69 protein-coding genes and 1 riboswitch (1 of these 70 cut by a window edge) are annotated in these 53,728 nt (G+C 71.5%); of the genes, 39 read left to right on the forward strand and 30 right to left on the reverse strand.

Annotation, left to right across the window (positions count from 1 at the left end; genetic code table 11):
- Positions 1-274 precede the first annotated feature (274 nt).
- Entirely contained in the window at positions 275-1,234 is a 960-nt protein-coding gene (locus ACFWPT_RS23980; RefSeq protein ID WP_380484131.1) for a peptidoglycan DD-metalloendopeptidase family protein, read from the reverse strand.
- A gap of 2 nt (positions 1,235-1,236) precedes the next feature.
- Positions 1,237-1,419, reverse strand: a riboswitch (cyclic di-AMP (ydaO/yuaA leader).
- Between the two features lie 312 nt (positions 1,420-1,731).
- Between ACFWPT_RS23980 and ACFWPT_RS23985 the strand changes: the two genes are divergently transcribed.
- Positions 1,732-3,264 (forward strand): MFS transporter, encoded by a 1,533-nt coding sequence (locus ACFWPT_RS23985; RefSeq protein WP_380370409.1) that lies wholly within the window; start codon positions 1,732-1,734, stop codon positions 3,262-3,264.
- Between the two features lie 24 nt (positions 3,265-3,288).
- Here the strand turns inward: ACFWPT_RS23985 and purB are convergent, their stop codons facing one another.
- The 4 genes from purB to ACFWPT_RS24005 all read right to left on the reverse strand — a co-directional run bounded on the left by purB (position 3,289) and on the right by ACFWPT_RS24005 (position 6,612).
- Entirely contained in the window at positions 3,289-4,719 is a 1,431-nt protein-coding gene (purB, locus tag ACFWPT_RS23990; RefSeq protein WP_380484133.1) for an adenylosuccinate lyase, read from the reverse strand.
- Between the two features lie 149 nt (positions 4,720-4,868).
- On the reverse strand, positions 4,869-5,324 hold the full coding sequence (locus ACFWPT_RS23995) for a MarR family winged helix-turn-helix transcriptional regulator (protein WP_063350221.1): 456 nt from the start codon (positions 5,322-5,324) through the stop codon (positions 4,869-4,871).
- Positions 5,325-5,443: 119 nt separating this feature from the next.
- Positions 5,444-5,860 carry a DUF3037 domain-containing protein gene (locus tag ACFWPT_RS24000; RefSeq protein ID WP_363377905.1) on the reverse strand — a complete coding sequence of 139 codons (417 nt, stop codon included), beginning with the start codon at positions 5,858-5,860 and terminating at the stop codon, positions 5,444-5,446.
- Positions 5,857-6,612, reverse strand: coding sequence for a HipA family kinase (locus ACFWPT_RS24005; protein ID WP_079136059.1), 756 nt, complete (start codon positions 6,610-6,612; stop codon positions 5,857-5,859). Before ACFWPT_RS24005 ends, ACFWPT_RS24000 begins: the two co-directional genes overlap by 4 nt.
- A gap of 171 nt (positions 6,613-6,783) precedes the next feature.
- On the opposite strand from ACFWPT_RS24005, the gene ACFWPT_RS24010 reads away from it, so the two are divergent.
- Positions 6,784-8,142, forward strand: a complete 1,359-nt coding sequence (locus ACFWPT_RS24010; protein ID WP_363377903.1) for an NAD(P)/FAD-dependent oxidoreductase — start codon at positions 6,784-6,786, stop codon at positions 8,140-8,142.
- A gap of 66 nt (positions 8,143-8,208) precedes the next feature.
- On the opposite strand, the gene ACFWPT_RS24015 is transcribed toward ACFWPT_RS24010, so the two are convergent.
- Both ACFWPT_RS24015 and ACFWPT_RS24020 read right to left on the reverse strand, forming a co-directional pair.
- Positions 8,209-9,426, reverse strand: coding sequence for a GDSL-type esterase/lipase family protein (locus ACFWPT_RS24015; RefSeq protein ID WP_380484136.1), 1,218 nt, complete (start codon positions 9,424-9,426; stop codon positions 8,209-8,211).
- 225 nt (positions 9,427-9,651) lie between these two features.
- Positions 9,652-10,989: an aminotransferase class I/II-fold pyridoxal phosphate-dependent enzyme gene (locus tag ACFWPT_RS24020; protein WP_380484138.1), complete on the reverse strand. Its 1,338-nt coding sequence runs from the start codon at positions 10,987-10,989 to the stop codon at positions 9,652-9,654.
- Positions 10,990-11,023: 34 nt separating this feature from the next.
- Between ACFWPT_RS24020 and ACFWPT_RS24025 the strand changes: the two genes are divergently transcribed.
- From ACFWPT_RS24025 to ACFWPT_RS24050, 6 genes are all read left to right on the forward strand, one after another.
- Positions 11,024-11,695 (forward strand): pyridoxamine 5'-phosphate oxidase family protein, encoded by a 672-nt coding sequence (locus tag ACFWPT_RS24025; RefSeq protein ID WP_380484140.1) that lies wholly within the window; start codon positions 11,024-11,026, stop codon positions 11,693-11,695.
- A gap of 14 nt (positions 11,696-11,709) precedes the next feature.
- Entirely contained in the window at positions 11,710-12,363 is a 654-nt protein-coding gene (locus ACFWPT_RS24030; RefSeq protein WP_380370427.1) for an FMN-binding negative transcriptional regulator, read from the forward strand.
- A gap of 252 nt (positions 12,364-12,615) precedes the next feature.
- The gene (locus ACFWPT_RS24035; RefSeq protein ID WP_380370430.1) at positions 12,616-14,025 is read left to right on the forward strand and encodes a sugar porter family MFS transporter; all 1,410 of its coding nucleotides are present in this window, start codon (positions 12,616-12,618) and stop codon (positions 14,023-14,025) included.
- A 54-nt stretch (positions 14,026-14,079) separates the two neighbouring features.
- On the forward strand, positions 14,080-14,781 hold the full coding sequence (locus ACFWPT_RS24040; protein WP_380484142.1) for a dienelactone hydrolase family protein: 702 nt from the start codon (positions 14,080-14,082) through the stop codon (positions 14,779-14,781).
- Positions 14,782-14,841: 60 nt separating this feature from the next.
- A complete protein-coding gene (locus ACFWPT_RS24045; RefSeq protein ID WP_380484143.1) occupies positions 14,842-16,110 on the forward strand; it encodes an MFS transporter in 1,269 nt (422 codons plus the stop codon).
- A gap of 100 nt (positions 16,111-16,210) precedes the next feature.
- The gene (locus ACFWPT_RS24050) at positions 16,211-16,531 is read left to right on the forward strand and encodes an HAD domain-containing protein (protein WP_380484145.1); all 321 of its coding nucleotides are present in this window, start codon (positions 16,211-16,213) and stop codon (positions 16,529-16,531) included.
- Here ACFWPT_RS24050 and ACFWPT_RS24055 read toward each other — a convergent pair.
- The 7 genes from ACFWPT_RS24055 to ACFWPT_RS24085 form a co-directional block, all read right to left on the reverse strand.
- Entirely contained in the window at positions 16,500-16,763 is a 264-nt protein-coding gene (locus ACFWPT_RS24055) for a hypothetical protein (RefSeq protein WP_380484147.1), read from the reverse strand. The genes ACFWPT_RS24050 and ACFWPT_RS24055 overlap by 32 nt on opposite strands.
- 425 nt (positions 16,764-17,188) lie before the next feature.
- Positions 17,189-18,361, reverse strand: coding sequence for a methyltransferase domain-containing protein (locus ACFWPT_RS24060; RefSeq protein ID WP_380484149.1), 1,173 nt, complete (start codon positions 18,359-18,361; stop codon positions 17,189-17,191).
- A 3-nt stretch (positions 18,362-18,364) separates the two neighbouring features.
- Entirely contained in the window at positions 18,365-18,526 is a 162-nt protein-coding gene (locus tag ACFWPT_RS24065; protein WP_380484151.1) for a hypothetical protein, read from the reverse strand.
- Between the two features lie 123 nt (positions 18,527-18,649).
- A complete protein-coding gene (locus ACFWPT_RS24070; RefSeq protein ID WP_380484153.1) occupies positions 18,650-18,898 on the reverse strand; it encodes a hypothetical protein in 249 nt (82 codons plus the stop codon).
- A gap of 437 nt (positions 18,899-19,335) precedes the next feature.
- Complete coding sequence (locus tag ACFWPT_RS24075; RefSeq protein WP_380484155.1) at positions 19,336-19,719, reverse strand: hypothetical protein; 384 nt, start codon at positions 19,717-19,719, stop codon at positions 19,336-19,338.
- Between the two features lie 211 nt (positions 19,720-19,930).
- Positions 19,931-20,176 (reverse strand): hypothetical protein, encoded by a 246-nt coding sequence (locus ACFWPT_RS24080; RefSeq protein ID WP_380484157.1) that lies wholly within the window; start codon positions 20,174-20,176, stop codon positions 19,931-19,933.
- Entirely contained in the window at positions 20,173-20,346 is a 174-nt protein-coding gene (locus tag ACFWPT_RS24085; RefSeq protein ID WP_380484159.1) for a hypothetical protein, read from the reverse strand. Before ACFWPT_RS24085 ends, ACFWPT_RS24080 begins: the two co-directional genes overlap by 4 nt.
- A gap of 341 nt (positions 20,347-20,687) precedes the next feature.
- On the opposite strand from ACFWPT_RS24085, the gene ACFWPT_RS24090 reads away from it, so the two are divergent.
- Positions 20,688-20,930, forward strand: a complete 243-nt coding sequence (locus ACFWPT_RS24090; protein ID WP_380484161.1) for a hypothetical protein — start codon at positions 20,688-20,690, stop codon at positions 20,928-20,930.
- On the opposite strand, the gene ACFWPT_RS24095 is transcribed toward ACFWPT_RS24090, so the two are convergent.
- Positions 20,927-21,493: a hypothetical protein gene (locus tag ACFWPT_RS24095; protein ID WP_380484163.1), complete on the reverse strand. Its 567-nt coding sequence runs from the start codon at positions 21,491-21,493 to the stop codon at positions 20,927-20,929. The genes ACFWPT_RS24090 and ACFWPT_RS24095 overlap by 4 nt on opposite strands.
- A 244-nt stretch (positions 21,494-21,737) precedes the next feature.
- On the opposite strand from ACFWPT_RS24095, the gene ACFWPT_RS24100 reads away from it, so the two are divergent.
- Both ACFWPT_RS24100 and ACFWPT_RS24105 read left to right on the forward strand, forming a co-directional pair.
- Positions 21,738-22,997, forward strand: a complete 1,260-nt coding sequence (locus ACFWPT_RS24100; protein ID WP_380484165.1) for a hypothetical protein — start codon at positions 21,738-21,740, stop codon at positions 22,995-22,997.
- The gene (locus ACFWPT_RS24105; protein ID WP_380484167.1) at positions 22,990-23,544 is read left to right on the forward strand and encodes a GNAT family N-acetyltransferase; all 555 of its coding nucleotides are present in this window, start codon (positions 22,990-22,992) and stop codon (positions 23,542-23,544) included. Before ACFWPT_RS24100 ends, ACFWPT_RS24105 begins: the two co-directional genes overlap by 8 nt.
- Positions 23,545-23,622: 78 nt before the next feature.
- On the opposite strand, the gene ACFWPT_RS24110 is transcribed toward ACFWPT_RS24105, so the two are convergent.
- From ACFWPT_RS24110 to ACFWPT_RS24180, 15 genes are all read right to left on the reverse strand, one after another.
- Positions 23,623-25,047: a hypothetical protein gene (locus tag ACFWPT_RS24110; RefSeq protein WP_380484169.1), complete on the reverse strand. Its 1,425-nt coding sequence runs from the start codon at positions 25,045-25,047 to the stop codon at positions 23,623-23,625.
- A gap of 224 nt (positions 25,048-25,271) precedes the next feature.
- Entirely contained in the window at positions 25,272-25,640 is a 369-nt protein-coding gene (locus tag ACFWPT_RS24115; RefSeq protein ID WP_380484171.1) for a hypothetical protein, read from the reverse strand.
- Positions 25,641-25,687: 47 nt separating this feature from the next.
- Positions 25,688-26,167 (reverse strand): hypothetical protein, encoded by a 480-nt coding sequence (locus tag ACFWPT_RS24120; protein WP_380484173.1) that lies wholly within the window; start codon positions 26,165-26,167, stop codon positions 25,688-25,690.
- A 39-nt stretch (positions 26,168-26,206) separates the two neighbouring features.
- Complete coding sequence (locus ACFWPT_RS24125; protein ID WP_380484175.1) at positions 26,207-26,896, reverse strand: hypothetical protein; 690 nt, start codon at positions 26,894-26,896, stop codon at positions 26,207-26,209.
- Positions 26,897-26,987: 91 nt separating this feature from the next.
- Positions 26,988-27,515 carry a hypothetical protein gene (locus tag ACFWPT_RS24130; protein WP_380484177.1) on the reverse strand — a complete coding sequence of 176 codons (528 nt, stop codon included), beginning with the start codon at positions 27,513-27,515 and terminating at the stop codon, positions 26,988-26,990.
- Between the two features lie 60 nt (positions 27,516-27,575).
- Complete coding sequence (locus ACFWPT_RS24135) at positions 27,576-27,764, reverse strand: hypothetical protein (RefSeq protein ID WP_380484179.1); 189 nt, start codon at positions 27,762-27,764, stop codon at positions 27,576-27,578.
- A gap of 89 nt (positions 27,765-27,853) precedes the next feature.
- The gene (locus tag ACFWPT_RS24140; protein WP_380484181.1) at positions 27,854-28,324 is read right to left on the reverse strand and encodes a hypothetical protein; all 471 of its coding nucleotides are present in this window, start codon (positions 28,322-28,324) and stop codon (positions 27,854-27,856) included.
- A gap of 47 nt (positions 28,325-28,371) precedes the next feature.
- Positions 28,372-28,698 carry a hypothetical protein gene (locus ACFWPT_RS24145; protein ID WP_380484183.1) on the reverse strand — a complete coding sequence of 109 codons (327 nt, stop codon included), beginning with the start codon at positions 28,696-28,698 and terminating at the stop codon, positions 28,372-28,374.
- A complete protein-coding gene (locus ACFWPT_RS24150; protein ID WP_380340761.1) occupies positions 28,695-28,940 on the reverse strand; it encodes a hypothetical protein in 246 nt (81 codons plus the stop codon). The genes ACFWPT_RS24145 and ACFWPT_RS24150 overlap by 4 nt, the downstream gene beginning before the upstream one ends.
- Before the next feature lie 91 nt (positions 28,941-29,031).
- Positions 29,032-29,355, reverse strand: a complete 324-nt coding sequence (locus tag ACFWPT_RS24155; RefSeq protein ID WP_380484185.1) for a hypothetical protein — start codon at positions 29,353-29,355, stop codon at positions 29,032-29,034.
- A gap of 115 nt (positions 29,356-29,470) precedes the next feature.
- Positions 29,471-29,779 carry an antirestriction protein ArdA gene (locus ACFWPT_RS24160; protein WP_380484187.1) on the reverse strand — a complete coding sequence of 103 codons (309 nt, stop codon included), beginning with the start codon at positions 29,777-29,779 and terminating at the stop codon, positions 29,471-29,473.
- A 40-nt stretch (positions 29,780-29,819) separates the two neighbouring features.
- A complete protein-coding gene (locus ACFWPT_RS24165) occupies positions 29,820-30,008 on the reverse strand; it encodes a hypothetical protein (RefSeq protein WP_380484189.1) in 189 nt (62 codons plus the stop codon).
- 53 nt (positions 30,009-30,061) lie between these two features.
- Complete coding sequence (locus ACFWPT_RS24170; RefSeq protein ID WP_380484191.1) at positions 30,062-30,880, reverse strand: hypothetical protein; 819 nt, start codon at positions 30,878-30,880, stop codon at positions 30,062-30,064.
- Between the two features lie 28 nt (positions 30,881-30,908).
- The gene (locus ACFWPT_RS24175; protein WP_380484193.1) at positions 30,909-31,109 is read right to left on the reverse strand and encodes a hypothetical protein; all 201 of its coding nucleotides are present in this window, start codon (positions 31,107-31,109) and stop codon (positions 30,909-30,911) included.
- Between the two features lie 31 nt (positions 31,110-31,140).
- Complete coding sequence (locus tag ACFWPT_RS24180) at positions 31,141-31,419, reverse strand: hypothetical protein (RefSeq protein ID WP_380484195.1); 279 nt, start codon at positions 31,417-31,419, stop codon at positions 31,141-31,143.
- A gap of 577 nt (positions 31,420-31,996) precedes the next feature.
- Between ACFWPT_RS24180 and ACFWPT_RS24185 the strand changes: the two genes are divergently transcribed.
- The 28 genes from ACFWPT_RS24185 to ACFWPT_RS24320 all read left to right on the forward strand — a co-directional run.
- Positions 31,997-32,320, forward strand: coding sequence for an HNH endonuclease (locus tag ACFWPT_RS24185; RefSeq protein WP_380484197.1), 324 nt, complete (start codon positions 31,997-31,999; stop codon positions 32,318-32,320).
- Positions 32,317-32,667 (forward strand): hypothetical protein, encoded by a 351-nt coding sequence (locus ACFWPT_RS24190; protein ID WP_380484199.1) that lies wholly within the window; start codon positions 32,317-32,319, stop codon positions 32,665-32,667. The genes ACFWPT_RS24185 and ACFWPT_RS24190 overlap by 4 nt, the downstream gene beginning before the upstream one ends.
- A gap of 12 nt (positions 32,668-32,679) precedes the next feature.
- Positions 32,680-32,907 carry a hypothetical protein gene (locus ACFWPT_RS24195; RefSeq protein ID WP_380484201.1) on the forward strand — a complete coding sequence of 76 codons (228 nt, stop codon included), beginning with the start codon at positions 32,680-32,682 and terminating at the stop codon, positions 32,905-32,907.
- Positions 32,908-32,910: 3 nt separating this feature from the next.
- On the forward strand, positions 32,911-34,572 hold the full coding sequence (locus ACFWPT_RS24200; RefSeq protein WP_380484203.1) for a terminase: 1,662 nt from the start codon (positions 32,911-32,913) through the stop codon (positions 34,570-34,572).
- On the forward strand, positions 34,572-36,032 hold the full coding sequence (locus ACFWPT_RS24205; RefSeq protein WP_380484205.1) for a phage portal protein: 1,461 nt from the start codon (positions 34,572-34,574) through the stop codon (positions 36,030-36,032). Before ACFWPT_RS24200 ends, ACFWPT_RS24205 begins: the two co-directional genes overlap by 1 nt.
- The gene (locus ACFWPT_RS24210; RefSeq protein WP_380484207.1) at positions 35,992-36,843 is read left to right on the forward strand and encodes a hypothetical protein; all 852 of its coding nucleotides are present in this window, start codon (positions 35,992-35,994) and stop codon (positions 36,841-36,843) included. Before ACFWPT_RS24205 ends, ACFWPT_RS24210 begins: the two co-directional genes overlap by 41 nt.
- 7 nt (positions 36,844-36,850) lie before the next feature.
- Entirely contained in the window at positions 36,851-37,393 is a 543-nt protein-coding gene (locus tag ACFWPT_RS24215; RefSeq protein WP_380484209.1) for a hypothetical protein, read from the forward strand.
- A 122-nt stretch (positions 37,394-37,515) separates the two neighbouring features.
- Positions 37,516-38,508, forward strand: a complete 993-nt coding sequence (locus ACFWPT_RS24220; protein ID WP_380484285.1) for a P22 phage major capsid protein family protein — start codon at positions 37,516-37,518, stop codon at positions 38,506-38,508.
- An 8-nt stretch (positions 38,509-38,516) separates the two neighbouring features.
- Positions 38,517-38,945, forward strand: a complete 429-nt coding sequence (locus ACFWPT_RS24225) for a hypothetical protein (RefSeq protein WP_380484211.1) — start codon at positions 38,517-38,519, stop codon at positions 38,943-38,945.
- Positions 38,942-39,325 carry a hypothetical protein gene (locus ACFWPT_RS24230; RefSeq protein WP_380484213.1) on the forward strand — a complete coding sequence of 128 codons (384 nt, stop codon included), beginning with the start codon at positions 38,942-38,944 and terminating at the stop codon, positions 39,323-39,325. Before ACFWPT_RS24225 ends, ACFWPT_RS24230 begins: the two co-directional genes overlap by 4 nt.
- A gap of 10 nt (positions 39,326-39,335) precedes the next feature.
- Positions 39,336-39,593 (forward strand): DUF5403 family protein, encoded by a 258-nt coding sequence (locus ACFWPT_RS24235; protein WP_380484215.1) that lies wholly within the window; start codon positions 39,336-39,338, stop codon positions 39,591-39,593.
- A complete protein-coding gene (locus ACFWPT_RS24240; RefSeq protein WP_380484217.1) occupies positions 39,590-40,015 on the forward strand; it encodes a hypothetical protein in 426 nt (141 codons plus the stop codon). Before ACFWPT_RS24235 ends, ACFWPT_RS24240 begins: the two co-directional genes overlap by 4 nt.
- Positions 40,016-40,034: 19 nt before the next feature.
- Entirely contained in the window at positions 40,035-40,631 is a 597-nt protein-coding gene (locus tag ACFWPT_RS24245; protein ID WP_380340816.1) for a hypothetical protein, read from the forward strand.
- A gap of 43 nt (positions 40,632-40,674) precedes the next feature.
- On the forward strand, positions 40,675-41,016 hold the full coding sequence (locus ACFWPT_RS24250) for a hypothetical protein (protein ID WP_380484220.1): 342 nt from the start codon (positions 40,675-40,677) through the stop codon (positions 41,014-41,016).
- Entirely contained in the window at positions 40,977-41,513 is a 537-nt protein-coding gene (locus ACFWPT_RS24255; RefSeq protein ID WP_380484222.1) for a hypothetical protein, read from the forward strand. The genes ACFWPT_RS24250 and ACFWPT_RS24255 overlap by 40 nt, the downstream gene beginning before the upstream one ends.
- A 35-nt stretch (positions 41,514-41,548) precedes the next feature.
- Entirely contained in the window at positions 41,549-43,840 is a 2,292-nt protein-coding gene (locus ACFWPT_RS24260; protein ID WP_380484224.1) for a hypothetical protein, read from the forward strand.
- Positions 43,841-44,138: 298 nt separating this feature from the next.
- A complete protein-coding gene (locus tag ACFWPT_RS24265; protein WP_380484226.1) occupies positions 44,139-45,053 on the forward strand; it encodes a phage distal tail protein in 915 nt (304 codons plus the stop codon).
- A gap of 14 nt (positions 45,054-45,067) precedes the next feature.
- A complete protein-coding gene (locus ACFWPT_RS24270) occupies positions 45,068-46,216 on the forward strand; it encodes a hypothetical protein (protein WP_380484228.1) in 1,149 nt (382 codons plus the stop codon).
- A complete protein-coding gene (locus tag ACFWPT_RS24275) occupies positions 46,216-47,391 on the forward strand; it encodes a hypothetical protein (RefSeq protein ID WP_380484230.1) in 1,176 nt (391 codons plus the stop codon). The genes ACFWPT_RS24270 and ACFWPT_RS24275 overlap by 1 nt, the downstream gene beginning before the upstream one ends.
- Positions 47,388-47,909 (forward strand): hypothetical protein, encoded by a 522-nt coding sequence (locus tag ACFWPT_RS24280; protein ID WP_380484232.1) that lies wholly within the window; start codon positions 47,388-47,390, stop codon positions 47,907-47,909. The genes ACFWPT_RS24275 and ACFWPT_RS24280 overlap by 4 nt, the downstream gene beginning before the upstream one ends.
- Before the next feature lie 118 nt (positions 47,910-48,027).
- On the forward strand, positions 48,028-49,869 hold the full coding sequence (locus tag ACFWPT_RS24285) for a LysM peptidoglycan-binding domain-containing protein (RefSeq protein ID WP_380484234.1): 1,842 nt from the start codon (positions 48,028-48,030) through the stop codon (positions 49,867-49,869).
- Entirely contained in the window at positions 49,869-50,111 is a 243-nt protein-coding gene (locus ACFWPT_RS24290) for a hypothetical protein (protein WP_380340841.1), read from the forward strand. The genes ACFWPT_RS24285 and ACFWPT_RS24290 overlap by 1 nt, the downstream gene beginning before the upstream one ends.
- A gap of 41 nt (positions 50,112-50,152) precedes the next feature.
- Positions 50,153-50,437: a hypothetical protein gene (locus tag ACFWPT_RS24295; protein WP_380484236.1), complete on the forward strand. Its 285-nt coding sequence runs from the start codon at positions 50,153-50,155 to the stop codon at positions 50,435-50,437.
- Positions 50,438-50,592: 155 nt separating this feature from the next.
- Positions 50,593-51,288, forward strand: a complete 696-nt coding sequence (locus tag ACFWPT_RS24300; RefSeq protein ID WP_380484239.1) for a hypothetical protein — start codon at positions 50,593-50,595, stop codon at positions 51,286-51,288.
- A gap of 188 nt (positions 51,289-51,476) precedes the next feature.
- On the forward strand, positions 51,477-52,031 hold the full coding sequence (locus tag ACFWPT_RS24305) for a hypothetical protein (protein ID WP_380484241.1): 555 nt from the start codon (positions 51,477-51,479) through the stop codon (positions 52,029-52,031).
- On the forward strand, positions 52,028-52,225 hold the full coding sequence (locus ACFWPT_RS24310) for a hypothetical protein (RefSeq protein WP_380484243.1): 198 nt from the start codon (positions 52,028-52,030) through the stop codon (positions 52,223-52,225). Before ACFWPT_RS24305 ends, ACFWPT_RS24310 begins: the two co-directional genes overlap by 4 nt.
- A 77-nt stretch (positions 52,226-52,302) precedes the next feature.
- Positions 52,303-53,100, forward strand: a complete 798-nt coding sequence (locus tag ACFWPT_RS24315) for a hypothetical protein (protein ID WP_380340855.1) — start codon at positions 52,303-52,305, stop codon at positions 53,098-53,100.
- A gap of 213 nt (positions 53,101-53,313) precedes the next feature.
- Positions 53,314-53,728, forward strand: the 5' portion of a protein-coding gene (locus ACFWPT_RS24320; protein WP_380484245.1) for a hypothetical protein. 338 nt of this gene lie beyond the right edge of the window; the window shows 415 of its 753 coding nt (coding positions 1-415); it begins with the start codon at positions 53,314-53,316; its stop codon lies beyond the right edge, outside the window.

Consider the following 53,728-nt stretch of genomic DNA (forward strand, 5'->3'; position numbering starts at 1 on the left):
CGGCCCCCACACCGCCCGTTAGGTACTTAAATGTGGCCCCGGCGGCCCCCAAAAGGCTCCGAATCGCAGCGGGCCGGGCCCGGCGCGGGTGTCTTGTCTCGCGAGCCGGGCCGGCCTGGGCGTGTCCCGCGCCCATGTCCACTGCTGCGGAGATCACCCGGTCGAGCGGTCACCCGACATGACCATCCCGGGTGGTCGATTCGCCCCGTAGCAGCGGTGGTTCCTCACCCGACGCATCCGACACATCCGGTGCATCCGGTGCATCCGGCACGGGTCAGAGCGCGACGCCGTGGGCCCGCAGGTAGGCGACCGGGTTGATGTCCGAGCCGTACTCCGAGCCGTTGCGGATCTCGAAGTGCAGGTGCGGGCCGGTCACGTTGCCGGTCGCGCCGGAGAGGCCGATCTGCTGTCCGGCCTTGACGGCCTGACCGATCTTCACACCGATCGAGGAGAGGTGCGCGTACTCGGCGAAGTGGCCGTCGGCGAGCTTGATCTCGACCTCGTTGCCGTAGGCGCCGCCGTTGCCGGCCTTCACCACGACGCCGTTGCCGACGGCGCGCAGCGGGGTGCCGGTGGAGGCGACGAAGTCCTGGCCGGTGTGGTGGCCGGAGGCCCACATCGAGCCGGCCACGCCGTAGGCGGTGCCCAGCTTCGGGCTGGCCAGCGGGGCGACGAAGGCCGAGGCGGCGGCGACCGGCACGGCGGTGACCGCGGTGGTCGGCGCGGCGGTCTGCAGCTGGGTCTGGAGCTGGGCGGACGGCTTGGCCGCCTCGGTCCGGACCTCCAGCTGGGCCTGCGGCTTGGCGGCGGTGGTGGCCGGCGCGGCGTCCTGGGCGGACGGCTGGGCGGGCTTCGCCGGGGCGGCGGGCTTGGCCGGGGCGGCCGGGTCGGCGATCACGAGCTGCTGACCGGGGAAGATCAGGTCCGGGTTGCCGCCGACGACCTCGCGGTTGTGGTCGTACAGCGCCTGCCAGCCGCCCTCGACGTGCTGGGCGTCGGCGATCCGGGACAGGGTGTCGCCGCTGACGACGCGGTAGCTCTCCTGCGACGGGGCCTGGGCCTGGTCGGCGGGAGCGGCGGCCGGGGCGGCGGTGACGGCGGCGGCCGGCGCGGGGTAGGCCTGGGCGCTCATCGCGGTGACGAGCGGCAGGGCGAAGGAGACACCGGTGACGGCGGTGGCGATCCCGATGCGGGCGGCGCGGGGCAGGGCGATACGACGAGCCTGTGCAGGCATGGAATTTTCCTCTCCGACGCCTGCGAGGTGAGCTGTCGGGTTCGGGCTGGAGTTGCCCGGCCGCACATGCGGCTTCACCCCTAGCCGGCCCTGGATCCGGGTACGCGAAAGCGTGCCGTTTCCGGTCCGGCGACTTACCTGTGGGTCCCCCGCTCCTGCCGTACAGAGTTCGGTGCGAGCCACCGGGCAGCGGCAGGATTCGGCGTTCCACCCGGTGGATCCGTCCGGACTGGCCGGGCGGTCGCTGAACTAAAACCCATCCGTTCGGGTGAAGCAATGTCGATCACTTGAACCGGCAACAACCCCCCGAGCTGCGGTGACCCTCCGAATGATCGGCTGCACCGTACGTGCACAATCCATTCACCCGGCGCCACTGATCCACGACGCTGCGCCGATCCCGCCACCGCTGCGCACCCGCCCGCTCACGCACCGCGCACCCACCGACACACCCCCCGGTGACCCTTGTCACGTACGCCCCACGGGCGCAGGATCGGCCCGTGGCCACCTCCGAAGCAGGAACACTGCGCCTGGGCACCTCGCGGGGACGCTGGGTCCTCCTCGCGACGGTGCTCGGCTCCAGCATGGCGATGCTCGACGGCACCGTGGTGAACGTCGCGCTGCCCCGTATCGGCACCGATCTCGGCGCCTCCCTCGCGTCCCTGCAGTGGACGCTCAACGCCTATCTGCTCACCCTGGCCGGACTGATCCTGCTCGGCGGCGCGCTCGGCGACCGGTACGGCCGGCGCCGGGTCTTCCTGATCGGCGTGCTCTGGTTCGCCGCCGCCTCCGCGGCCTGCGCCGCCGCCCCCACCATCCACGTGCTGATCGCCGCCCGCGCCGTCCAGGGCATCGGCGGGGCGCTGCTCACCCCCGGCTCGCTCGCCATGCTGCAAGCCGTCTTCCACCCGGACGACCGCTCGGCGGCGGTCGGCCTGTGGTCGGGCCTCGGCGGGGTGTCGGCCGCGGTCGGCCCCTTCCTCGGCGGCTGGCTGGTGGACGGCCCCGGCTGGCGGTGGATCTTCCTGCTGAACCTGCCGCTCGCGGCCGCCGTGGTCGCGGTCACCTCCCGGTTCGTCCCCGAGAGCCGGAACGAGAGCGCCGTCGGCCGCTTCGACGTGCTCGGCGCGCTGCTCGCCGCGCTCGCCCTCGGCGCGATCACCTACGCGCTGACCGCCGCCGGAGAGGGCCTGTCCCCCGCGGTCTGGCTCACCGGCGCGATCGGCCTGCTGCTCGGCGCGGCCTTCATCGCGGTCGAGCGCCGCGCCGCCGAGCCGATGCTGCCGCTCGGCCTCTTCTCCTCCCGGCTGTTCACCGCCGTCAACCTGGTCACCCTCTGCGTCTACGCGGCGTTCAGCGGGGTGTTCTTCCTGCTGGTGGTGCAGTTGCAGATCGTCTCCGGCTTCTCCCCGCTGGTCTCCGGCCTCGCCCTGGTCCCGATCACCGTGCTGATGCTGACCCTGTCGGCGCGCGCCGGGCGGCTGGGCAAGCGGATCGGCCCCCGGATCCCGCTCACCGTCGGTCCGCTGCTGTGCGCCGCCGGGGTGCTGCTGATGCTGCGCACCGGCCCCGGCTCCTCCTACTGGGCGGACGTGCTGCCCGCCGTCACGGTGCTGGGCTGCGGAATGACCCTGCTGGTCGCGCCGCTGACGGCGACGGTGCTGGCCGCCGTCGAGGTCCGGCACGCGGGCATCGCCAGCGGCGTCAACAACGCCGCCGCCCGCGCGGCCGGGCTGCTCGCGGTCGCCGCGCTGCCCTCGCTCGCCGGGCTGAGCGGCGACGCCTACCGGGTGCCGTCCGCCGTGGACTCCGCCTTCCGCACCGCGATGCTGATCTGCGCCGGGCTGCTGGTCACCGGCGGGCTGACGGCCTTCGCCACCGTCCGCGGCAACGTGCTCGCGCCGGTGGACCGCCCGGTGGCCGAGCCGGACTGCGAGTGGGCCTGCGGCACCACCCCGCCGCTCGACCCGGGCCACGTCCACACGGACGAGGGCCCCGCCACCGGATCGGCGGCAGGGCCCTCAGCCGGCTGACGAATCGTCAGGAAGTACTGCCCGTCAGAGAATGTCGGCCGGCGCGTACTTGGCGGCCTCCGGGTAGGCGGCGGCGACGGCCTCCACCTGGCGGACCACCTCGGCGACCTGGGCGCCGGCCGCACCGGTGAAGGAGAGCCGGTCGGCCAGCAGCGCGTCCAGCCCGGCCCGGTCCAGCGGGATCCGCTCGTCGGCGGCCAACCGGTCCAGCAGCTCGTTCTCGCGGGCGCCCGCACGCATCGCCAGCGCGGAGGCGACGGCGTGCTCCTTGATGACCTCGTGCCCGGTCTCCCGGCCGACGCCCGCGCGCACCGCGCCCATCAGCACCTTGGTGGTGGCGAGGAACGGCAGGTAGCGGTCCAGCTCGGCCTCGATCACGGCGGGGAAGGCGCCGAACTCGTCGAGGACGGTCAGGAAGGTCTCCAGCAGGCCGTCGAAGGCGAAGAAGGCGTCCGGCAGCGCGACCCGGCGCACCACCGAGCAGGAGACGTCACCCTCGTTCCACTGGTCGCCGGCCAGCTCGCCGGTCATCGAGGCGTAGCCGCGCAGGATGACGGCCAGGCCGTTGACGCGCTCGCAGGAGCGGGTGTTCATCTTGTGCGGCATCGCCGAGGAGCCGACCTGGCCCTCCTTGAAGCCCTCCGTGACCAGCTCGTGGCCGGCCATCAGACGGATGGTCTTGGCCAGGCTGGACGGCGCGGCGGCCAGCTGGACGAGGGCGGTGAGCACCTCGAAGTCCAGCGAGCGCGGGTAGACCTGGCCGACGCTGATGAACACGTTGTCGAAGCCGAGGTGCCCGGCGACCCGGCGCTCCAGCTCGGCGAGCTTGTCGGTGTCGCCACCGAGCAGGTCCAGCATGTCCTGGGCGGTGCCGACCGGGCCCTTGATCCCGCGCAGCGGGTAGCGGGAGATCAGCTCCTCCAGGCGGCGGAAGGCGACCAGCAGCTCGTCGGTGATCGACGCGAAGCGCTTGCCCAGGGTGGTGGCCTGCGCGGCCACGTTGTGCGAGCGGCCGGCCATGACCAGCTCGGAGTGCTGGGCGGCCAGGCGGGCCAGCCGGACCAGCACGGCCACCGTACGGTCGCGCACGTGCTCCAGCGACTGGCGGATCTGCAGCTGCTCGACGTTCTCGGTCAGATCCCGGGAGGTCATGCCCTTGTGGATCTGCTCGTGGCCGGCGAGTTCGCTGAACTCCTCGATGCGGGCCTTCACGTCGTGGCGGGTGACCCGCTCACGGGCGGCGATCGAGCCGAGGTCGACCTGGTCGATCACCCGCTCGTAGTCGGCGACGGCGTTCGCCGGTACCTCGACACCGAGGTCCTGCTGGGCCTTCAGGACGGCGAGCCACAGGTGGCGCTCGAGGACCACCTTGTGCTCGGGGGACCACAGCTGGGCCAGGGTCGCCGAGGCGTACCGGGAGGCCAGGACATTGGGGATCTGGGGCTTCGCGCTCACGCTTCGCAAGCCTAACAGCCGAGGTCAGCCGGAACGTCGGCGCATCGGGCGGCTACGGCCCGGGCCGGAGCGGACGGCTCCGGCCGGGCCCGCCCGACGGCTCCCGCCGGGCGCGGCGCGGTCCGTTACCGGGCGGCTCACTGCGCGGCTTACTGCGCGGCGCCGGCCCGGCCGGCCAGCACCGGCAGGACCTGCCCGCAGATAGAGTGCAGCGCGATCCGCTGCTCGTCGGTCATCGCCTCGAACGCCTGGTGGGTGCGGGCCATCTCGCCGCGGATGCGGTTCAGGATCTCCCGGCCCTCGTCCGTGATCACGACGATCTTCACCCGGCGGTCGCCGGCGGCGGCCTCCCGGTGGGCCAGGCGCAGCGTCTCCAGCCGGTCCACGATCCCGGTGACGTTGGAGGCGTCACAGCCCAGCCGTCCGGCCAGCGCCCGCATCGGCACCGGCTCCTGTACCGCGCCGAGCGCCTTGGCCTGCGAGGAGGAGAGCCCGTGCCGGGCCGCGGCCGCCGCGAAGTCCTGGAAATACGCGGCGCCGACGGCGGCCAACGCCTCCATCAACTCGGCGTTGGTCGGTACGGTCGTCGTCGCTGTCGAACCCATGGGGTCAGCGTACGGCCGAGTGCTTCAGCAACTCAAGCTTTGACCACGGCAACCGTCGACGGCTTGACCAGAACTGCAGCACCGGCCGGTCGACAGAGCTTCCGGCCGGTCGACAGAGCTTAGAGCACCAGCTGATCGAACAGGTGCCGCAGCTCCGGCTCCGGGTCCGCGGTCAGCCCGGTGTGCACCGGCCCCGGCTGGACGATCGCGCTGCGAGGAGCGGTCAGCCAGCGGAACCGCTGCCCCGGGCTGTCCCCCGCCGCCGGACCGGCCTGCGGGCCCCCGGCGCACACCGCCTCGATCCCGTGCAGCGCCCGCCGCACCCCGTTCACGTCCGCCACCGGGTCGAGCGCCAGCAGCCGGGCCTGGTCCAGGTGCGTGCGCGCGGCCAGGTACCCGTTCTGCCGGCAGTACAGCAGCACCCCGACGTTGACGCACTCGCCGCGTTCCACCCGCGGCACCGCGCGGATCACGGCGTACTCGTAGTCGTGCAGTTCGACGGCGGCCGGCAGCGCGGGCGTCCTCGGCTCGGTCATGCGGGCACCTCCGGCAGCCAGTCGCGCGGACCGGCCAGTCGGCCGGTCAGCTGGGCGCGGTACGCGGCGCGCACCGCCTCGGGCGAGTCGAAGCCTGGCTCGTCCAGCAGCCAGACCTCCGGGATCCTCGCCACCGCGCCCTCGATCGCGGCCTCCGCGAGCGGCGCGAGCGCCTTGTCCGCGGCCGTCAGGTCCGGCCGGGCCCGCAGCAGCGCGTGGTCCGAGGCGTCGTACGGGCGGCGCACCCAGGCGGCGGCGCCCGCCCAGTGATGGTGGAAGATCAGGCTCGCGCCGTGGTCGATCAGCCGCAGCCCGCCGGTCGCCACCAGCAGGTTGGGGTTGCGCCAGGAGCGGTCGACGTTGCCGATCAGCGCGTCGAACCAGAGCACCTGGCCGGCCAGCTCCGGATCCACCTCGAAGCAGAGCGGGTCGAAGTTGAGCGCGCCGCTGACGAAGGCCATCCCGAGGTTGGTCCCGCCACTGGCCCGCATCTGGTCCTGGACCTGCTGGTCCGGCTCGCTGCGGGCCAGCACCGGATCCAGGTCGACCGTCACCAGCTCCGGCACCGGTAGCCCGAGCCGCCGGCCCAACTCCCCGGCCAGCACCTCCGCCACCAACGCCTTCCGGCCCTGCGCCGCACCGACCCATTTCAGCGCGTACAGCCGCCGGTCGTCGGCCTCGACCAGGCCCGGCATCGAGCCGCCTTCTCGCAGTGGCGTCACATAACGGACCGCCGTCACCTCGGGGAGCACGCCCCACAGCCTATCGGTGCCGACCCGTCACCTCCTCCCCTCCGTACGCCCCCCGTCCCACCCCTCCACCATCCGCCCCACCCCGGTGGCAGCCCCCGCTGCTCCGTGCGAGTGTGGCGGACAGCAATGGGGACCTTCGCGGTTACGACCTGCACGGCAAAGGGATGAGCGATGGAACGACCTCGGATCCTGATCGTGGGCGGTGGCTTCGCCGGCCTGGAGTGCGCCCGCCGACTCGAACGCAAGCTCGCGCCGTCGGAGGCCGAGATCTCGCTGGTCACACCGTTCAGCTACCAGCTCTACCTGCCCCTGCTGCCGCACGTCGCGGCCGGCGTGCTGACCCCGCAGTCGGTCGCGGTCTCCCTGCGCCGCACGCTGCGCCGCACCCACATCGTTCCGGGCGGCGCGATCGGCGTGGACCCGGCCTCCAAGGTGTGCGTGGTCCGCAAGATCACCGACGAGGTGGTGGCGCAGAAGTACGACTACCTGGTCCTCGCCCCCGGCAGCGTCACCCGCACCTTCGACATCCCCGGCCTGACCGACTACGCCCGCGGCATGAAGACGCTCGCCGAGGCGGCCTACGTCCGCGACCACGTGATCGCCCAACTCGACCTCGCCTCGGCCACCTTGGACCAGCGGGAGCGCGAGTCCCGGCTCCAGTTCGTGGTCGTCGGCGGCGGCTACGCGGGCACCGAGACGGCCGCCTGCCTGCAGCGTCTGACCACCGCCGCGTCCCACCGCTATCCGCGCCTGGACACCCGGCAGATCAAGTGGCACCTGATCGACATCGCCCCGAAGCTGATGCCGGAGCTGGGCGACGCGCTGGGCCTGGCCGCTCTGGAGGTGCTGCGCGGCCGCGGCATCGAGGTGTCGCTGGGCGTCTCGGTGGCCGAAGTCGGCGCCGAGTCGGTCAAGTTCACCGACGGCAGGGTGCTGCCCTGCCGCACGCTGATCTGGACCGCCGGGGTGGCCGCGAGCCCGCTGATCGGCACGCTGGACGCGGAGACGGTCCGCGGCCGGCTCGCGGTGACGGCGGAGATGCGGGTGCCGCAGTTCGAGAGCGTGTTCGCGCTGGGCGACGCGGCCGCCGTGCCGGACCTCGCCAAGGGCGACGGCGCGGTCTGCCCGCCGACCGCCCAGCACTCCGCCCGGCAGGGCCGCGTGGTGGCCGACAACGTGATCGCCGCGCTCCGCGACCAGCCTCTGGAGCCCTACTACCACAAGGACTTGGGCCTGGTGGTCGACCTGGGCGGCAAGGACGCGGTGTCCAAGCCGCTCGGCGTGGAGCTGCACGGGGTGCCGGCCCAGCTGGTGGCCCGCGGCTACCACCTGATGGCGATGCGCACCAACGCGGCCAAGTTCCGGGTGGGCGCCAACTGGCTGCTCAACGCGACCGCCGGGGACGACTTCGTCCGGACCGGCTTCCTCGCCCGGCAGCCCGCCCGGATGCGCGATTTCGAGTACACCGACGCCTACTTGACGAAAGATCAGGTCCGGGCGCACGCCCAGGCCCTGCTCGCCAAGGGCTGAGCCACCCGGCGCCCGCCTCCGGAACCGATCCGGAGAACGGGCGCCGAGCGCCACAACGTCACGACGTCACCGCGCCGCCAGGTACATCCCGCCCGCGTCCTGCCCCGCCGTGTTGCGGCACGCGTAGTCGCCGCTGCTCTGCCCCCACAGCAGGGTCAGGCAGCGCCCGAGCGCCTGCTGCCCGTAGTAGTTGGGGTGCATCGACTCCTGCAGCACGCCCTGGGTGGAGTTGAGGCCGCCGTCCAGGAAGCGCGCCCATTCGCTGGTGGTCGCGGACGGTCCGGTGGTGGCGGTCGGCTGCCGGGTGGCCGTCGAGCAGACCTCGCGGCCCTGCAGCATGTCGGAGAGGTCGAGGAACTGGGCGCCCTTGGACGCCGCGACCCCGGCCAGCGACTTGGAGATCTGCGGCACCATCGAGTCGCGCGCCCAGTCGGCGTCACCGTCCCAGAACGGGCAGCCACCGGTGTTCGAGCGGGTCCAGCCGCTCTCCGGGTAGCGCATCTCGGCGCTGCGCGGGATCGGCGAGGGGTAGGACTGCAGGACGAGGCGGTAGTCCCCCTGCGCGTAGCCGGCGCCGGCCATCACCGCGCGGATCTCGTCGATCGCCTTGCCGACCCCGGCCATCGCCGTGGGCATCTTCGAGTCGATCGAGGACTGCGCGGAGTCGTGGCAGTAGGAGTACCAGATGAGGTAGTCCTGGACGCAGTTGGAGATGATGCCGCCGAAGCCGAGGTCGTTGCCGCCGATCGACAGCGTGATCAGCTTGACGTTGTTCTGCCGTGCCACGGTGGCGAGTTGGTCGGCCTGCGGGGCCTCGCCCTTGAGCGTCTGGCCGCCGTTGGCGGCGCGGAAGATGTTCGCGGTGACGGCGCCGGAGCAGGCCAGGTTGATCTCGTTCTGCGCGCCGGTGGAGGCGCTGAGCACCTCGGCGACATCGGAGCGGTCGCAGCCGCTCGCGGCCGTGGGGCCGTAGATCCGGGAGGCGTCGGCGGAACTGCCGTTCCAGGCGCGGTCGGTACCGGCCCGGCTGCCGCTGGTGCCGGCGGCGTTGCCCATCCAGCGGCCGGCCTCGCCGGAGATGTAGCTGTCGCCGAGCGTGACGCTGGCGGTGGGGCCGCCCGGCGCGGCGAGGGGTACGGAGGGGGCCGCGGCGGCCGGCGCGGCGGCGGCGAGGCCGCCGGCCATCAGACCGCCGGCGGCCAGCGGGAGGGCGAGGGCCGCAGTGAGCAGCCGTCGGCGGAGTCGAGGGGCGCTGCGGGTGATGCTCGAACTGTTTTCGGGCACGGCGGAACTCCTGCGGCTCGGTCTTCCCGTGCGGTGGGGACGGGAAGACGCCTAGGTGAGGGTGGGCCGCCGGCCGGTGGCGCGATGAACATGACATGCCCGCACTGGTTACCGCTAGGTATCTGCACCAGGTTTCCCGCTTTGTTACCGCCGGGTTCAGACCAGCGGAGCACCGGGTTCAGACCGGCGGAGCGCACGGGTCGAACCGGACCGGCGGAGCCCGGTTCACACCAGCCGCGAACCGGCCCCGCCCGCCCCCAGCACGGCCGCCAGGTCCTCGGCCAGCCGCTGCGCGTCCGCCGCTTCCAGCTGGGCCACGGTGAGCCGCAGCCCGGGCGGGGACTGGATGCGGTAGCGCGCGCCGGGCGCCGCGACCCAGCCGCGCTGCACCAGCGCCACCAGCACGGAGGTCTCGTCCGGCACCGGCACCCAGACGTTCAGTCCGCTCTCGCCGTGCGCCTCGATGCCGCGCGCGGCGAGTTCGCCGAGCAGCGCGTCCCGGCGGGCCCGGTAGACGCCGGCCACCCGGGCGACCGGCACCGCGTCGGTGCGCCACAGCTCGGCGACGGCCCGCTGGAGCAGGTGGCTGACCCAGCCTGCGCCCAGGCGCAGCCGCCCGGTCACCCGCCCGATGGTGTCCTCGTCGCCGACGGCCACCGAGAGCCGCAGGTCCGGGCCGTACGCCTTGGCCGCCGAGCGCACCACGGCCCAGTGCCGCGCACCGGCACCCACCAGCGAGTGGTACGGCTGGTCGACCATGCCGTGCCCGTGGTCGTCCTCGATCAGCAGCACGCCGGGGTGCTCGGCCAGGACGGCCCGCAGCTCCTCGGCCCGGCGGGCGGTGACCGCGGCGCCGGTCGGGTTCTGCGCCCGGCTGGTGACCACCACCGCGCGGGCGCCCTCGGCCAGCGCGACGGCGAGCGAGTCGGGCAGCGGACCCTCGTCGTCCAGCCGGACGGGCGCGGGCCGCAGGCCGAGCGCGGGCAGCAGGTCGAGCAGGCTGCCCCAGCCCGGGTCCTCGACGGCGACGGCGTCGCCGGGGCGCAGCCGGATGGCGAGGATGCGCTCGATGGTGTCGAGCGAGCCGGAGGCGACGGCGATCGGGCCGCCGGGCAGGCCGTCGACCTCGAAGGAGGCGCGGGCGAGCGCGAGCAGCCCGGGGTCGATGGCCGGGTGCCCGTACAGGACGGGCTCGGCGAGGGCGGCCCCGGCGGCGGCCGCGAGGACCGGGGCGAGGTCGGGCAGCAGCGCCGGGTCGGGGTTGCCGCCGGACAGGTCGCGGGCGTGCGGGGGGACGGGGACGCGGATCTGGTCGCGCGGGGTGAGCGCGGGCCTGGGGAGGATCCGGCTGCCCTTGCGGCCGGCGGTCTCGATCACCCCGCGGTCGCGGAGCAGCCGGTAGGCGGCGGCGACGGTGTTGGGGTTGACGCCGAGTTCGGCGGCGAGGTCGCGCAGCGGGGGCAGCGCGGTTCCGGGGGCGAGGCGCCCGGTGCTCACGCCCTGTTCGATGTGGGACGCGATTTCGCTGGCGCGTCGCCCTTTCAGCGGATAGTCTCCTAGCACAAAGCAAATTATGCACTAGTACATAGAGGTTGTCATGTCGGCCCCTTCAGAAGGCTCCGCCAGCTACTCCCGCACCCCCCGCACCACCCCCACGCGCTACAAGGACCGCGCCACCTGGGAGCAGGAGGCGATCCACGACATCCTCGACCACGCGTACATCTGCCACCTCGGCTTCGTCGCCGACGGCGCCCCCGTCGTCCTGCCGACCATCTACGCCCGCGTCGGCAGCCGACTGTACGTCCACGGCTCCACCGGCAGCCGTCCGCTGCGCAACGCCTCCGCCGACCAGGGCCTGCCGGTCTGCCTCACCGTCACCCTGGTCGACGCGCTGGTGCTGACCAAGTCCGCGTTCAACCACTCGGTCAACTTCCGCTCGGTCGTCGCCCACGGCACCGCCCACCAGGTCACCGACCCCGAGGAGCTGGACGTCGCGCTGGCCGCGCTGGTCGACCACGCGATCCCCGGCCGCTCCGCCGACGTCCGCCCGGCCAACGCCAAGGAACTCGCCGCCACCGCCGTCCTGCGGCTCGACCTGGACGAGGTCTCGGCCAAGACCCGCGCGGACGGCGCCGACGACGACCCGGAGGACCTCGACCTGCCCCACTGGTCCGGCCTGATCCCGGTCACCACCGTGCACGGCACCCCCGAGCCCGCCGACTCCACCACCGTCCCGCTGCCCGCGCACCTGCGCGGCTACCCCCGCTGACGGAGGGCCCGCCGATGCTGATCAGATCCTGGGACCGCGGCGACGAACAGGAGTGGCGCGCCTGGCTGGCCGAGGGCCGCGACTTCGGCCTGCTCGCCGCCAACGGCGGACCGGGCGAGGGCCCGGTGCTCGTCCCGACGCACTTCCTGCTGGACGCCGAGCGCGGCGAGATCCTGCTCCACCTCGCCACGCCCAACCCGCTGCTGGCCGCCGTCCGGACCGACCCGCAGGTCACCCTCGCGGTCACCGACGGCTACGCCTTCGCGCCCGGCCACTGGCGCGGCGAGCCGGGCACGCCCACCAGCTACTACGCCTCCGTCCACTTCCACTGCACCGCCGAGCTCGTCGAGTCCGCGGCGGGCAAGGCGGAGATCCTCAACCGCCAGCTGGCGCACTTCCAGCCGGAGACGCCGGACACCCGGGTGGTGCCCGGTGAGGGCGAGTTCTCCCGGCTGCTCCCCGGCCTGCGCGGGCTCCGCCTGACGGTCCGCGAGGTGCGGGCCAAGTTCAAGTACGACGACAAGAAGCCGGCCGACGCCCAGCACGCGATCGCCGACCGGCTGGCCGAGCGCGCGGCCGACCGAGCGAACGCCCCGCACCCCCGGCGCGACCAGGACGCCGCCGCCCGCACCCAACTGCTGCGTCGGCACCGGCGGCGCGTCAGCTGACCGGGGCGCACCGGGCGACCAGGGGGCGCGTCAACTGCCCCGGCAGGCGCACCGGCTGGCCCGGGGGCGCGTCCGCCCGTTCACGCTCCCGGCGCGAACGGCCCATCGCGCCCCTGATGACTGCCCCTGACTGACCCCGAATCACCCGATCGGCCCCCAATTCGAGCAGGGCGGCCCCGCCGCTGCTCGAATGTGAGACGAGCCCTGCCCACTCGGCCGTCAGAGCGGGCCCGTCCACCTCGGGGAGCGCGCTTGTCCACACTCAACAGCCATCGGGCGGGCGAGGCCCACCTCGGGCACGTCATCTTCATCTCCGCCGCCGCCGCGATGGGCGGGTTCCTGTTCGGCTACGACAGCGCGGTGATCAACGGTGCGGTGACGGGCATCCAGAAGCACTTCGCCGTGGGCAACGGCGAAACGGCCTTCGTGGTGGCCATCGCGCTGCTCGGCTCGGCGGCCGGCGCGGTGGCCGCCGGCCGGCTCGCCGACCACCTCGGCCGGGTCCGCACCATGCTGCTGGCCGCCGGCCTGTTCGCGATCAGCGGCCTCGGCTCGATGTTCCCGCCGAGCATCCAGGTGCTGGCCACCTGGCGCGTGGTCGGCGGCATCGCGATCGGCATCGCCTCGGTGATCGCGCCCACCTACATCGCCGAGGTCGCGCCGACCGCCTACCGGGGCCGGCTCGCCTCCTTCCAGCAGATGGCGATCGTGCTCGGCATCACCATCTCCCAGCTCGCCAACTGGGCGATCAACCAGGCCGCCGGAGGTGAGTCCACCGGCCACCTGGGCGGCATCCAGGCCTGGCAGTGGATGCTCGGCGTGGAGACCATCCCGGCCCTGGTGTACGGGCTGATGGCGCTCGCCATCCCGGAGTCGCCGCGCTACCTGATCGCCGACCACCGGGAGGACCAGGCCCGCAAGGTGCTGCGCGAGGTGGAGGGCGAGGACGTCGACCTGGACGCCCGGGTCGCGGAGATCCGCGCGGTGCTGGAGTCCTCGCACAAGCCCCGGCTCAAGGACCTGCTCGGCGGGCGGTTCGGCCTGCTGCCGATCGTCTGGGTCGGCATCGGGGCCTCGGTGTTCCAGCAGTTCGTCGGCATCAACGTGATCTTCTACTACTCCTCGTTCCTCTGGCAGTCGGTCGGCATCAACGAGTCCAACTCGCTGCTGATCAGCCTCTCCACCTCGATCATCAACGTGATCGGCACGGTGATCGCGATGGCGCTGGTGGACCGGATCGGCCGCAAGCCGCTCGCCCTGGCCGGCTCGATCGGCATGGCGCTCGCGCTGGGCACCGCCGCCTGGGCGTTCTCCTACCGGCAGGGCACGGGGGACACCGCCACCCTCGACAACACCCACGCCACCGTCGCCCTGATCGCGGCACACGTCTTCGTGCTCTGCTTCGCCTTCTCCTGGGGCGTGGTGGTCTGGGTCCTGCTCGGCGAGATGTTCCCCAACCGGATCCGCGCGCTCGCGCTGTCCGTCGCCGCCTCGGCCCAGTGGATCGCCAACTGGGCGATCACCGTCAGCTTCCCCAACCTCGCCGACTGGAACCTGTCGGCGACGTACGTCATCTACGCGGCCTTCGCACTGCTCTCCATCCCGTTCGTGGCCTTCTGCATCAAGGAGACCAAGGGCCGCGCCCTGGAGGAGATGGGCTGAGCCCGCCCCCGTCGAGTCCCCGCCGCATCCGGCCCGACCCCCCGCGAGGAACCCATGCCTGACCAGGGCGGCTCCCGGCAGAACGTCGCCTTCCCGAGCAACGGCCGTACCGCGCACGGGTACCTGGCCCGCCCGCCCCAGGGCGTCGGGCCGGGCCTGGTGGTGGTGCAGGAGTGGTGGGGCCTCACCCCGCACGTCGCGACGATGGCCGACCGCTTCGCCGCGGAGGGCTTCACCGTGCTGGCCCCCGACCTGTTCGGCGGCGCCACCACCCACGACCGCACCGAGGCGGCCCGGCTCACCCGCGAACTCCCGGCCGAGCGGGCCGTCGAGGACCTCTCCGGGGCCGTCGACCACCTGCTCGCCCTGGAGGGCGTGGTCGGCGACGCGGTCGGCGTGGTCGGCTTCTGCATGGGCGGCGGCTTCGCCCTGCTGCTGGCCGCCCGGGAGGGCGACCGGGTCGCCGCGGTGGTGCCCTTCTACGGCCTCCCGCCCGACCCGGACTTCGACTACCGGGGCCTGACCGCCCACGTCCTGGGGCACTTCGGCGAACTGGACGGCTCGATCCCGATGGCCGCCGTCGACGAGGCCGCGATCCGGATCGGCGAGGCCACCGACGTCCGCCCCGAGATCCACTTCTACCCGGCCGGCCACGCCTTCATGAACGACGAGAACCCGCTCGGCACCTACGACCCGCTCCAGGCCGCGACCGCCTGGCGCCGCACCCTCACCTTCCTCTGGGGCCACCTGGGCTGAGCCCGTCCCGGCCGCGAAAACCCGATGGACAGCTGTACGAACCGCGGCCATAGTCTCCAGGTGCCGACCCGACCCCCGCGCCCCCGCCGCCTCGCCTGGGCGAGCCGCAACTTCCGCATCCAGACCGCCGCCACCGTGGTCAGCGGCCTCGGCAACGCCGGCGCCCCCATCGCCACCGCCTTCGCCGTGCTCGGCCACGGCGGCACCACGTCCGAGGTCGGCTACGTCACCGCCGCCCGACTGCTGCCCACCGTCCTGCTCCTGGTGGTCGGCGGCGCCCTCGCCGACCGGATGCCCCGGCACCACCTCATGGTCGCCGCCAACCTGTTCAGCGGCCTGTCCCAGGTCGTCCTGGCCGCGCTGGTGCTGTCCGGGGACATCCGGCTCTGGCAGCTGATGCTGCTCTCCGCCGCCGGCGGCGCCGGGTACGCGCTCTACTCCCCCGCCTCCGGCGGCATGATGCTGCAGGCCGTCGCCCCGGAACACGCCGCCCGGGCCTTCTCGGTGTTCCGGATGGGCCAGAACGCCTCCCAGATCGGCGGCGCCGCGCTCGGCGGCGCGCTCACCGCCGCCGTCGGCCCCGGCTGGGTGCTCGCCCTGGACGGCGCCTGCTTCCTGGTCGCCGCCTCGCTCCGGTTCTTCCTGGAGGCCGAGCAGGCGCCCGCCCCGCAGGGCCACAGCATGCTGCGCGACCTGCGGGAGGGCTGGCGGGAGTTCGCCTCCCGCCGCTGGCTCTGGGTGGTCGTGGCGCAGTTCTCCGTCCTGGTCGCCTGCATCGGCGCGGTCGAGTCGGTGTACGGGCCGACGGTCGCCAAGGAGCGCCTCGGCGGGGCGTCCGACTGGGGTCTGGCGATGGCCGCCTACGGCGTCGGGCTGGTGGTGACCGGCGTGCTGATGGCCCGCTGGCGGCCCCGCCGGATCCTGTTCGTCGGCAACTGGGGGGTGTTCCTGTTCGGCGTGCCCGCCCTGGCGCTGGCGGCGGAGGCGCCGCTGCCACTGCTCGCCCTCGCGATGTTCCTGTCCGGGGTCGGTGTCACCGTCTTCGGCGTCAACTGGATGATCGCGCTCCAGCAGGAGATCCCCGAGGAGATGTTCTCCCGGGTCGCCGCGTACGACGAGCTCGGCTCCTTCTCGCTGTCCCCGATCGGCATCGCGCTGGCCGGCCCGGCGGCCACGGTGCTCGGCCTCTCGGGCGCGCTGTGGGCCTGCGCCGTCGTCTGCCTGGTGCTCAGCGCGGTCGTGCTGCTGGAGCCTCAGGTCCGCCGACTGGCCCGCAGGAGCACCGCCGACGCACCGGTGGCCGCCGCCGAGCCGGTGGCCGCGCCGTGAGCGCCCCGTGCGCCCCGCGTGCGCCCGGCCGTACGCAACCACTGGTACGCCAGGTTCGTCCGACCAGGTAAGTCACACCACCGTCTCTGGGGGGCCACTGGTGCCGAAGCCTCTGTTGTTCCTGGACGTCGACGGGGTGCTCAACCCGGTCTGCCCGCACCCGGACGCCGGGTTCGACACCCACACCCTGCTCGGCTACTCGGTGCTCCTCTCCGCACGGCACGGCGCCTGGCTGCGCGAGCTGGCCGGCACCTACGAACTCGTGTGGGCCACCACCTGGAAGAACGTACCACCCTTGCACCTTGTTCCCGACCTGCGGAAATGCGCTGAGGTGTTGGGTGCCACGTCCCTGCCGGGGCCCGTGCGGCCTGGCCCCCGAAGGCGCCCAATCAGGGCATCGTCCTCCGCCCCGGCATGCTGATGGGCATCCACGGCCAGGGGGCGGGGCGCAGACCGGTTGCTTCCTCAAGCGGCCGGACGCGGTACCCGGCCTTGATCATCTGGGCCTGGAGCCAGTTGGAATCGCACCCGTAAACCGTCGCGAGCCTTCTGACTCCAACTCCGGAGTCGTACCGGAGGGCGATGGCCGGCAGCGCGGCGATCACGAGCGCCTTGAGCATGGCCTGCCGGTCTTGTTCGGTGGTGGCCCACATAGCTACTCCTGAGGAGGGTGGGGAGTCCTCCGCCCTGCGGCAGCGGGGGCAGTCGCAGGGCGGAGGCGGTCCTGCCGCTGGGGGTTGAGGGCGGCGGGGGTGCGGTGTGGTCTGGTCGTTTCGTCCGAAGTTGCGGAGCGTCGGAGCGGATGGGTCGTTGTACGGGTCGGGGGTTGGGAGGCGCTCGCCGTGCTCGACGGGCGCGGCTTCGAGCGGGGCCTGCACCGTCTGGTGGTGGCGGGCGTCCGCAGGGGCGGGGTGGGACGGTCTCTCGTTGTCCAGGTGCCACTGGGCTGAGGTCACTGCGTGCCCATTCGGTGTGGCAGCCCCCGCCCCACCGATCTTCCGCGCGACCGTTGGGGCGGGGGCCTTGGCCCGCCGCTCGCGGACCTCTGAGGCGTCCGGGAGCGGCGGGGGTCTGGGTGTCAGCCCCGGGTGGGGGCGGGGTTGTCGGGGCTGTCCAACCACACGGTGTGGCTGTCGGGGGTGACGGTGAGGCCGAAGCGGTCGAAGCCCGGGCGGCCCTGGTCGTCCCACCAGTGGTAGGCGGCCTCCACCTCGTCCCAGAGGTTGCGGGGGCCGGACTGGACGACCTCGTAGGCGGTGCGGCCCGGTTCCCAGTCGGCGGTGGCCCAAGACGTCACGGCCGTGTCGTGCAGCCACAGCGTGTACGTTCCGTCGTCGTACCGCTCGGTGAGCGGGAACGCTTCGGGCACTTGCACGCCGACGGCGAACATGGCCAGCCAGTCGCCCAACTCCTGCGGTGACAGGTCGGTTTGGGACTTCACTCCGTCGGCCGGCCACGGCCCGGACAGGTACTCCAGGCTGCTCGGGCGGGGAGTTCGCTGCTGGCGCAGGCGCATGAACGCCGAGGACCCGACGAAGTGGCCGCTGGCCGTCCCGTCGTCGCCGACGGTGAGCCGTACCGCGGCTTCCCCACCGTACTGGGGCCCCCACGGGGCGACGATCACCCCGCCCGGTCTGGTCTGGGACACCCAGGCGTGCGGGATCCGTCCGACGGAACAGGTGGCGATGACGCGATTGAACGGCGCGCCGTCCGGATGGCCATCGGCTCCGTCGCCAACCACGGACGTCGGGAAGTACCCGGCCCGCGCGAGGCGGCGTTGGGCGGCGGCGGCGTTGGCCTCGTCGACCTCGATGGTGACGACGTTGCCCGACCCGAGGCGGTGGGACAGCAGGGCAGCGTTCCACCCGGTGCCGGTGCCGATCTCCATCGCCCGGTCTCCGTCTTCCACGTTGAGCGCGGAGAGCATGGAGAACACCATGGTGGGCATGGAGTTGGACGATGTGGGCATGGTGCCCTGGTCGTCGCCCTCGTGGGTTCCGTCGTCCCACTGCGTGGTGAGCGGGACGTCCGAGTAGACCGCGTGCCACCACCGCGCCGGGTCGGTGTAGCGGTGGACGGCCTGGCCCTGGCAGACCCCGTCTGCCTTGCCCGGCCAGACGGTGTCGGGGATGAACTGGTGGCGAGGTACGGCGTTGTACGGTCCCAGCCAGTCCGAGGTAAGAGACCCGTTGTCGATGAGCGCGGAGGCCAGCCGGGTCCGACCGGCCTCCGCTTCGTGCTTGGCGCTCACTGGCTACTTGCCGCCCGCCGGGCGCTGGCCGTCGCTGCTGTTGCCACCCTCGTCCGAGCCGCCGCCGCCGTGCTTGTTGCCGCTGTTGCTGTCGTCCTGCTGGCCGCCCCCGGTGCCGGGGCCGGAGCCGCCGCCGTGCTTGCCGCTGTCGCCAAAGCTGGGCATACAGGTGTTCCCTTCTCGGTCGGTCAGGCCGGGGGCTGATGCCCCCTGGCCCGTCGTGCGTCTTACTGGCCCGTCCCGGCCGTTCTTTCCCAGGGTGGCCGGGGCGGGGGTCTGTGGGTGCTACTAGGGGTTCGACGGCTGCTCGGCCCGGATGTTCTCCCCGTCGGAGTCCTTGATGATCAGGACGAGCGGCACGTCGTTGGGGATGAACAGTTCCCGGCGAACCGCGTCGGCGATGACGTGTTCGAAGTGCTTGTCGATGTCGTCCGCCGCGACGTACGGGTCGGACAGTGCCCCCTCGATTTCCAGCTGATAGCCCTCGGCCGGCACGACTTCCACGTTGACTTCACGCGGCACCGGCGGATCAGACATTTGTATTCCGTAGGGCGTGTAGATGGTGGGGCCCCGCCCCGGTCGTCCCGGTCCGTCCCTGGCGGTCACCGGGGCGGGGGTTGTGCTTCCCCGGCGGCAGATCAGGCACCCGCCGGGGGTCTTAGGGGTCGCCCCGGCCCGATCCCCGACGGATCCGGGACCGGGGCGCCCAGTGGTCCTGCCAAGCCCCAAGGGCAGGACCACCGGCCCGTCAGAGGCCGAAGACCCATTTCCAGGGCCTCTGGCGGGGGCTTGTGACCAGCGCTGGTCGTAGATCCCGACGTTCAGACCGAAGCATCCGCGTCGCCGGATCTCGATCGTGCGGTGGGGCAGCACGCGCACCCACCACAGGCAGCCCGGCTCCCGTTGCTCCTTGTCGAAGTCGAGACCGCCGACGACCAGCAGGACCACGGTGGCGAGGATCAGGACGTGCCCCATCACGAGATCACCGTGCCGGGCTCGACTTTCGGGGAGATCGTCCACGGCACCCGCGCCAGGTGTTCGTAGGACCGGTGCTCCGGGGCCCCCTTGACGTGGACGAACGGCCAGCTCTGGGCGAGGTTGAACGACTGCATCTCGGGGCCCTCGGCCCCGCACACGGTGCCGTCCTCGTCCTCCGCGCAGCACCGGAACTGGTGCAGGACCGGCGGCATGTCGGGCTCGCCGGCCGCCTGGCTCAGCGTCCAGTCCGTGAACCGGAAGACCGTACGCAGGCGGGGGGCCGGGGCGACCTCGCGCGGGGCGGGCAAGTCGCCCACGTCCTGCCGCGCCGGGGAACAGGACGTGTGCGCGAGCGGCAGGCTCGCAGAGGTGTCAGCCATGGTGATCCTCACTCGAAAATCCAGCGCCACGTGGCGTGGCGGTGCTGCAACTCCCGTGTGCGCTCCCGAAGGAGGCGCATGCTGTCCGACTCGACAGGCACAAGGACCACCGGTTCTTCGGACTCGTTAGCTGCCTCGGGCAGGGCAGGCAAGTCGGCCACCGCCTGTCCGTCGTCCTCGGCGTTCTCCTTCGGGCGGCTCGACACGGGACCTACGCCGGGCGCTTGTCGAGCGCGGCCCGCAACGCGGCACGGCGGTGGGGCGTCCGGGCCCGGATGATGCAGTCGTTGCAGATCGGGTGGCAGGTGCTCTGGGTGTCCCCGGGGGCCTGGAGCGAGGTGCCCGCGCAGACCAATGTCTCCCGGTAGCAGACCCAGCAGGTCCCCTCGCGGTAGCCGTCGGGCCGGTCCATGACGACACCCTCGCCCGCGAGCCGGCCGGGGGGCGGGGCACTCAATCCGCGGGCTCCAACTCGCTCAGCAGGACGAACTCCGGGTACGGGTCGGCGGAGCTGTCCCGGTTCACCCAGGCGTGGGTGGCGAGCCTGCTCGGGGTCTCCGCGACGGTGCCCGTCCAGCTGTCCGCGCGGTGTCTGACCGGGTCGCCCTGGATCACACTGACTTTCACAGTTGCGCCTCTCCGTTGGGGAGGTGGGTGAGGGTGTCTAGCCACGCGTCGCACGTGCGTCGTCAGAGTCGGGCTCGTACGGACTTCCTGTAGCCCACGCAGTCCTTGCAGGAGCACGTGGACTTCACGGCGGCGATCTGAAGCAGGTCGCCCGGGGACCGGCCCCTGTCGATGGCCTGAGCCGCCCTGTAGTCGTCCAGCGGGTTCCACCCCGCCGGGGGGTTGGCCTTCTCGACCTTCGTGGGGCCCGTCACGACTTCGCGGAACACCCGAGGGGGGCGTCTGGCCATCGATCTGTCCTCCTTCGCCGAGGCCGCAGGGGAGGGGGTTACTCTGCGTTCATGTCCGCCGAGCCGTTCATCCACGACGACGACGATCACGATGCGTGCTGGATCTGCCCGAGTCTTCGGCTCCCCGTTGGGGCGTTCGATGTGCTCGAACGCCCCAACGGGGACTACCCGTTCAACCCGGAAGACGGCTTCCGGTACAGCCGGGAGGGAGTCCCGGCCTGTGTGCACGGAGACCGCATCGGGCTGCCTCCCGGCCGGTACGCGAGTGCCGGCGAGGCGTTGCCCGAAGGCTAGAAGGTGATGGCGTGCTCGCGCCCACTGCGGGCGAAGCCGATGGAGCCGTACTTCTCGGCGAGGATGCCCAGGCGGCGGTCGACCTCGGCCTTGTCGAGCCAGTAGCGGGTGGGCGGCTCGGCGCCCCACGCGGCCAGGTACGCCGCGTGGGTGTACTCGCCGCCGGTGTAGTCGGTGTGTTCCTGATCGGTCTGGTGGATCAGCGTGAAGCCGGTCCGCTCGGCGATGCGGGCGAGCAGCTGCGGCTGCGCGATCATCGCGTGCGTCATCTCGTCCACGGGGACGGGCAAGGCCAGCTCGGCGTCGGTCTCGCTGCCGGTCAGCTCGAACGCCGCCGCCTTGAGCGCGATGGCGCGCAGACCCTCGGCGAACAGCGGAACCTTGTCGGTGTCGAGGTTCCACTGGCTGATGGTCGGGAACCCGGTGAAGCACTGCCAGTCACTGGAGTACTCCAGGGTCGCCGCCTCGAACGCCGAGAACTCGGGGTCCGCGGTGATGGCGGCCAGGATCTCGCGGGCGCGCTCGCCGACCTTGCCGGCGGCCGGCATGGTGCTGGTGGACATGCTGGTCCTCCTGCTGGGTGGTTGAGGTCACTGCACGGGGCTCTGTGGAGCGGAGCCGCGCAGCAACGGTCACTAGTCGCCAGAACATCCCCTCAGTCCTGGGCGACTGACAACCATTCAACGCGCCTTCGAGCCGGCAGGCTCACGAAGAAAGACCGCCTCCTAGTCGCAGCCCGCCGGAAGACTTTGCCATTCCTTGGCAAAAGCCGGGTAGGGGCTACCGCCGCGGCGGTACGGTGAGTGCATGGTGGGTCACACATCCGACATGGTGCTCGGTAGGCGCCTTGAGCAGGCTGGCCTGAGCTACAGCGAGTTGGCCGAGGAGATGAATGGGAAGCTTGAAGAGCTGACCGGCAAGCGCGGCACATTCAGCGATCGAACGGTGTTCGATCTAGTCCACGGCAAGACCACGAGGCCCCACGGTCGAACATGCCTCGCTTTGGAGGCAGTATTTGAATGTCCGACCGAAGACCTCGGTTTCACCCCGCCGGCCACGTTCCGATCGGCGTTGAACCTGGAGGGCCGCGTGCAGCGACGAACCTTCCTCTCCACTGCCCCACTTGCTGCCGTGGCGGCAGTCAAAGGCACAGGATCGACCCGCTACCGGGTAGGAGCCGCTGACGTAGATCAGCTCAATCTGGAGCTTGCCAGGCTCATCGCCTCAGACAATCGCGCTGGTGGCACTGTGGAGACGGAACAGCGGGCTTCTCGGCTAGCGCGACAGACACTCGACCTTCAGAAGCGCGGCAGTGTCAGCCAGCGCACACGGTCACGGCTCTACACGACAGCCGCGCTGTTCGCCAGCAGCGCGATGTGGGCGGCCATCGACGGGCGCAGGCTCGAAAGTGCGGAGGGCCACCTGAACCAGGCGGTAACGCTAGCCGGCCTCTCGAATGACCCATCAACTCAGCTGCGATGCTGGGGGTTCGCTGGGGTCTTGTACAGCCACATGGGCAGGACCGCCGACTCCATGGCAGCCAGGGAGGTTGCGCGGTCCACGTCGATCGTGCGGCGCGACCCGTTCTACGCCTCGCTGACGCACGCCCGTATGGCTATCCAGCACGCACGAAGCAGCGATGCGACTGCCATGCGTCGGTGCCTTGGGTACGCTCGGGACGCGTTCGGCCGTATCGATGTGACACGCTCCCGGCCTGCTTGGACTGCCTTCTTCGATGAGGCCGAGCTGGAACTCTTGTCCGCAACCGCTGCCTTCGAAGCTGGCCTGTGGGCCGACGCTGAAGCCCATGCTCACCGGAACCTCTCGCTCCTGCGTCCTTCGATGCAGCGGAACCATAGCCTCACACTGGCCTACCTCGCTAACGCGCAGCTTCGACAGGACGAGATCGAAGCAGCGGTGGCAACAGCGAAGATGGTTCCGGCCTCTGCCAGTCGTGGTCGGACTGGGCACATGCTTGGCCGCTTCACCGCGACCCTCGCTAAGGTCGCTCCCGGCAGTCCGCACGCCCAGGACTGGAATGACCATCGGAGGGAAGCGCATGCCTGAGACCACCCTGATCTTCCGCCACGTCACCGATGTGGCGGAAGCCCATCAGATCATCGTCAACCTGCATGTAGAGGTCCGCGGCGACTTCGGCCTGATGGATCGTCCGTTCAACTCGCCGGAACGCTTTGGTGAGCGGCTGACTGGGCACTCGTCCCGCCCCGGCTGGGAGGCCGTGATCGGGTACGACGGCGACGAGCCAATTGGGTTCTGCTATGTCGTCCCGCTTGGGCCGGACACCAAGTGGTGGTCGTCAATGATCACGCCCCTGCCCGAGCGATACGCCGACGAAGACGGGCGGCGCACGCTGGCATTCAACGAGATCGTCGTTCGCGGCCCGTGGCGAGGTAAGGGCGTTGCCAAGCAACTGCACGACGAGGTGCTGGGTGGCCGCTCGGAGGGGCGTGTGACGCTCCTGGTCAACCCACAGGCCGGAGACGGCAAGGTGAAGGCCGTCTACGAGTCGTGGGGGTACCAACAGATCGGTTCTCAGCAGCCGTTCTCCGACTCGCCCGTCTTCTCCGTGATGATGAAAGAGCCGCTGAAGTAGTGCCAGCAAGGCCCCCGGCTCTCCCGGGGGCCTGTCGGTTCAACGGCTTACCAGCGTTGGCGGCCATGCCTAAATTGGTTAGGCGGGGCCAGGGTGGGGCCTGGTGTCACCCGGTACTTCTCCTCTTCCTCCGGCGGTAGGAGCGGGACGGCGATCGACAGCTCGATGGCCGCGACCTGGCGGGTGAGGTAGCCCCGTCGGCCGGCGGCGTCGGCCACCCACGCCCCGGAGGCGTCCTTGGGCATCCAGACGCCCCCGCGCTTCTCCACGGTGCCGACCTGTTCGCCGAGGCCCCGTACGACCCGGTAGCGGCCTCTGCGGCCCTCGTAGTCGAGTTCGAAGCACCGCGGATTCCATCGGCCGTCGGCCAGGACGTTGTCGGGGTGAACGCTCAGGGGTAGTGCCTTCCGTTCGGGTGGGAGGGGGTGGGGTCTGGTGCCATCGGCCGGCGGGGGTGGGCTCTGGTGTCCGCTCCCCGATCTCGACGCCGTCGGCGAGCAGCTGCCGGACGGCGGCGTCGGCCTGATGCTCGTAGCGGTGGCGGGAGATGAAGTGGCCGTTCTCCCGGATTTCGTACATCTCCGACGGGAAGTCGCGGTCGTTGAGGGTGACGTCCAGGCGGCGGTCGTGGCCGGCACCGGTGACGCTCCAGCGGCCGGCAGCCACCGCAGACCACGTGAGGTGGATGTCCGCGCCGGTGCGGGCCCGCTGGGCGCGCTCGCGCTCGGCCTGCTCGTCGGCGCGGCGCTGGCGGGCGGCCTCCAGCTCGGCCTGGTGCTGCTGCTCGGCCTCCTCACGACGCCGCAGGAACTCGGCCCGGCTCTGGGCGGCCTGGCGTTCCAGCTCCAGGGCGCGCTGTCGGGCGGCTTCCCGGCGGCGGCGGGCTTCCTCGCCGCCGGGCAGCGGGGGCAGGGCCTCGGGCTCGTGACGGGCGGGCCACGGCTCGGCGAGGTCGGCGCGGTGGTGTTGCCAGATGGTGAGCATGGCGCGGCCGTCGGCGGTGGCGACCACGTCGCCGTTCTCCTCCTGCTGGAGGAACCCGGCCTTGATGACCAGCTCGACCACACGGCGACGCACCCTGCGGCCCTTGGCGTCGATGCGGGCCCCGGCCGGGACGAGGCGGTAGCCGCTGCCGTCCCACCACACGCCGCCTTCGCCAGGGGGCAGGGTGGCCGCCGCGACGAGGGCGTAGACCCTGCTGGTCCACCCGGACTTCTCGCGGGCCTCCCGGGTGCGCTCGGCCGTGATGAAGCGGCGGAAATCGCTCTCGTGGTCGTCGACGTGGAGGCGGGCGGCGTGGTGGGCGTCGTCGCGGTGGCCGTGGTCGTCGCCGACCTGGGCGGGGCGCCCGGTGTACCGGTCGCCGCACCACAGGCACCACACCTTCCCGCCCTGGCCGCGATAGCCGCCGGGGCCGACGCCGACCGGGCACGGGTTGCGCAGGCCCCACTCCAGGGCGGTGCCGCCTCCGGGTATCCAGAGGGCGCGGGTGGGGGTGGGCACTGGGGTCTCCTGGGGGTGGGGCCTGTGGTCACGCAGGGTGGTGGAGTGGGTGGTACGGCGTAAGGGCCATGTCGTTAGTGTCATTTTTTTGACACTTTAAAAAAGATATATACACAGCACTCTTACGGTGGGACTCAATGCCAACCGGGCTCCGACACCCGGCACTTCGACACCGGAGCCCCACCCCTGGGGAGAGGGTGGGGCCCGGTGCCAACGGGGCTCGGTCAGTCGGTACCGAGGGCTTCGAGCCACTGCCCGGCGTCCATGCCGTCGATGGTCGGGTGGCCGTCGCGGAAACGGATGTCCCGGGGTCCCAGGGAGATGCCGAGCAGCTGCCCGAGGTGCAGGCACTCCCGGACGACGAGTCCCCGGTAGGCGGCTTCGGCGCGGGCCTGGGCCTCGTCGCCGTAGTACTGGCGAGGCTGGTCCCCGGCGAGCATTCGGCCGGCCGCACCGTACGCCTGGCGTTCGATGGTCCACGTGCCCTTGGCGTCGGGGGCAACGGTGAAGCGAATGGCTATCAGCAGGTGCTCGGGGTGGGGCTGCGGGTAGGTGAGGGTGTAGCGGGTGGCGGCAACCGTGGGGGCGGGCACTGGTGTCTCCGGGGCAGTCGGGGTGGGGCCTGGTGTCACGGCGGGGCTCAGCCGTGGACGGTGGACAGGTGGCGCTTGCGGGTCTCGTCGGTGTAGCCCTTGGCGGTGTTCCGGGTGGTCCACCCGCAGGTGCAGGTGGCGGTGGAGTACGCGCGGCCGGGGCATCCCTCGGTGAGCGGCTTGCCCGAGTTGGTGTGCTTGTGGCTGGGCGGGCATTCGGTGCCGTCGGTGTGGTGGTCGGTGCGGGGCGCGCGGAACTTCGGGGCGGGGGTGGCCTTCGGGCGGCGGGCCCGGAGGGGGCCGGGCTGGCCGCTGGTGCCGGTGCGGCTGATGCTCTCCTGCTCGGCGTCCCACTCGGCCTCGGTGAGGGCATCTCCGACGCACAGCGGCTCGGTGTGGTCGTACCAGGCGTTCCGGTCGGCCTGGACGATACGTTCGGCTTCGGCCTCGGCGGCCTTTCGGCTGGACGCGAGGACGGGCACGGTGTGAACGCGGATCTCGTCCACGGCGACGATGAACTTGGGCATGCTGTGGCTCTCCTGGGGTCTCGGGGTGGGGCCTGGTGCCTACGCGGCCTTCGCGGACTTCTCGGCGGGCAGCGAGGCGGCAAGGGCCAGCAGTACGGCCTCGGCCATGTCGGGGGTGAGGTGGGAGCACGTGATCTCGACGCCGCCGTACCGGGCGCGGCTGACCTTGACGACGGCGTGGGGGGACATCCAGGACGTCCCGGGGCCCTGGTTCCACCGCAGGGTGCGGGTGGTGTCCTCGCCGTTGCGCCGGTTCGCCTCGCCGGGCGGCTGGCCGGTGGTCAGCGGCACAGCCTTCAACCGGCGGGCCACGGTGGTGACCTCGTGCACGTCGGTGAGGTGCCTGTGCTGCCTGGCGCTCATCTCGGCGACTGCCGCGTCCAGGGTGGGCAGCAGCCGCCGCTGGACGTCCTGGGCGACCTGGGCCGGGGTCTTGGCCCGGGTGACGGTGATGTCCCCGGCTTCGATGTCGTACCGGTAGTAGTAGGTGCTGGAGTCGGGAAGGACGCCGTGCACCCACCACCGGCCGTGACGCAGGCGTTCCTGCTGGATCAGGATGCGGGCCCCGTCCTCGGTGCGGACCAGTTCGACGGCCGGGTGCCAGTCGGGTATCCGGCGCGGTTCGAGGGTCCACTCGTCGGGACCGAGAGCCTGGGCGAGCCCTTCGGCGAGCGTCAGCAGCTCGGCGCGGAGCGGGGCCAGGTTGTCCTGCGGGTTGTGCGCGGTCATGGGGTCCGTTCGCTGGTGCTCGGGGGTGGGGCCTGGTGTCTGGCCGGTCTCGGCACGGCCCGGACCGTGGTCCGGGCCGCACCGGGGCGGGTCAGGCCGCGAGTTCGGTGCTGTTGATCAGCAGGCCGGGCAGGCAATCCTGGAGGAGTGCGGGGATCATCTCGGTGTCGCGGTCGCGCATCCACGGGAATCCGGGGGCGGTGACGATGGCGAAGGGCTCGCCCCCGTCGGCCGGGACGACGACGCGGTACCGGGCGCGGGGCTTGGCCACTGCCGGGCAGGCGAGGCCGAGTTCGCCCGGGTGGGTCTCGCTGGCGACGCCGTAGCGCACGGTGCCGTCCTTCTCGGTCCAGCGCTGCCAGCCCTTGCCCTTACTGCGGACCTTGCCGGGCTTGGTGGCGGGGCGGGGGCCGGGCCCGATCTTCACCTCGCGGCCGGGGCTGCTGGCGGTGGGCAGATCCAGGGCGAGCTGCACGGCCTTGGTGTGCTTGTTCTGTGCGCCGCGCTGCCGGGCCGGGGTGGTCACGGCCACGGTGCGGTGCTTCGTCGTGAACTTCCCCTTGGCCTCGTGCTGGTAGGGCAGGCGGAGCGTGGTGGTGAGGGCGGCGGAGGTGTTCATGGTGGCGCTGTTCCTTCGGTGGTGCGGGAGGGGGTGGGGCCTGGTGTCAGCGGGGCTCGGTCACGCGGCGAGGGCGTGCAGCGGCCGGGGTTCGCGGACCTCGGGCTCATGGCCGTGGCTGTAGCCGTCTTCGCGGGCGTCGCTCTCGAAGAGGAACAGCGCTTCGGCCTCGGCGGCCTCCGCGTCTTCGGCTTCGACCTCGTACTCGTAGGTCTCGGTGAAGTCGATGCGGACGGTGTAGCGGGGCACAGCGGTCTCCTGCGGGTGGGTCGGGGTGGGGGCTGGGGCCCGGCCGACGTCGGGGCGTCCGACGCCGGCCGAGGGGGTGGGGCCTGGTGTCAGCGGCCGTCGTAGGAGATCCACCAGTCACTCGCGCCGGTCTCGTAGGCGAACCACTCGCCGTCGTCGCCGGTCCCGCCGGTGGCTTCGGCCCAGACGCGGAACCCTTCACGGCTGAGCCGCCAGCCGCGCATCCTGCTCGCGTCCAGGGCGCCCTTGCCGTACGCCCGGCTGTCCGTCGTCCACTCGGGCAGCGCTTCGGAGAGGTCGGCCCACGGGGCCCGGATCACCGGCCGCCACACCGTCCGGACGGTTCGGCCGGGGCGGGGCCACTCGACGGTGAGGACTCCGCCGGGCTCCGGGCTGACGGTCGCGCCGTGGTGGGTGACGTGCCGGGCGATCCGTTGGGTCAGGACGTTGACGCTGGTGCTCGGGGAGTCGTTCTCGGTGGCGTAGGCCAGAGCGCCATGTTCGGCGGCGTAGTCGGCGAGGTAGGTCACGAGAGCTTCGTAGGTGTCGCGGGTATTCATCGGTGGCGCCTTGCTTTCCGGGGGTGGGGGTGGGGTGGGGCCTGGTGTCAGCGGCTCAGGAGGAGGCGGAGCACGTCCGCCCTGATGTCCGCGAGTTCCGTCCGCAGCGCGGCGTTCGCGGCGGTGACGGCCGCGACGCGGGCGCGCAGTTCGTCCAGCTCGGCGGGGTCCACCTCGTCGTCGGGGTCCGACTCGGCGCGGGCGATCTTTCCGGCGGGGGTGACGCGCCACATGCCGTGGACGGGCCCGGGGGTGAGGTATCCGGCGTCCGCCAGCCGGGCGGTCGCGGTGCGGTCGGGGTCGGCGACGTCGGCCCCGATGCGGTCGCCGTGCGCCCAGTGGGAGAGGAGCGCGAAGTCCTCGGCGCTGATCACCGGCCGCCCTCCATCTCGCGGATGATCGCTTCGAGTTCTGCGGTGAGTTCGAGCAGCAGGTCCCGGCTGTCGAAGGCGCGGCGGTCGTCGATCTCGTCCCAGTCGTTCATGTGCTCGTCGTCGGCGGGCTGGTCGGGGCTGGTGGGGTCGTAGCTGGGGACGTTGGCGACGAACGAGGCTTCCCAGTCGCGTTCGTTCTCGCGGACACGGTCAACGAGGGCTTGAAGCTGTGCGGTGGACATGGCGCTGTTCCTTCGGGGTCGGGGGGGTGGGGCCTGGTGTCTGAGCGGCCACGGCAGGGGCCGGAGGGGGTCCGGCCGCCACCGAAGCGGCTCAGACCTCCATGCCGCGAAGCGCCGCATTGAACGGGCACATGGCGTCGGTGATCAGCCGGTGCAGGCGGACCCCGGCGGCCCGGCCGCAGTCGTCACAGCTGACCGTGGACGACTCGATCCCGACGCTGTACACGTCCAGGACGGGGGTTCCGTCGGGGCGGCGTCGGACGTTGAACCAGAGCTGGGCGGCGGCTTCGAGCTTCCCGCCGCAGTCCTCACAGGCGAACTCGTCATCGGCGGCGATGTCGAGGTCGGGGACGTCGGCGACGATCGCGGCGAAGGACTGGTCGACGGTGGTGGTCTTGAACAGGTCGACGGGCATGGCTGTGCCTCCGGGGGTGGTTTCTGGGGAAGGTGTGAGGGGGTGGGGTCTGGTGTCTGTGCACCCATGGCGCGGGCCCGGCGGTGGTGCTGGGCCCTCACCAAAGGGGCGCAGCTCAGAGCGACCGGAAGACGTAGTTGCCGCTGGTGTGGGTGTAGTCGCACTCCCACGCGGTCATGTCCAGGGAGGCACGCCACCCCCGGCAGCTCTCGCGTACCGCGCGGTACTCGGCGTCCGTCTCCATGAGCTGGTCGTGGGCGAAGTCCTCCAAGTCGTCCCACTGGCCGCAGTAGGCGTCTTCGAAGGTGGCTACGGCGTACTCGGCGCTGCCCACGTACGCGGCGTAGGCGGTGAGGGCTTCCAGTTCTGCGACGATTCCGGCGTCTTCGGCAAGCTCGGTCAGGTAGTCGGCGGTGCGGCTCACGATGGTTCTCTCTCGGGTCGGTGCGGGGGTGAGGGGCGGGTCAGGCGGCGGTGCGCGGGTCGTCCAGCAGCTCGCCCAACATGAGGTCCAGGCCCCAGGCGGCGACCTCGTCGTGGCGCATGTCCAGGAACGCGGCGCACAGCTCGGGTGCCTGCTCGGGGTGGTCCTGGGCGACCTTGGCCAGTCGCGGCCAGTAGTGGGCGAGTTCAAGGGCGGCGGTGCGGGTCATGGTGGTGCTTCCGTTCGGGGGTGCGGGAGTTGGGAGGGGGTGGGGCCTGGTATCTACGCGGCGCGGCCGTAGATGGCGCGGTAGCCCTGCTTGGAGCCGCGCACGATGGCGCGAACGTCTTCCCGGTACGCGGCCCCTTGCTGGGCGGCGTAGCCGTCCAGGTAGGGCGTCAGGACGTCGGTCATCGGCTTGCCGGTGGTCCACCCGGCTCCGCCGTACAGGGTCGGCGTGGTCCAGCGCACGGGCGGGCACGACTCTTCGAGTGCGCAATCTCGGCAGAGCGGTTCGCCGTCCCGGGCGTCCGTGGGGGTCAGCCACTCGTCGCAGTCGGAGCACTGCGTGTACCCCATGCCGGAGAGGGCGGCTTCCACCATGGCCATGGTGATCTCGCCGAGCGATGGGCAGTCCAGTTCGCGCAGCACGTCCTCCCCGTCCACCCCGTCGGGCAGGGTGAGGGGTGAGCCCTCGATCTCTTCGACCATGGCGGCGTGCTCGCGCTCGCTGTGGTCGTCGTCGTCCAGGATCGGGTATCCGTGCAGGCAGGCCGTGATGCGCTCCGCCACGGCGACGGCGGCCGGGTTGTCGGCGTCGTACATGAGCCAGCCCGTGTCGTCCCACGCGCCGCCGATCGGGCCGCACTCCTCCGTGAACCACCGCTTCGCAGCGGCGTAGTTGGACGCCGCGCGGACCTGCTCCGCCTCGGTGGCGTACCAGTGGTCCCCGTCCTCCAGGAACCCGGACACGCCCATCACGAGCGCGATCCGGGCCCAGTCGTGCCCTTCACACTCCCTGATCAGGTTCTGTGCGGTGTCCCAGGAGTTCCCGAACTGGTCGACAGCGGCGCAGAGTTCGGGGGCGAGCGTGGCGTTCATGGTGCGTTCCTTGCGTGGTGCGGGTGGGTTAGCGGGAGAGCCAGTCGCAGGCGTACGCGCTGCCCTGGTCGCAGGCGTCGCGCATGGCGTCCTGCCATCCGTCGTTGAAGGCTGCGACGCGTCCGGTGTCGGGTGCGGTCGGCGCGGTGGTCGCATGGCCAACCAGCCATCCACAGAGTGCAGTTACGGCGGACAGGGTGAGCGCGGCGAGGGTGTGGCGCAGGTTCATCGTGGGTTCTCCGGGTGTTGAGTCGGCAGGGTCAACGGGCGCGGCGGTTGCGCTTGCCCCGTCGGGTGCCGGTCTCGGCACGGTCGCGGTCGTAGGCGTTCACCGGGGCGGGAGCGACGGCGGGCGCAGCGGCCTCGGACGGGCCCTGTACGGCCCGCTTGACCAGTCCGGGCACCTTGCCCGCCCAGTGGGCCAGCAGGCCCGTCAGGAGGGCCGCCGCGAGGCCCCCGCCCCAGTTGTGGGTCTGCCACGGCGACCCGGCCAGCAGCATGACCAGGCCCAGGGCGGCGGGGGTGCGATTGTTACGCATTGTGATCTCGTTTCGGTCGATCCGGCGGCTTGCGTGGACAACACTGCACCACGTCATTGACGAAAGTCCAACGGCACTTGCGTGATGCTCATCACATCATGTCAAGCGCTCGTTCTTGCCAAGTCGGAAGACGCGCGCGCACGCGAAGAAGCGTGAAATCGCTTGCAATACACGGGATTTGGCAGTCTCGTCGCGACTGTTTGGTCGTTGTTGCAGGGCGGCCCGGGGGGTGCCTCCCGCGTGCGTTCCTTTACTGCCCGGAGCGTCATAGCAGTCGAGATCCGATACGAACGCCAGCCGATCCCTTCTTCTGGATCATCTACGCAGCGTGACCAGCGGGGATGAACAACCTGCCACGAACTGATTGCGGAGAGTGGGGCCGCGGGCGTCGGCCGGCGTGTTAACCGGAGCCGCTTAATACATGTGGAGGCCGCTCCGCGCGCGTGCGCGCACATGTTGCTGCGGCACCCGGCCGGCCTCCTCCCGCAGCCCCGCCAGGGCAACGCTCCCCGACTGGCCCTCTCTCCCCGGTCGTGGTCGAGCACCTGGCGGGGCCCTGCGCTTCAAGGAGGTCACTGTGCCCGCGAGTTCGCGCCGGACGACCCCGCTGCCCCCGCACTGGGCTCGCCTTCGCCGCGCGGTGATGAACCGCGACGCCTGGCGCTGCCAGCACGTCCGCTACGACACCGGCGAGCCGTGCGGTGAGCCCGCCCGCCACTGCGACCACATCGTCCCCGCCTCCGAAGGTGGCTCCGACGCCCCCGCCAACTTGCGCGCCCTGTGCGACTGGCACGTGCTCCGCAAGGACGCCGCCGATGCCGGCCGGGCCCGCAAGAGGGCCGTCGCGGACCGCTGGCAGCCCGCCCGAACCCGCCGACGCCACCCTGGGGAGGTCCGTTGAACGTCGACCCGACCGAGAAGGACCCGGCGAAGATCCGTGTCGCGCTGGTCGCGCTGTACGAGAGCGAACTCGACCTTGAGCCGACCGACCTCGCGCTGATCGACATCGCCTCGCCGATGCTCGCCCGCGCCGCCCAGCTCGACGCCGTGGTGCGCCGCGAGGGCCAGATGATCGAGGGCGGGAACCGGAAGGACATGATGGTCCTTCATCCGGGCATCGCTCAGGCCCAGCTCAACCGCACGCAGGCCGCCGGCCACCTCGCCAAGATCCGCGGTGAGGGCGAGGGCCCCAAGCGAGGCCACAACGCCCGCGACGCCATCGCCGCCCGCTGGGGCAACCGAGTCTGAGAAGGAGGCCGCGTGGCACGCCGCAAGACCCGGACCGCCGGCCCCTCCGGCGAGGCCCTACGCATCGCGCGGACCATCGCCTACTACCAGACCTGCCTGGACTCCTCGGTGCCGCACGAGACGGCCCGGGAGCTGTGGGCCCACGACATGACCACGCCCTTCGAGGCAGGCGTCCACGTCTCCGCCGCGTTCGCGCGCGAGCTGGAGACGGCGGCGCACCGGGAGGCAGCGCAGCAGTAGGAGGTGGCCACGCTGACCATCACCTACGACCCTGTCCGTACGATCCCGGACGGCGTCCCGCACCCGCACCGCACGCTGGCGGGTGAGCTGCTGCGCTGGTCGGCCCGCGCGTTCCGGCCGGACTGGAAGTACACCCCCGAGCAGGTCAGAATCCTCGCCCGCTGGTACGAGCTGCACGACGACGCCGTCCCCGAGGACCCCAACGACCCCGAGACCTGGGGCCGGGCCTTCCGCTACGAGTCCGGCACCCTGCGCCGCCTGAAGGGCTGGGGCAAGGACCCGGCCATGGCCTCCGTCTGCGCGATGGAGTTCGTCGGCCCGTGCCGCCTGGTGGGCTTCCGCGCCGACGGCTCGCCGATCGGCGGACCGCCGCAGGAGAGCTGGGTGCAGATCTTCGCCACAGCCGCCGGCCAGAACGTCAACACGATGTCGGCGCTGTCCACGATCTTCTCCCAGGCAGCCATCGACCGGTACGCGATCAAGCTCGGCCAGGAGGTCTGCTACGCCTCGCAGACCGATACCGACGGCCGCCAGTGCCGCCTGGAGGCGAAGGCGTCGTCGTTCCGCGCCGCCGAGGGCGGTCGGCCCAGCTTCGCGCTGCTCAACGAGACCTGGCACTGGGTCGAGGGCAACCACGGCCCCCGCCTCGCGGCCACGATCCGGCCGAACGCCACGAAGGTGGGCGGGCGGACGATGGAGATCACCAACGCCCCGGTGATCGGCGAAGAGTCGGTCGCCGAGGGCACGTGGTACGCCTTCGAGAAGCAGCGCGACGGGGTCAACCGCGACGCCGGTATCTACTACGACTCGGTGGAGGCCCCGCCCGGGGTCGATCTCGCCGACGAGGAGCAGCTGCGCGCCGCGATCCTGTGTGCCCGGGGCGACTCGGTCTGGATCAACCCGGCCCGGGTGATGAAGGACATCTGGTCGGCGTCCACGTCCGAGGACGAGTCCCGCCGCAAGTACCTCAACCAGCTCAGTTCGCACGATGACGCGCTGGTGGACCGGGACACATGGGACCTGGCCACGGTCGAGCCCGCCGATGGAATACGGCCGGGTGAGAGAATCATTCTGTCATTCGACGGCGGCAAGACGGACGACTCAACAGCACTGCTGGCCATGCGCGTTCGGGACAAGCTGGTCCAGAAGATCGCGCTGTGGGAGAAGCCCGACGGCCCGGCCGGCAAGCACTGGGAAGTCGACGGGGCCGAGGTCAACGACATGGTCGGCCACGTCTTCCAGAAGTACACCGTCACCGCGTTCTTCGCCGACGTCGCCGGGTGGGAGTCCTACGTCGCCGACTGGTCGGAGAAGTACGGCAAGCACCTGCTGATCAAGGCGTCCGGGAAGTCGACGGTCGGCTTCGACATGCGCGCCAACCAGCGCGAGATCACCACCGAGCACATGGCGATGGTCGGCGCGATCGAGACCTCCGCCCTGCCGCACGTGCGCGACTACTCGCTCACCCGGCACACCCTCAACGCGCGCAAGAGGCCCAACCAGTACGGGATCTCGTTCGGCAAGGAGTCGCGCGAGTCGAAGCTGAAGGTCGACCTGTACGCCGCGATGGTGATCGCCTGGATCGCCCACCGCCGCCTCACCGAGAGCGGCAAGCTCAAGCCGCAGAAGCGGCCCGGAACGCTACAGACCCGAGGAGGGTTCTGATGTCCCTCCCTGCCGTCCTGACGCGTGCCCGCCACGCGAAGGGGCTGATCGACCGCGACCAGGAGCGGCTGAACCTGGTCGACCGGTACGCACGCGGCCTGCACCGCGCGCCGTGGATGCCGGCAAAGGCGAACAGCGAGTTCAAGGACCTGGTGAAGCGGTCGATCGTGAACGTCAGCGCCCTGGCGGTGGAGGCCCCGCTGAACGCCCTGCGCGTGCAGGGCTTCCGCAAGCCGGGCAGCGGTGAGAACGCCTTCGAGTGGAAGTACTGGCAGAAGAACCGGCTGGACGAGCGGCAGAACGCGGTCCACCGTGCCGCCCTCACCAGCGGGGCCGCGTACGTCGTGGTCACCCCCGACCCGCGCCGGGGCCGCCGCGAGCCGCTGATCCGCGCGTACGACGCGATCAGCACCGTGGCCGTCTACGCCGACCCGGCGTGGGACGAGTTCCCGGTGTACGCGCTGCACGTTCCCGAGCAGCAGCCCGACGAGCACCGCACGCTCGCATACCTGTGGGACGACGTCGCGCGCCACACCGTCGACCTGGACGCCGAGCCGGAGGCCGCGGTGCTCGCCACCGAACCGCACGGCATGAACGTCTGCCCGGTCGTCCGGTTCTCCCCGGCCGTGGACCTTCGGGGCCGCACCCGGGGCCTGGTCGAACCGCTCGTCACCTCGCAGGACCGCCTCAACCAGCAGACGCTGTCCCTGCTGCTCAACGAGCACTGGGGCGCTCACGCCATCCGCTACGCGACCGGCCTCGCGCCGTCCGAGCGCCTGGACCCGGAGACCGGTGACCCGCTGCGCGATGCGGAGACGGGCGAGCCGGTGTACGACGTGCCCTCACTGGACCCGTCCACGCTGCTGATGGCCCCGAACAGTGACGCCAAGTTCGGCCAGCTCCCGGCCATGCCCACAGCGGACCTGCTGAAGTCCCGCCGTCAGACCATCGAAGAGATCATGGGCCTGGCCGATGTGCCGCCGCACTACCTCGCCGGGTCGAACCTGGTGAACTTGAGCGCGGACGCCCTGGCCGCAGCCGAGACCTCGTTCAAGAGGTTCCTGTCCACGCTCCAGGACTCGCTGGGCGAGTCGTGGGAGTCGGTGTTCCGGCTGTGCGCGCTCGCGGCCGGCCGGGGCGAGATCGAGCAGGACGAGAGCCAGGTCGAGTGGGCCGAGAAGGCAACCCGCAGCCTCGCGCAGGCCGCCGACGCCATGGTCAAGCTGATGCAGCAGGGCGTCCCGCTCAGCGTCGCGCTGCGCAAGGTGCCCGGCTTCAGCCAGGCCGACATTGACGAGGCGGTGAAGGCCGCCGAGGAGGCCGCCCGCAAGGCGGAGGCCGCCGAGGCCAAGGCCCTGAAGCAGCAGAAGGAGGCGGGCGGTGGCGTGGACTCCAAGGTCCGCCGAGATCCTTCGGGCGGTGGCCGCGTACCAGCTCGCGCAGCAGGCGCTGGCCGGTGAGTTCGCCGCCCGCTGGGCCGAGGCCCTGGCCGCCGTCGAAGCGCGGGAGCTCGCGGGCTCGCTGACCGTACTCGAAGCCGAGTACGCGGCGGCGATCCGCGAATCCGCGGCGGCCTCCCGGGTGCTATCGGTCGCCTTCTACCGGCTGGTCCGCGCGCTGGAGACCGGCCGTGTGATCGGAGGCCCCGGCTACCGCCCGGGTGCCTCGCTCGGCTCCCTGTGGGCCGACTTCAACAGGGCCACGGGCAAGCGCACCGGCACCGGACCGCGCGAGCCGCTGCCCGTGGACACCCGCAACCCCTTCCCCGCCGAAGACATCGCCCGCGAGACCGACAGGGTGGAAGAAACGTTCCGCCACCAGGTCGCTGACCGCGTCGCCAAGCACGAGCGCGAGCGCAAAGGTTCGGCCGCGCTGGACGACGCGGAGCTGGTGGCCTGGGAGCGCGAGTTCCTGGAGTCGCTGAAGACCGGCAGCGCCGGGGCGGGCGGGATGCTCGTCCAGGACGGCGGCCGGGACGTGATCCACACCGCCCTCCAGGACGACCCGGGGGCGCTCGGCTACTACCGCAAGACCGACAGCTCCCCCTGCCACTTCTGCGCGCTGATGGCCTCGCGCGGCGCGGTCTACAAGTCCAAGCGCACGGCCGCGTTCGGCGCGCACCCGCACTGCCACTGCCAGGCCGTCCCCATCTTCTCGCGCCGCTACCAACTCCCAGCCGAGAACGGCAGGTTCAGCCGGATGTGGCGCGACTTCGGGGGCGGGTCGCTGGCGGACTGGCGCACCTACTACAGCAAGACCACGAAGACTTAGGAGAGACGTGTCCGAGACCCCGACGCCCGACACCCCGACCCCGGCCGAGGCGATTCCCGGCGGCGTGGTCCACCCGGCCACCCCGCCTGCGGTTCCGGAGCCCGAGGCCCTGCCCGCTGCCGACGGCGGGGGCAATGCGAGCGTCAACTTGACAGAGCCGCCCGCCGCCGACGGCGAGGAGGGAGGTCCGGCCCGTGCGCTGGGACCGGACTACAAAGAACTCTACGAGCGGATGCAGGCAGATCTTGCCGCGACACGCGAGCGTTCGGACGAGGCCGGTGTCGAGGCGGACGAGCTGCGCGCCCAGGTCGCCCAGCTCCAGGAGCGGGCCCTTCGGGACCGCATCGCCGCCGAGTACGCCCTGCCGCCGGTTCTCGCCGCCCTCGTCCAGGGCGGTGACGAGGCCGCCGTGCGCCAGCACGCGGAGGCCCTGGCCGCCGTCGCCGCGCCGAAGCCGCTGCTGGGTGCCGGCGGGCTGACCCCGCACTCCGAGCCCGACCCCTACAAGGGCCTGGCCGAGAAGCTGCGCCAGCGCCGCTTCGGTATCTGAGCCACCCCCGCCCCACTCCATGAGGCCGCCCTGCCCCGGGGCGGCCTTCCGTCTCCCCGAGGAACAGCGCCATCTCTCTCAACCCCGCACGTGCCAACGCCTTCCAGAACCCCGACAAGCTCATTGGCCAGGCTCTCGCGAACCTCAAGGACTCCGTGGTCCTGGCGGGCATGTTCGACCGCCGCCCGGCGGCCGAGTTCGTCAATGCCACCGGTCAGGTGCTCTCGATCCGCCGCCCCGCCCGTCTGAAGGGCGCGGAAGAGGCCATCGACGCCAAGAGGAAGTTCAACGACACCTCCACCTGGATCCAGTCGGAGAACCTGAACGAGGGTCTCCTGACCGTCCGGATGGACACCCACGCTTACTCCGCGGTGGACCTCTCCGACGTCGAACTCTCGCTCGACCTGCTGTCCTTCGGTGAGCAGGTGATGGTCCCGCAGATCGACTCGATCACCGAACGCCTTGAGAACAAGGTCGCGAGCGCGATGACCGAGTTCCCCGAGGTGGCGAGCGCCGCGAAGATCCCGGTCGACCTCACCAAGGCGGCCGGCGACGAGCAGGCTGGCCGGATGATCCGCAAGGCGCTCGCCCGCCTGCGCGTCCAGCTCAACCGCGAGAACGTCCCCGCCGAGGGCCGGACCGTAGTCCTGGGCTCCGAGGCCGCGTTCTACCTGCTCAACGACCCGAACATCCTCAAGGCGAACGAGCACGCCGATGGCGGCGCGGCCCTGAAGGAGAGCACCCTCGGGCGTATCCACGGCTTCCGCCTGGTGGAGTCCACGAACGACAAGCTGAACCCGCTGGGTCTCTACGCCTTCCACCGCAGCGCCATCCAGCTCGTCTCCGGTGCTCCGTCCGTCCCGGAGTCCGCGAAGGGCGGCCGGCAGTCGGCGGACGGGTTCTCGCTGAGGTGGATCAAGGACTACAACAGCGGCGCGGCCATGGAGCGTTCGTTCCTCTCCTCCTACTGGGGCGCGACCCTGGTCACCGACCTGAAGAAGGGCGAGACCAACTGGCAGGACCCGAAGAACCTGGTCAAGGTGCGCGGCGTCAAGGTCACGTTCACCGGCGAGCCGGTCGCCGCCAAAACGGCTGACTTCGCCCTGGCCGCCTGATCGGGGGCGTGGCGCTGGACGTCGCTGACCTCTTCAAGCGCCTGGGCAGGCCCGCTCCCGAACCCGGTTCACCGGACTGGGAGCGGGCCGCCGCCGCGCTGGCGGATGCCTTCTGGGTGATCGCCGCGCAGGGCCACCCTGCGTGGACTCCCGACCGGCACCCGCCGGTGATCCGTACCCTGGCCCTGGCCGTCGCTGACCGGCGTTTCCGTAACCCGGAGTCGTACGTGCAGGAGCAGGCCGGAGAGGTCTCCTACCGCATGCCGGACGGCTCGCCGATGGGCCTTGCCCTGACCCGGGGCGAGGTTGCCCTGATCGAGCGGGTGGCAGGCCGCGGTGGTCTCAAGTCCGTTCAGGGCCGCCGCGAGGCGGTCTCGCGGGGCCTGCGCACCAGCTACCCGTTCCCGGACCCCGAGGACCACCGGGGTGCCGCGTGAGCCTGCTGGAACGCGGGCGCACCCGCGTGACCGTCCACACCGTCCGCATGAGCGATGACGGCTACGGCGACCGGCGACCGGCACCCGGCCCGAGCAGCACCTACTCGGCGTGGGTCCAACCGGTCGGCGACGCCGCAGGCTGGCGGGCCCCGGTCGGCGCGCAGGTCGGCTGGTCGCCACCGGTGCGCCGAAAGATCGTGTTCCCGCCGGACACCGTGATCGACAAGTGGTCCGCCGTCTCCTTCGACGACCCCGGCGACCCCGGAACCCGCTGGGCCGTGGTGGACCCGCCCCGCGCCCACCACGGCGCTTCCGACCGGATGCAGTTCGTGACCGTGATCGTGGAGGGCGGTGGCCAGAGTGGCGGAGATCCGGCCTGACCTTGACGCCATGGTCGCCGCCCTGCCCGGCGTGATGGGCGCCCTCAAGCTGGAGGCCGAGGAACGAGCGGCCCGCGTCGTCGCGAAAGCCAGCCTGCACGTCGACACCGGGCAGTTCATCGCCGGAATCAAGGTGCGCCGCCACTCCAAGGGCTACGCCATCGTCAACCTGGACCCGCTGGCCGCCCACAAGAACTGGGGCGGCTGGAACGAACGCGCCGGGCGCCACGTGGACGGCATCCACGCGATGGAGGCCGCCCTGTGGTGACCGAGCCCTACCTGATGCCCGACTCCGAGCGCATCGTCCTGGACGCCCTGCGCACCACCCTGCCCGGCATCCGGTGCGCGGTCTACCTGCCCACCGACTGGCAGTTCGCCCTGCGCGAGAGCGGCGGCCTGGTGATCGCCCGCCGCGTCGGCGGCGTGATGCGCGACAAGAGGCACATCGACGAGGGCATGTTCGTCGTCCAGACCTACGCCACCTCGCGGGCGGGCGCCTCCCTGCTGGCCCGCCGCGCCCGCGCTGGCCTGGTCCGGCTCACCTTCGAGCAGTTCGGCACCTCGGACGGCTACCTGTCCCGCTTCCGGGAGGCGACGGGGCCGATCATGACCACCGATCCCATGACCGAGGCCCAGCCGGACTTCTACCGGTTCTCCGCCAACTACATGATCGCTACAAGGCCCCGCTGAGGGCCGGAAAGGAGTCAGCGTGGCTGACGACTCCCCGGTCCTGGTACCGGGCACCGGATACATCTACGTCGCCTCCCCGGGCACCCCGCTGCCGGACCTGAAGGCCGGGTGGGACCCGAAGGACTCGACCAAGTGGGGCCCGAACGGGCTGACTTGGAAGAGCATCGGAAACACCTCGCTGGACACCGGCATCGAGATGGCCGTGGACGGCGACGACCCGGAAGTCCTCGGGAGCTGGCAGTCCAAGAGCCTGAAGACGACCGACCCCGGCAAGACGTACTCCGTGGCCATCGCGCTGGAGGACTTCACGGCCGAGTCGTACAAGCTCTACTACGGCACCGACAAGGGGCTGGACTCCAAGGGCCTGTTCTCGATCCCGACGTCCCCCACCGCGCAGAACCGGGCGCTGATGATCGCTGCGGTGGACGGCGGCAAGGCGGTCGTCTGGCACTACCCGCGAACGTCGATCATCGGCGCGGACGCCGTCAAGATCGACCCGGCCGCCCTGACCGAGATGCCGGTGAAGGCCACCGTCGTGGCCCTCAACCAGGCCGCCCCGCTCGGCACGGTCAGCCCCGTCTTCGACCTGGCCGCCGGCCTCCAGCCCGCAGCCTGACCCCGCCCCACACACCGCACCACCCAGCAAGGAGAGTTAGACCGTGACCACCCTGGACTTCGCCAGCCTCAAGGCCGAGGCCGAGCGCAAGCACACCGGCAAGGGCCTGCCGTTCATCGCCAAGAACGGCAAGAAGGTCCGGCTGCACCGGATCGAGGCCCTGCCCGGCGGCGACCTGAAGACGGCGCTCGCCCTGCTGGACCTCGTACAGTCCGAGAAGGTCTCCAACGAGCGGCGCATCGACGCCATGTCCGCGCTGCTGGTCTCGGTCGCCTCCGACAAGAAGGCGATGCGGGAGTCGGTGGACGCGCTGCCGCTGGAGCAGACCATGACCGTGGTCGAGCGGTGGATGGAGCTGGCCGCGCCGGGGGAAGCTCCGGCCTGATCAGGCTGCTGGACAAGCACGGCGCGGAGATCACCGCCGACCTGCGCCGCTTCTGCGGCGTGGACGTCCTGGACTTCGTCCGGGGACGGCACTCCGCCCGCCTGATCCTCTCCCTGATCGGGACCTTCCCCGACGACTCGGCGACGCTGGCCGCACTCCGCGGTGGCCGTGAGGCCCTGGGCTGGGACGCCCGGACCTACGTCCTGGCGGACCTGGTGGACGCCGTGCAGGCGCTCACCCACGTGCAGGTCGCCAAGGCTTCGAAGAACCCTCGCACGGTCGAGCGGCCGAAGCCGTACCCGCGTCCGTACGCCAAGCGCACCGGCCGGCAGACCGGCGCGAGCCCCTTCGCCGCCGCCCTCCAGCGCGAGGTCGGCGAAGGCGGCGGCACGGTGCTCGCCGAGACAACCCCCCTTGCAGAAACGTTCCGCCTTCCGGCGGCCGTGCTCGCGCGCTCCAACGCGCCAGAGCGGCCCGCGCCGGTCCGACTCACGTAGGAGGTGAGCCTGTGGCCGGTCCCGGCGGCAAAGAGGTGGGACGCCTCCATGTGCGCGTCCTGCCCGACACCGACGGCTTCCGGGACCGCTTGAAGCGGTACCTGGAGATGCTGGAGCGCTACACCAAGCTCCAGGTCAGGCTGGACCTTGACACCACGGGCGTGAACGCCCGGCTGCGGGAGCTGACCCACGACCGCCAGGTCAGGGTCAACGTCTTCGCCGACACGGCGGAGGCCGCAGCCCGGATCGCCGCGCTCACCCGCGAGCGACGAACCCGGGTTCGGGCGGACGCGGACACCGCTCCGGCCGAGGCCCAGATTCGGGCGTTCACCGGCCGCCGCTGGCGGCTGGGCATCAACGTCCACCTCGCCAGAGGCGGACTCGACCGGATCAAATCCGGTCTGCGGGAGGCCGGTTCGGGGGCCGCGGAGGTCGCCCGCAACTTCGGCCGGCTGTTCACGCTCTCGATCGAGCAGACGGCCTCCGCCCTCCAGGGCATCGGCTCGGGGATCAGCTCGGCCGCACAGGGCACGCTCGGCATGGCGGCCGGGTTCGCCCAGTCCGCCGCTGCGGCAGTTCCGCTGCTGGTGCTGGTCACGGCCATCGCCTCGTGGGTGACGGTCGTCGCCTCCGGGCTGATCGGCGTTCTGGCGCTGGCGGCGCTGCCGGTCCTGCCGCTTGGCCTCGCGGCCCTCGCGGCGGCCGGCAACATGAAGGCCCTCGGCAAGAAGGCCGAGGAGGCGCTGACGTCGGCGTCGGAGGCGCTGAAGCCTGCGACCGCCGCCATGCGCGACGAGTTCGGTGGCGCGGTCCGCGACGTCACGGGCTGGTTCAAGCAGGCCGAGCCGCAGTTCAAGGCGTTTTTCGACGCCGGGGCGCAGTACGTCCGCCCCATGGTGAAGTCGGTCACCGCCTTCACTGACACGCTCTTCCCGAAGTTGACGGCGGCGATGCTGTCGCCCGGGATGCGGGCGTTCACCGACGAGTTGCCCAAGGCGCTCGTCGGCATCGGGGCCAGCCTCGGTCTTTTTTTTCTTGTCCTGGCCAACGGGGGCGACCGGCTCAAGCTGGTCTTGGGCCCCCTGGTCGGCGTCCTGGACGCAGTCCTCCAGGGGCTCGCCTCCCTGGCGGTTCAGTTCTCGCCCGAGATCGCCGCGTCGATCTCGTGGTTCGCGGACACCCTGCGCCAGTTCTTCCAGGTCTTCAAGGACAACGCCCAGGCCACGGCCGCCATGATGCGGTTGGTCGACCTGGGCTTGCGAGCCCTGGTCGTCGGCTTCGACATCACGATGACCGCCTGGAACGCCCTGGCGGTCGCCGCCGTGGCAGCCTGGCACGCCGTCCAAGCAGCCTGGGACGGACTGACGTCCGCCACCTCCGCAGCCTGGTCCGCGGTGACCTCCTGGACCGCTTCCACCTGGGCGTCCGTGACGTCCACGGTGTCGTCGGCGGCCAGCGCCGTGGGCTCCGCCGTGTCGTCGGCCTGGGCGTCGGTGACCTCGTGGACGTCGTCCGCCTGGGCCACCGTGACCTCGGCTGTCTCGTCGGCGGCATCCTCTGTGGCCTCCGCCGTCTCGACCGCGTGGAGAAACGTTTCCTCGTGGACGTCGTCGGCCTGGGCGTCGGTGACGTCGTGGACGGCCTCGTGCTGGTCGTCCGTGACGTCGGCCGTCTCGTCGGCGGCGTCGTCGGTGGGCTCCGCCGTCTCGACGGCCTGGCGCAACGTCCAGTCGTGGACGTCGTCGGCCTGGAACTCCTGTGTCAGCGCGGTGACTTCGGCTTGGTCGAGCATCGCCAGCGGCGTGTCGTCCGGGATCTCCACGGTGGTCTCGTACGTCTCCAGCCTCCCGGGCAAGATCCTCGGCGCGATCGGCGACCTGGGCGGCCTCCTGTACGACAAGGGCAAGTCGGCGATCCAGGGCCTGGTCAACGGCATGAAGTCGATCAGCGTCGGCGGCATCGTCTCCGGCATCGTCGGCAGCCTCAACCCCTTCAAGGCCAGCGCGCCCGCTGCCGCCCCGGCCGCCGCGCCGCGCTCGCTGATGGCCGCGCCGATGGCGGCCTTCGCCATGCCGACCGCCCTTCGGGCCTCCGCGTACGTGAGCCCGCTGGAGCAGGCCATTCGCCCGGTCGCCACGGGGCTTCGCTCGCTGGACTCCTACGGCTACGGCCAGCGCGCCGCAGCCGGGCTGCGCCATCCGGACACCGCTTCCAAGGCGGGCCGGGAGCGCTACGGCCCGCGCATCACCGTCAACGCCACCACCAACGCCAACCCCCACGAGATCGGCAAGCAGATCGCGTGGGAGCTGAAGACCTCGGGGAGGTAGCAAGATCGGGGCTCTCTCCCCACCTTTCATCGGCGACGTCACCTCCACCAGCGCCCGCGTCTTCTTCGAGAAGACGGCGGGCGCGTGGACGGACATCGAAAGCACCAACACCACCACCGGCAAAGCGCATTACGACGCCGAGGACCCCACGTGGCCGGGCTCGGCCGTCATCGGCGACGGCGGCCCGCTGGGCGACGACCCGCCTCTGGAACCGGACACCGAGTACCGGGTCCGCTACCACAGCACCGGGGACGGCCTGGACGCCTGGTCGGAGGCGGTCACCTTCCGCACCCTGCCGGTGCTGCCACCGCCGGAGCTGCCGAGCATCGGCCCCCAGCCCAGCGCCCACAACCCCTACACCGGCCAGCCCTGGACGGCGACGTGGGGCGGGCTGCTGCTCGGTGAGGACTCCTCCATCGCCCTGGAGGAGGTGGCCGGCCTCCTGGACGCACCCGACGTCCGCAGCAGCGACGCCGAGCTGCTTCAGCGCGACGGCCTGACCCCGGGCACCGACTACATGGGCGCCCGCACCGTCACCCTGACCATGCTGGCCCTGGACGACCACGAGCTTCCCGCGCTGCTGGCCGCCTTCGCCCCCGGCGGCGACGAGCGGCCCTTCGAGTTCGCGTTCCCTGGGGTGGCCGGCGGGAAGGCCCGGATCATGGCCCGGGTCCGCAAGCGCGCCGTCACCGTGGACCGTGACTTCCACGCGGGCCGCCGCCGCGTGACGGTCGAGCTGGTGGCCACCGACCCCCGGCTGTACTCGGCCGACGAGGCGTCCGCGACCGTAGCGGTGGCCATTCCCCGAGGCGGCAGGCCGATTTTTCCTTTGACGTTCCCGTTCGACATGGGCAGCGGGCCCACCACCCGAGCCGCGCCGGACATCACCAACTCCGGCTCGGTGGACACCTGGCCCGTCATCCGGCTCACCCCGCGCACCGGTGAGATCCGCGACCCGTCGCTGACCCTCGTCCACGGCGGCGACCGAAAGCGCTTCGCCGCCAGGGGACTTCGGGTCGGACGTGGTGACGCCCTGGTGGTCGACATGGGCCGCCGCCGCATCACCCTCAACGGCGCATCGCGCTTCGGGCAGGTCGACCAGGCCTCCACCTGGTTCTCCGTCCCGCCCGGCGCAAGCACCCTTCACCTCGACGTACTGGAAGGCCCCGACGGGGTCACGGCGGATGTGCAGTGGCGCTCCGCCTGGATGTAAGGACCCCATTTTTCTTGGCAGTTGAACTCCGCGCCCCCCTGTTCGTCCAGCAGGGCCGCTACGACGCGCTTGATCTGCGCACGATGATCGGCGGAACCCGGGGCGCCCACGTCGGCGTCTCCGGCCCCACCGCCCTTCTGGTCGAGAAGGTCGACCACCCGACCCCGCGCGTGTCCGTCGCGGCGGGCTCGGTATGGCTGCCTGACGACGTCGCCGTGTCCCACCAAGGCGCCGTCCACTTCGCCAACCTGGACTCGTCGCTCCAGCTCCAGTGCTCCACCCCCAAACCCGGCGAGGCCGCCCGCGCCGACCTGGTGGTGGCCTTCGCCGACCCGGACAGCGCCCCGGCGGGCCCGCTGCTGATGGACATCCGCACCACCGCCGACCAGTACATGCAGCCGGTCACCTACGCCTCCGACGGCACCCCGTACGCCACCGCAGCCTCCGGCACACAGGTGACCAAGGAGGGCGCGCGCGGCTGGTCGATCGCCGTCCTCGCCGAGTCCACCCCGGGCGCCAAGGACTGGCCCGTGCCGTCCAACTGCATCCGCCTGGCCGTCGTCAGCATCTCCAAGACCGGGATCACCGGGATCGAGGACGTGCGCTTCGTGCCCGCCGGGCAGCTCGACACCACGCCGCTTCGCCACCTGCGCACCGCCGGTGCTCAGGGCGTCGCCCAGGCCGCCACCGGAGCCCCGGCCGGCAGTCTGGTCTACGACTCGGCGAGCACCGCCCTGCACAAGGTCACCGGCCCCGGCATCACCGCCCCCCTCGTCCCCGGCGCGGTCCGGCTGGACGCCGTCTACCAGGCGGGAGACGGATCGTGGGGCGACGACGCCTGGCACGTCTTCACCGCTCCGGCGGCCCCCTACCCCCGGCTGGTGACAGTGTCCTTCGAGGCGACCTATCGCGGAGAGTTCGGCGAGGGCTGGATCATCCCGACGCTCGTCGGCCACGGCGAGCGCCGCCGCGCGGGCCGCCCGCAGTACACCAAGGCCGGTGACACCCACGACGCCCGGGGAAGCGCCACCATCCGGGTACCGGCCGGGGCACCGCTGGACGTCTCGGCGACCTGCGCCCCGGAGTACACGCTGAACAACAACGTCAAGCTCTCCGCCGCCTGGACGTCCTACGCCGACGCCGTCGTCACCCTGGCGGCCTGATGGCGCAGGCTACCGACTACCGCGTGATCCTCTCCGAGTTCACGGGCGGCCGGCTGCTGGCCGAGCTGCCCGTCTCGGGGCTGAACTACCGCTCCATCCTCAACGCCCCCGGGGCCGCGAGCTTTACCGTGCCGCTGAACGCCGAGCCCCTGGCGGGCCTGGACTGGTCGCTCATCTCGCCGTGGCGCATCATCGCCCACGTCCAGCGCGGCAGCCGCGTCCTGTGGGGCGGCCCGCTGCTGACCTGGTCCGTGGACCTGGCCGCCGAGGAGATGACGCTCGGCTGCGTCGGCCTGTGGGACTACTACCGGCGAAACACGATCAACCTCGGGTACAGCACGGGTACCACCCCGCGCGAACAGACCACCATCGCCCGCGAGTTGATCCAGCAGTTCGCCGACGCCCCCTCACCCGTCGCCCCCGGCCGGCCCGGCTACTGGGGCAGCAACGGCCCCGGCGCGCTCACCTTCGACCCGGACCTGACGAGTATGGCGCGCGAGCGCACCTACCCCTGGTTCGAGTGGAAGAGCGTCGGTGAGGCCGTCGAGCAACTGGCGGGCGTGATCAAGGGCTTCGACTTCCGCATCGACCACGACTGGGACGTGGACGCCCACGTGATCCGCAACCGCTTCCGCTTCCTGTACCCGGCCGGAGGCGAGGCGACCGGCATCGTCCTGGAGCACGGCACCAACTGCACCGTCACCTCCGTGACGTCCGACGGCGATCAGATGTGCACCGAGACCGGCGTCAACGGCGCGGGCGAAGGCTGGGGCCAGCTCAAGAGCTGGTGGTACAACGGCCCGCTCGAAACCGAGGACGGCCGCCGCATCCCCCGACTCGCGTCCATCGCCACGAACAACTCCGTGGTCAGGACCGAAACGCTCACCGCGCAGGCCGAGCGCATGACCGCCGTCGGGGCGTTCCCCCTTGTCGTCCCCGAGATCACCCTGCACCCGGGCGGCGAGTACACCGCCGCCGAGCTGCGCGTCGGCCACAAGATCCGCGTCCGCGCCCGCACCGCCCGCTGGCCCGGCATCGACGCCGAGTACGTGATCCAGGAGATCAACACCAAGGCCTCCCGCAGCGGCGAGGAGACCACCCTCACCCTCGTCCCCGTCACGATCTTCGAGCGCGTGGACGACTGGGTGAAGGGTGAGCTGGAGATGGCCGCATGACCGTCTACGGCCGGCCGACCCTGGCGGACGAGTTCCAGGGAATCGACACCCGCCTGTCCGCGATGGAGCGCACCGCAAGCGCGCTCGGCGCGGTGCTGCCCATGACCCCCTACCGCCCCGGCCTGGACGTGGGCACCACCTGGCGCGCCGCCGCCACCATCCCGACGGCCGGCATCGCCCACCCCGTCCTGCGCCTGGACTGCCGCGTCTCGGCCAAGCAGGGCGCAGGCGTCTGGCTCCGCCTGTTCGACGTCGACAAGGCCCGTGCGGTCACCGCGGAGTGGCAGTACACCGGCGACGCGCTCAACAACGGCTGGGCCCGCTTGGACTGGATCTTGCCGACCGGTGGCGGCCAGCCCGGCGAATGGCAGCGCGTCCTCCTCCAGACCCGCACCGACGTCACCGGCGGCGGCACCGTCGACCCCGGCGTGGCCACGGCTCTCCCGTTCAACCAGGCCCCGAAGGCGACCGAGGCCGGGACCTGGACCCCCGTACCGATCCCGCCCGGCTACGCCTGACCTCCACCTCTCTGCCCCCTACTCACGCGAGAAGACCCGGCACACGTGTGCCGGGTCTCTCCATGTGCGTAGGTGGTCCAGCCATGCCCAGAAGGACTTACCTATCTCCCGCGAAGCAATGATCACCGAGGCCCTGCGGTGGGCCGACCAGAATTACCGGGGCGGCCTCAGCCCTTCCGGCAAGTACTACGACACACCCTTCGGGACGTGGTACGGGCTCAACCATCAGCCCTTCTGTGACATGTTCGTCTCCTGGTGCGCCGACAAGGGCGGCGAGGCCGCAGCGGTCGGCCGGTTCGCGTTCTGCCCCTCCCACGTCCAGACGTTCCGCAACAAGGGCCAGTGGTACGCCCGCGACGCCGCGTTCAAGCGCGGCGACGTCATTTTCTTCAGCTGGGACGGCGGCCCCGCCGCCGACCACGTCGGCATCGTCCTGGAGGACTCCGCCCCCGGCCAGCCCGTCAAGACTGTCGAAGGCAACACCGCCCGCACCTCCGGCGCGGGCCAGGGCTCCGGCGGCTGCGTCGCCCGCAAGACCCGCCCCCGCTCGGTCATCCTCGGAGCCGGCCGCCCCGCCTTCACCTCCGGCGGCACCACCACCCCGAACGGTCAGGCCGTCACCATCAACGGCCGACCGTACGGCCCGGGTGCGCGCGGCGAACACATCACCGAGATGGGCCGCGCTCTGGTCCGCGCGGGCTGCTCCCACTACACCCAGGGCCCCGGCCCCGTGTGGGGCAGCGCGGACACCGAGAGCTTCCGCGCCTGGCAGTACAAGCTCGGCGACACCGACAGCGCCGACGGCATCCCCGGCCCCAAGCAGCTCGCCCGCCTCCTCACGGAGTTCGGTGACGCCCCCGCGCCGCAGCCGCCGGCCACCCGCACGATCACCGTCCGCCGGGGCATGACGCTGGGCGGCATCGCCGTGGCGCTGGGTACCACGGTTGCCGGGCTGCTCTCCCTGAACCCCCAGATCGACAACCCGGACCGGATCACCGAGGGCCAGCAGATCACCGTCCCCGCCGCATCCGCGTCGGCGACCGCCGCCCCGGCAACCCCCGCACCGGAGCCGGCCGAGACCCCGGCCCCCGTCGAGCCCGCGCCGACCGAGACCCCGCAGCCGACCCCGAGCCCGGACCCGCTGCCCACCCCGGCCCCGGGCGCGGCCACCCACACTGTCGCGGCGGGCGACTCCCTGTCCGCCATCGCCGCGCGCTACGGCGTCGGCCTGGACGCCGTGGCCAACGCCAACCCGCAGATCACCGACCCGGACCGCATCGAGGTCGGGCAGGTCGTCAGCCTGCCGACCGCCCCGGCCGGAGCCGCCGCGCCGCCGGTCCACACCGTCGTACCCGGCGACACCCTGTGGGACATCGCCGCGTGCTACCGCGTCACCCTGGAAGCCCTGGTCGCCGCGAACACCTCCACCGTGGCGAACCCCGACCTGATCTTCCCAGGCCAGGACATCGTGATCCCGGACGGCTCCGCCCCGGTCCCGCGCCGCCCGGCCGCACCGAAGACGTCGAAGCCTGCCGCTCCGACGCCGGAGCCCGACGCGGCCACGCCGGCCGGACCGAGCACCCTCCCGGCCCCGCCGGTCGAGGAGAGCCCAGCCCCGAGCACCGGCTACTCGAACGACCTGGCCGGGTGGATCGAGGAGGCCCGGGACATCCTGCGCGCGAACGGCGACCCCGTCCCCAGCGCGGCGGCGATCGAGCACCGCGCCATGGTCGAGTCCGGCGGCAACCCGGCCGCCGAAAACCACTGGGACAGCAACGAGGCCCTGTACGGCGGGACGTACGGCCTCCTCCAGACCATCCGGCCGACCTTCGACACCTACTCACTGCCCGGCCACCGCGACATCCTCAACCCGGTCGACTCGATCATCGCCGGGGTCCGCTACGCGAACGCGACCTACGGCTCGTTCGAGTCGATCGCCTGGAACGCAGGGGGCTACTGATGGCCCGAGATGAACAGCTCGGCGGCGTGGTGATCGGACCACGCGAGATCTACGACGAGCTGGTGGGCGTCCGGGAGGACGTCCGCTCGCTCGCCCAGAGCCGCGACACCGTGGACGCGGTCCTGGAAGACCACGAGGACCGCGTCCGCGCGTTGGAACGCTGGCGTTACGGCGTCGTCGCCTCCGGGCTCGCCGGAGGCACCGCACTGATCACCGATGTCGTCGCACGCCTGAAGGGCTGAGCAAGATCGAAGACCTGAAGACCTGGATCACCGCCAACCCGGTGAAGACGCGCGCGGCTGTCGTCGCCGCACTCACCGCGCTGGGCACCGTTGTGCCCAAGCTCGCCGGAATCCAGACCAACGAAGCCGTCATCGGCCTCCTGCTGATGGCCGTCACGATGGCCGCCGGCCACTCCGCGGGTAAGCGCGTGGTCACGCACGAGACCGACGCCGCCAACACCGAGGCCGCCCGAGCGGCGGCCCTCGCCGAGTGCTGCGACTGCCCCCACCCCGCCCCGCAGACCGTCTCCCCGCCGCAGGGCGACGGCATGAAGAGCAAGCGGTGAACCGGGCCCCGGCTCGTCTTCGGACGGGTCGGGGCCCTTTCCTCGTTCACGGGGCCCGCGTGGTGGAATGGGTGGCGGGCGTCGTTGGTTAGACAACGCTCCAACGCAAGCAGATTTAGCGGACAGGATGTCCCCTAAAAGGAGGACCTCACCCGATGGCCCAGAGAAGGCCCGTGCAGGACTGGCGCGACGTTCCCGGAGCCCAGGAACTGATGGACAAGGCTCTCCCGTTGCTTGGCGCAGTGCGGGCGCGAGAGTACGGGCCCCTCGCGGCAGTAGCGTTCGAGACCGCTCTTCTCTTCACGAACCGCGAGGGCCTGCCGGACCTGCGCCGCAGCAGCCACGATGCCAAGCGCTGGATGTCCGACCTCTTGGACGCCGGGGGGTTCAAGCCCGTGCCCGGAGATTCCAAGGAGCGGCGGGAGAAGCTGGCGTCGGATCGACAGGCCATCTCACAGGGCGTGCGCACGGCAATGTCCCCGATCCGGGTCACCTACGTCCGGAGCATGGACGAGAACCCCGCCGAGCGCGAACGGAGGTTCCCCGGGCTGACGGACTCCGACGCTATCTTCGCCTACTACAAGATCAAGCCGAAGGCACAGCGGGAGCTACGGCTTGAGCACTACCACCGGAAGGCGGCGCTCCAGAGCATCGCGGCTGCCGTGCTCACACCCGACGGGGAGATCCCTCCAGCCCGCTGCGTCGAGGTGGTCGATACCGTTCACCGCACCGTCACGGCTTTGGACCCGGCGTCCTTCGGCGGGCTTGCTCCGGAGACCCTGGTTGAGCTTCGCCAGAAACTTCGTGAGACCCGCGCCGCGCTGCTCGCGCTGGAGGATGTGCTGAGCTGATACCGGCACCCCAGGCCCCGTCTTCCCTGTCCAGGGAGGGCGGGGTCTTTTCGCGTTCTGGGGTCGTCGGCGCGGTTGTTAACCGGCACGTCTAGACAGTTACGGAGGAATGCACCGGGTTGTCCGGCAACTCGGCCGCCGGGCCGGTTGTTAACCGGCGCACCTAAACGGTTGCGAGGAGGTGTGCCGTGAAGAACATCGCACTGATCGGCCGGGCGAGGTCCGGCAAGGACACGGCGGCCGGGGTCCTGGCCGGGTACGGGTACGTGAGGCTCGCGCTGGCCGACCCGCTGAAGGTGATGGCGTACGACGTCGATCCGGTGGTGGGCACCGAGCTGCTGGGCGTGAATGCCCCGGTCCCGGTCCACCTGGCCGACGCGGTGGACCGCTACGGCTGGGAGACGGTGAAGGACCGGTTCCCCGAGGCTCGGCGGTTCCTTCAGCGGCTCGGGACCGAGGGCGTGCGCCGTCACGTCGGCCCCGGCTTCTGGATCGGGCACCTGCACCGCGCCGCCGCAGCGGCCGGCGGGCCCGTCGTGGTCACCGACGTGCGCTTCGACAACGAGGTGGACGCGCTGCGCTCGGCCGGGTTCGCGGTCTGGTTCATCGACCGGGGCGGGGCCGACGGCGACCACCCGAGCGAACAGCTCGGCCCCAAGCACGCCGACCGGACCGTCCCGAACACGGGCTCCCTCGCCGCCTTCCACACCCGAATCCGCGAAGCCCTGGAGGCCACCGCATGACCCTGCGCGACCGCATCGAGGCGATCGACCGCACCGCCACCGCAATCGAGAACATCGTCTTCATCTACACCCCCGTACCGGACCCGCTCACCCCTGACGAGCGGGAGACCGACGAGCAGGCGGCGAACGCCCGGGTCGAGGCGGAGGTGCCCGGCTTCTCGGACACCCTGCCGTCGCTCGCCGCCGCGGCCTGACGGCCTCTCACCCTTCGGCCCGTCCCGATCCCCGGGGCGGGCCTTTCCCATGCCCAGCCACAGAGAAGAGAGAGAGCATGTCCGAAGGCGTCCGCACGATCCACCAGAAGGGCTCGCGCTACTACGTCCACCCCGAGTCGGGCGATCTCGCCCCGTCGGTGACGAGCATCCTGTCCATGGAGGCCAAGCCCTTCCTCCAGACGTGGTCAGCGAGCATGGCAGCTGAGTGCGCCGTCACGGACCTGGAGGTCGTCCAGCGCATTGCCGCCCGTGACCGCCAGGCCGCCGTCGACTTCCTCACGTACTCGGCCAAGCGCTACACCAAGGTCCGTGCTGACGTCGGCAGCCTTGTGCATGACTTCTTCGAGCTGCGGCTGCGCGGCGAAGAGGTGCCGTACCCGCACCACGACGTGGAGCCGTACGTGCCGCACATTGAGGCGTGGCTCGACCGCTACCAGCCCGAGCTGCTGTACGCGGAGGACGTGGCCTGGTCGCGTGAGCACCAGTACGCGGGGAGTTTCGACTTCATCGTGAAGATCAACGGCAAGACGATCCTGGGCGACCTGAAGACCGCCAAGTCGGTCTACACCTCGGTTGCCTCGCAGCTCGCGGCCTACGCCCACGCGGACGACCTGATCACCGTGGACCGCGCGATCCAGGCGTTCCCGAAGGTCGACGCCGGGGCTGTGCTGCACATCACCCCAGCCCGCGCGGAGTTCCGCCCGGTGAAGATCGACCGGGACATCTTCGAGCGCTTCCTCACCCTTCGCCAGCGCTTCGCGGACGACCGGGCCTCGGACGCCGGGATCATCGGCCGCGTCGCCTGGTCCAACGATGCCGGCCGTCAGACGGGCACGGCGCGCCGCGCCGCCTGACCCGGGTCTGTTAACCGCCCCGGCTCACTCTCCACGAGGCCGGCGACCGGGGTTGTTAACCGCCCCGACTCAACCCTGGCGAGCACGGTTGTTAACCGCCCCGGCTCACTCCTGGCGAGCACGGAGAGCGGGGTTGTTAACCGTCCCGGCTCGACCCTAGTGAACGCGGGGCCGCCCTACCTGTGGCCCCTCCTCCCGACAGAACGGATGCCCTTGAGCGACGCACTCGACAACATCTTCAACAGTGACCCCGAGCTGGCCGAGCGCGCGGAACGCGCAGAGGCCGCCGCCCGCCCGGACCTGGCCGGCGTCTTCCGCAACTACGAGGCGGCCCCCGACGGCGGTTTCCCGATTGCCCAGCACGAGTGGATGGTGACCAGCGCGCTGCCGTCCACCGCCGAGGCCGTGGCGGAGCTGCTGGGCGGCACCCCGTACGAACGGGAGACCGAGGCCGAGGACGCCATGGCGGTGAAGACCGACGCCGACCGGGTGGAGGTCGTCATCTCTGGCCCCGACGCCGTGCGGATGGACTTCAAGCAGTGGGTGAACGGCAAGCTCGCGCACCACTGCGACACCCGCCAGTTCCTCAGCCCGCCGGAGGACGTCGGCGTGCCGTGCCGCTGCCCCG

It is taken from the genome of Kitasatospora sp. NPDC058478, from assembly GCF_042720345.1.
GTDB lineage: Bacteria > Actinomycetota > Actinomycetes > Streptomycetales > Streptomycetaceae > Kitasatospora.

Excerpts from the sequence above, each read along its gene's own strand:
- ACFWPT_RS24180 (WP_380484195.1), bottom strand. The coding sequence starts at position 31,419 with ATGCGTAACAATCGCACCCCCGCCGCCCTGGGCCTGGTCATGCTGCTG.
- ACFWPT_RS24155 (WP_380484185.1), bottom strand. The coding sequence starts at position 29,355 with ATGCCCGTCGACCTGTTCAAGACCACCACCGTCGACCAGTCCTTCGCC.
- ACFWPT_RS24000 (WP_363377905.1), bottom strand. The coding sequence starts at position 5,860 with ATGACCGAGCCGAGGACGCCCGCGCTGCCGGCCGCCGTCGAACTGCAC.
- ACFWPT_RS24125 (WP_380484175.1), bottom strand. The coding sequence starts at position 26,896 with ATGACCGCGCACAACCCGCAGGACAACCTGGCCCCGCTCCGCGCCGAG.
- ACFWPT_RS24175 (WP_380484193.1), bottom strand. The coding sequence starts at position 31,109 with ATGAACCTGCGCCACACCCTCGCCGCGCTCACCCTGTCCGCCGTAACT.
- ACFWPT_RS24300 (WP_380484239.1), top strand. The coding sequence starts at position 50,593 with ATGGCCCAGAGAAGGCCCGTGCAGGACTGGCGCGACGTTCCCGGAGCC.
- ACFWPT_RS24090 (WP_380484161.1), top strand. The coding sequence starts at position 20,688 with ATGTCCGCCGAGCCGTTCATCCACGACGACGACGATCACGATGCGTGC.
- ACFWPT_RS24105 (WP_380484167.1), top strand. The coding sequence starts at position 22,990 with ATGCCTGAGACCACCCTGATCTTCCGCCACGTCACCGATGTGGCGGAA.
- ACFWPT_RS24010 (WP_363377903.1), top strand. The coding sequence starts at position 6,784 with ATGGAACGACCTCGGATCCTGATCGTGGGCGGTGGCTTCGCCGGCCTG.
- ACFWPT_RS24055 (WP_380484147.1), bottom strand. The coding sequence starts at position 16,763 with ATGTGGGCCACCACCGAACAAGACCGGCAGGCCATGCTCAAGGCGCTC.
- ACFWPT_RS24205 (WP_380484205.1), top strand. The coding sequence starts at position 34,572 with ATGTCCCTCCCTGCCGTCCTGACGCGTGCCCGCCACGCGAAGGGGCTG.
- ACFWPT_RS24095 (WP_380484163.1), bottom strand. The coding sequence starts at position 21,493 with ATGTCCACCAGCACCATGCCGGCCGCCGGCAAGGTCGGCGAGCGCGCC.
- ACFWPT_RS24120 (WP_380484173.1), bottom strand. The coding sequence starts at position 26,167 with ATGCCCAAGTTCATCGTCGCCGTGGACGAGATCCGCGTTCACACCGTG.
- ACFWPT_RS24140 (WP_380484181.1), bottom strand. The coding sequence starts at position 28,324 with ATGAATACCCGCGACACCTACGAAGCTCTCGTGACCTACCTCGCCGAC.
- ACFWPT_RS24040 (WP_380484142.1), top strand. The coding sequence starts at position 14,080 with ATGCCTGACCAGGGCGGCTCCCGGCAGAACGTCGCCTTCCCGAGCAAC.
- ACFWPT_RS24290 (WP_380340841.1), top strand. The coding sequence starts at position 49,869 with ATGGCCCGAGATGAACAGCTCGGCGGCGTGGTGATCGGACCACGCGAG.
- ACFWPT_RS24285 (WP_380484234.1), top strand. The coding sequence starts at position 48,028 with ATGATCACCGAGGCCCTGCGGTGGGCCGACCAGAATTACCGGGGCGGC.
- ACFWPT_RS24025 (WP_380484140.1), top strand. The coding sequence starts at position 11,024 with ATGTCGGCCCCTTCAGAAGGCTCCGCCAGCTACTCCCGCACCCCCCGC.
- ACFWPT_RS24070 (WP_380484153.1), bottom strand. The coding sequence starts at position 18,898 with ATGTCTGATCCGCCGGTGCCGCGTGAAGTCAACGTGGAAGTCGTGCCG.
- ACFWPT_RS23980 (WP_380484131.1), bottom strand. The coding sequence starts at position 1,234 with ATGCCTGCACAGGCTCGTCGTATCGCCCTGCCCCGCGCCGCCCGCATC.
- ACFWPT_RS23995 (WP_063350221.1), bottom strand. The coding sequence starts at position 5,324 with ATGGGTTCGACAGCGACGACGACCGTACCGACCAACGCCGAGTTGATG.
- ACFWPT_RS24065 (WP_380484151.1), bottom strand. The coding sequence starts at position 18,526 with ATGCCCAGCTTTGGCGACAGCGGCAAGCACGGCGGCGGCTCCGGCCCC.
- ACFWPT_RS24310 (WP_380484243.1), top strand. The coding sequence starts at position 52,028 with ATGACCCTGCGCGACCGCATCGAGGCGATCGACCGCACCGCCACCGCA.
- ACFWPT_RS24170 (WP_380484191.1), bottom strand. The coding sequence starts at position 30,880 with ATGAACGCCACGCTCGCCCCCGAACTCTGCGCCGCTGTCGACCAGTTC.
- ACFWPT_RS24275 (WP_380484230.1), top strand. The coding sequence starts at position 46,216 with ATGGCGCAGGCTACCGACTACCGCGTGATCCTCTCCGAGTTCACGGGC.
- ACFWPT_RS24130 (WP_380484177.1), bottom strand. The coding sequence starts at position 27,515 with ATGAACACCTCCGCCGCCCTCACCACCACGCTCCGCCTGCCCTACCAG.
- ACFWPT_RS24235 (WP_380484215.1), top strand. The coding sequence starts at position 39,336 with ATGGTCGCCGCCCTGCCCGGCGTGATGGGCGCCCTCAAGCTGGAGGCC.
- ACFWPT_RS24075 (WP_380484155.1), bottom strand. The coding sequence starts at position 19,719 with ATGGCTGACACCTCTGCGAGCCTGCCGCTCGCGCACACGTCCTGTTCC.
- ACFWPT_RS24100 (WP_380484165.1), top strand. The coding sequence starts at position 21,738 with ATGGTGGGTCACACATCCGACATGGTGCTCGGTAGGCGCCTTGAGCAG.
- ACFWPT_RS24315 (WP_380340855.1), top strand. The coding sequence starts at position 52,303 with ATGTCCGAAGGCGTCCGCACGATCCACCAGAAGGGCTCGCGCTACTAC.
- ACFWPT_RS24280 (WP_380484232.1), top strand. The coding sequence starts at position 47,388 with ATGACCGTCTACGGCCGGCCGACCCTGGCGGACGAGTTCCAGGGAATC.
- ACFWPT_RS24150 (WP_380340761.1), bottom strand. The coding sequence starts at position 28,940 with ATGTCCACCGCACAGCTTCAAGCCCTCGTTGACCGTGTCCGCGAGAAC.
- ACFWPT_RS24030 (WP_380370427.1), top strand. The coding sequence starts at position 11,710 with ATGCTGATCAGATCCTGGGACCGCGGCGACGAACAGGAGTGGCGCGCC.
- ACFWPT_RS24165 (WP_380484189.1), bottom strand. The coding sequence starts at position 30,008 with ATGACCCGCACCGCCGCCCTTGAACTCGCCCACTACTGGCCGCGACTG.